This is a genomic window from Pseudomonas sp. RtIB026, assembly GCF_016861355.2.
GTDB classification, from domain to species: domain Bacteria; phylum Pseudomonadota; class Gammaproteobacteria; order Pseudomonadales; family Pseudomonadaceae; genus Aquipseudomonas; species Aquipseudomonas peradeniyensis.
Genome location: NZ_AP023348.2, coordinates 4,351,042 through 4,406,278, shown reverse-complemented (window position 1 = coordinate 4,406,278; position 55,237 = coordinate 4,351,042). Strand labels below are relative to the sequence as shown.

The window sequence follows — 55,237 nt, the reverse complement described above, 5'->3', positions numbered from 1 at the left end:
CTGGCATTGTTCGCGCTGCTGGAACCGACCTTTGCAGCCCCTGTGCGGGACTGCACGGGGATTGTTTCCAATGTCGAGCGCCTGGCGTGTTTCGATGAGGCGGCGGGGACGCCGGCGCGCGTACCGACGATCGGCAGGGGATGGTCGGCCCCGGAGCTCGATGCCCCGAGCGTGGCTCGGGTCATGGCCAACGAGGCCCGACGGGCGCCCGACAATCTGGCATTCATCCTGGGGGCCGAGGACGACAAGCGGACAGGGCGGCGGCAGGTGGTGATCTCCGCACCGGCTATCGCGACCTCCGAGCCGCGCCCCTATCTTGCCGTCAGCTGTGTACAGAACATCTCCAGGCTGCAGTTGCTCACCGCCGAACCCGTCCAGGGCAACCGGGTGACCCTGCAACTGCGCACGGAGCACCGGTCGACCCGCTCGCTTGCCTGGCAGGTGCTGGAAAACGGCCAGGTGCTGGATGCCGGTCGCGGTTTGCCCGCCATCGAGCAGATCAAGGTACTGCAGGGGGCCCAGCGCATCCTTGTGGTCAGTGATCATCCGGCCCTCGATGGCTTGCGTTTCGATGCGCAGGGGTTGGACCCGTTGATTGACCAGGCGCGCACAGCATGTCGCTGGTAGCGCCGGTGTCGACCGAGGAGGTCGCCAGGTTGCTGGCGCCCGTCGACCCGCTCGCGCCAGCGGGTTATTTCGATATCGAGGACGAAACCTACCAGGCGATCGATCAGGAGATGGTCAAGCTGGGAGGGCTGCATGAAGCCGCCATCGATTGGCCCTACATCGAGGAAGCCTCCCGTCACTACCTGAGCGGCCAGTGCAAGCACTTGCGTATCGTCGGGCACCTCAGTGTCGCCTGGCTGCGCACGGGATGCTGGGAGCGCTGGTGTTGCACGCTGACGTTGCTGGCAGGCATGGTCGAGCACTATTGGGAAAGCGCCCATCCCAAGCCAGGCCCCAAGGGCTTCCTGGGCAAGCGCAAGCTGGTCGAGCTGCTGCTCGGGCGCCTGTCGGCGGCGCTGCCCGGGCTGGATCGCTTCAGTTACACCCCGGCCTGCAAGCAGGCTGCCCAGCAGGCATTGGCCTGCCTGCAACAGCAGGCGCCCCTGGCGCAGCTCGATCCTGCCGCGCTGGGCGAACTGGAGCGTGCACTGCTCAAGCAGGCCGAGCAGGCGATGGGGACGGCGCAAACCAATCGCAAGGAATCTTCACCACCGCAGACGCCTGTCGCACCGCTGACCGATGTGTTTCGACCTGCCAGCACCAGTATTTCCCTGGGGAATGAACGTGAGACTCGCCGTGCGGTACTGGGTATGGCCGAGTTCATCAACCAGCAGGATATCTACGATCCGACGGGCTACCAGCTGAGGCGCTTCGGCCTGTGGGCGCATATCCAGACACTGCCCTCCACGCGTCAGGGGCTTCGCACCGAGTTGATGGCGGTGCCTGCCGACATTGTCGGCGGGTACGAGGACGCGCTGTCTGCTTCGGCGCTCGACCCGACCCTGTTGATGAAAGTCGAGCGAAGTGTCGCGGCCGCCCCTTACTGGATTCGCGGCAGCTATCTGGCGGCGGGCATCGCCACGCGCCTGGCAATGAACGAAGTCGCCGAGGCCATTCGCTGTGCCACTGCCAGGTTCGTACGGCGCCTGCCGGCGCTTGAGCAATTGTGCTTCAGCGATGGCACCGCGTTTGTCGATGACCAGTGTCTGGCCTGGCTCAGGGGCAGTCAGGCAACGCTGGCAGGGGATGGCGCCACCCAGGCGTTCATCGGCCTGCGCGAGGAGCTGGCCAGCCAGCTCGAGGTCGAGGGCGTGGAACCAGTGCTGTTGAAGCTGCAAGGGCTGCAAGCGGACTACCGATCACCACGCGAGCGTTGCCACAGCACGGTGATCGCCGCCGATCTGCTGGCCTCACGGGGCGTGTCCTGGCTCGCCCAGGAGCTGTGCGCGAATGTCGCCCGCACCATGCGTGGCATGACTGCCGAGGCGTGGGAGCCCGAGGTCTACCAGCAGCTGCAGCAGTTCGCCGCGACATCAGGATTGAACGATCAGAACAGGGAGTCTTGAACCGCCATGAGCAAACTCTGGGCGCTTTTCAAACGTTGGGGCCTGCCGCTGGCGTCCCGAATCAATCTGGCCATGCCGCTGTTGCTGGGCCTCGGAGCGGTGTTGCTGCTGGTGCTGATCTGGTGGCTCGGGCCGCAATGGCAGTGGCACGGACAGCAGCCGTTGGCCAGCCTGACGCATCGCAGCGTCGCCACACTGCTGCTGGTGTTGTTGCCGTTGCTGATCTGGCTGTTCGTGCTGCGTGCGCGCTTTCAACGGCTGCAGGCCGAACGCCAGCGGGATATCGAGGCGAGCGCCGACCCGATATTGCCTGTGCTCCGGTCTCAGCAGCGCGCCCTCGATGCGGGGCTGGCAAGCTACCTGGAGCATGCCGGCGGGTATGGTGCGTTGTATCGGTTGCCCTGGTATCTGCTGCTGGGCGACGAGGGCGCGGGCAAGACCAGCCTGATGGAGCGCTCGGACCAGCGCTTTTCCCTGACGCGGATCGGCAAGGTCCAGGCGCACGGGCGCCAGGACGAGGCGTTGGCCTATCCCGTGGACTGGTGGATCAGCGACGATGCGGTGGTCATCGATCCGCCGGGGGCGCTCATGACCCGGCAGGCCCCGGATGGCAACCTGCCCGACACGCTCGACAAGGCCAGGCCGGTACTGCCGGCTGGAACCCAGGCCCGGTTATGGATACACCTGCTGGGTTGGCTGGCCCGCACGCGCAGCCGTAACGCCCTCAATGGCGTCGTGCTGGTCGTCGATCTTGCCGCCTTGCAGCTGGCCACGCCGCAGCAGCGCATGGCCTTGGCGCAGGTGTTGCGGGCTCGCCTGCATGAAGTGAGCAACCAGTTGGGCGCGCGTTTGCCTGTGTATGTCGTGCTGAGCAAGTTCGATTTGCTGGATGGGTTCGAGCAGTTGTTTGCGCGCCTGACGCAAGCTGAGCGAGAGCGGTTGCTCGGGTTCACCTTCAGGCTGGATGCCGTCAGCGCGTTCGATGCCTGGCTGGATGAACTGACCGAGCAATACGACTGGTTGGTGAGGCGGACCGAGGAGCAGGTGCTCAACGACCTGGGCGTGCTGGGCAAGACCGACCTGCGTGAACGGCTGGTGTCATTGCAGGGCCAACTGCTTGGCCTGCGTCCGATACTGCTGGCGTTCCTGCGCGAGATGCTGGTGAGTGATCGCTTCACCACGCCTGCACTGGTGCGGGGCCTGTATCTGTCCTCGATGCTTCAGCAGGGCCAGGTGCTCAACGCCTTCCAGCGCAATGTGGCTCATCCCTTCAAGGCCGATGCGCCGGTCAGCGAGGGCAAGCCCCAGGGTCGGCAACAGGCGTATTTTGCCCAACGCCTGTTCCAGCAGGTGGTGTATCCGGAGGCCGGGCTGGCCGGCGACAACATCAGGGTGGCGCTAGGCAAGCGCCGCCTGCTGTGGGTCGGCTCGGGGGTCGGGGTATTGGCGCTGGTCGTCATGGGCAGCGCCTGGCAGCGTTACTTCGAGGTCAACAGCGACAAGGTGGCCAGGGTCCTGGACATGAGTCGAGCATTCGGCAGCCATGAACTGGATCAGCGGCTGGACCCCACTGGACGCAACCTGCTGGCGCCACTGGAGCAGATTCGCGAGGCAGTGTCCGTGTTCGGCGACTATCGATCAGCCTGGCCGGTGGTGGCGGACCTGGGGCTCTACCAGGGGCGCCTGCTGGGGCCGCGGGTCGATGAGGCCTACCTTAACCTGTTGTCCAGGCGCTTCCTGCCGGCCGTCGCCAGCGGGGTGATCGACGCCATGGATGCCGCGCCTGCGGGCAGCGAGCAGCAGATGGCCGCGCTCAGGGTGTACCGGATGATCGAGGACCGCCACAACCGGCGGCCGCAATGGGTCGAGCAGTGGATGGCCCGGCAATGGCAGGCGGCCTTCCCTGGCCAGGGGCAACTGCAGCAGGCCCTGATGCGTCACCTGCAATACGCCCTGGCCTATGCCGATACCGAGCTGCCACAGTTCCGCCAGCGGCTTGGCCAGGCCCAGCAAGGCCTGCGTGAGGTGCCACTGGCGCAGCGGGTGTATGTCAGCCTGAAGCAGCAGGCCCAGGAGCAGTTGCACTATGGCCTGGACCTGCGTCATGAGGTCGGGCCTGCCTTCGATTCGGTGTTCCAGCTCCGGTCCGGCGACGCCCAGGTGCCCGTTGACCTGCTCCTGGCGCCCATGCTGACGGCCAAGGGCTTCAGCGAGTACTTCATGCCCCGTAGCGCGCAGGTCACCGACCTGGCAATGGTCGATCAGTGGGCGCTGGGTGAGCGCCGCCAACTGGATTATTCACCGGCTGATCGCGAAGTACTGATCGAGGGGATCCGCAATCTCTACAGCGCGGACTATATCGACAGCTGGCGGCGAGCCCTGAACGCACTGGCGATTGCCCATTTCCGCGACCTGGAGCATGGGGTATCGGTACTGGGGCAATTGACGGGTCCGGCAGAGCCCTTGCGTCGACTGCTGGAGAGCGTGCGCGCCAATACGGCGATGTCCACGCCGGCGGACAACGCAGAGGCCCCGAATCTGGCGGGGCCGGCTGTCGACCAGCATCTGGTCGGTATTCGCCGGGCCTTCTCGGGCTTGAACGACATGCTGCAGGCCAAAGGCGACAGGCCCAGCTATTACGATGAAACCTTGAGCGCGATTGCCGCCGTCCACGATCAGGCGAGAGGGGTACAGGACAGCCCCGACAGGGGCAAGGCCGCTCTGCAGGCGGTGCTACAGCGTTTTTCGATGAGTGGCGCGGACCCGATTGCCACCTTGCAGCGGGTTGCGACAGGGCTGCCCGAGCCGGTCGGACAGCAGGTGAGGGCCGTCGCGGACCAGACGGCGCAAGTGCTGGTCGTCGAGGCGCTGCGTGAGCTCGAGCGGCGCTGGGATGCCGACGTCTACAGCTTCTTCCAGCAGCGCTTGGCAGGACGATATCCCTTTGTGGTCGGGGGGGCTGATGCTGCCCTCGATGATTTCGAGGCGTTCTTCGGGCCCAAGGGGCGCCTGCAGCAGTTCCAGGAGCGGTACCTGAACGCATTCATCAAGGACAACCTCGACGCGCTGTACGCCGAGAACCAGGATGGCTACCTGATTCGCAACGAAGTCATCGAGCAACTCGCCCTGGCAGACCGTATTCGCGAAACGTTCTTTGACCCGCGCGGCAACCTCGGCGTGCAGTTCAGCATCGAGCCCCTGGGGCTCAGCGCCAATCAGCGCACCAGCTTGCTGGACCTCGATGGTCAACTGGTCTCCTACACCCACGGCCCCAGCCAGATCACCGGTGTGATCTGGCCCAACACGCTTGGCCAGCAGGTACGCAGCAACCTCACCCTGCTTAGGCTCAATGGCAACAGCAGCAGCCTGGAATACCGGGGCCCCTGGTCGATGTTCCGCCTGCTCAGCCGTGGCGCCCTGAATGGCCGCAGCGCCACCGCGGTGGACCTGAGCTTCAAGACCGGTGACGGTGTGATGCGCTATCGGCTCAGTTCGGAGAAAGCCTTCAACCCGATCACCCAGCAGCCGTTCAAGGGCTTCAAGTTGCCGCGTACCTTGCTGCAGCAACCTATCGCAGATGCACCGCAGGCCATATGAGCCAAGGTTGATAGTGCACAAGAAACGGAGAGCTTCCCGGCACCACGCCACCCGATAGTACCCCGCGCACCCTGCACCCAACTTCAGGACGAGGTACTTATCATGCAACTGGCAGGCAAAGTGGCAATCATCACCGGCGCCAGCTCCGGTATCGGCCGAGCTGCGGCGACATTGTTCGCCCGGCACGGCGCCAACCTTGTGCTCACGGCTCGGCGCGAGGTCGAGCTTGAGCAGTTGACGGCGGACATCGCGGCGGCAGGGCAAGGCCAGGCCGTTGCCGTGGCCGGCGACATCACCGATACGGCATTGGTCAGGGAACTGGTGGACGTGGCGGTGGCGCGCTTCGGTGGCCTGGACATTGCCTTCAACAATGCCGGTACCCTCGGTGAACTGGCTGCCGTTCCCGAATTGTCCCTGGAGGGCTGGCAACACACCCTGCACACCAATCTCACCAGCGCCTTCCTCTGCGCCCAGGCACAGATTCCGGCGTTGCTGGCCCGTGGCGGCGGCTCGCTGATTTTCACCTCGACCTTTGTCGGCCACAGCGTGGGCATGCCGGGCATGGCCGCCTATGCGGCGAGCAAGGCCGGGCTGGTCGGCCTGGTCCAGGTCATTGCGGCGGAGCAGGGCAGCCGTGGCATACGCGCCAACGCGCTGCTGCCCGGCGGTACCGATACGCCTATGGGCCGTAGTGCGATGAACAGCCCCGAGGCCCGGGCCCATGTCGAAGGGCTGCATGCCCTCAAGCGCCTGGCCCGGCCGCAGGAGATCGCCGAGGCGGCGTTGTTTTTGGCGTCGCAGGCATCGAGTTTCATGACCGGGACGGCCATGGTGGTGGATGGCGGGGTGTCGGTGGTGCGGGGGTGAGGTGGGCTGCAGGTTCCGCGTGGCGCTGTGGAAACGATCGCGGGGCAAGCCCGCTCCCACGCGGGTCCAGTTACTACACGCAAGTTCAGTTACCAGTAGATTGAACGGGGCTGCCAGGCAGCCCCGAGCGCTTGTATCAATCAGCCGGTTTGGGCGCGAAGCGCAGGATCAGGCAGGCGATCACCGCCGACAGCAGCGAGCCCAGCAGGATGCCGATCTTGGCCGCGTCGATCTTCTCGGTCTGGCCGGGGAAGGCCAGCTCGCCGATGAACAGGCTCATGGTGAAGCCGATGCCGCACAGCATTGCCACGCCGTAGATCTGCAGCCAGCTGGCGCCATGGGGCTTGCTGGCCAGGCCGGTCTTGACCGCCAGCAGCACGCCGCCGAACACGCCGAGCTGCTTGCCCAGCAGCAGGCCCAGGGCAATGGCCAGTGGCAGCGGGGCGAAGATGTCGCTCAGGCCCAGGTCGCCGAACGAGACGCCGGCGTTGGCGAAGCCGAAGGCCGGCACGATGAGGAAGCCTACCCAGGGCGCCAGGCCATGTTCCAGCTTGAGCAGCGGGCTGGCTTCGCGGGCCTCGCTGTCGCCGGTGCTGTAGGGGATCAGCAGGGCACCGACCACGCCGGCGATGGTGGCGTGCACGCCCGACAGCAGGGTCACGTACCACAGCGCGGCCACGCCGATCAGGTAGGGCCACAGGCTGACCACACGCAGGCGATTGCACGCCAGCAGGACGGCGACGATGCCGGCGGCGCCGGCCAGGGCCAGCAGGTTCAGCGACGAGGTGTAGAACACGGCGATGATCGCCACCGCGCCCATGTCGTCGATGATCGCCACCGACACCAGCATCACCTTGAGCGACAGCGGCGCGTGCCGGCCGAGCAGGGCCAGGGCGCCGACGGCGAAGGCGATGTCGGTGGCGGCCGGGATCGCCCAGCCGTCGGCCAGGCCCGGCTCGCCACGGGACACCGCCAGGTAGATGAGCGCCGGCACGGCCATGCCCATCAGTGCCGGCAGGGCCGGCAGGCGACGCTGCTCCCAACTGGCCAGGCGACCGTCGACCAGCTCGCGCTTGATCTCCAGGCCCACCAGCAGGAAGAAGATCGCCATCAGGCCATCGTTGATCCACATGTGCACGGTCATCGGGCCGAGCTTGTCGGTCAGCACCGGGCCGACGGGCAGGTGCAGCAGGTGCTGGTAGGCACTGGCCCAGGGGCTGTTGGCGATGACGATGGCCAGCGCGGCGGTGAACATCAGCAAGACGCCGCCGGCCGCCTCGGTGGCCAGCAGGTGCCGCAGCATCGAGCGCGGCTTGACGGGTGGAAGGGGTGCGGTCATGTAACGCTCCTCGTTCATGGCATCACCCTCGCGGTGGCAGTGGCGCGGCGGGCAACGGGCACGGCGGGACGCTGGCTCCGGACAAGACGGGCCACTGCGGCGAAGGGCGAGAAGAAGGATGGGGAATGCGGCGCAACAACCCACGCCGTGAAGACACGGGGCAGGAAGGGCCATGGGGAATGGAGGCATGCGTGCAACATGGACAAATCTCACGGAAAACAAATGAATGTTCTCCGTATTCGGGAAGGCTCCCGGGCGCACGCAGCACACGCCAGGCGGCCATTCTAACGGTACGGGCGCAGGTGTGTGTTGCATTTTTGCATCGAAATGTTGCCAAGCGAAGGTATCGCTTCGTGGCAGCGTGTTCGACGACAGAGTTGCAGCGTTCTTGAGATCGAGCGCCGCGCGGGCGGCGCTCGATCTCATAGGCGCTGCAAGGGTTGCGGCGAACACCTGGAGACCCCCACCCGGTCTAACGTCGGCGGTTTCGCCATCGGTGGCGCGATGGCCACGGTGCTGGCCCACATGCTCGGTTAGCTGCTGATGACCGAGCCGGCCATGCCCACGCCGGACAGGTCAATGCCCGACCAGTTGCGCCAACAGGCGCTGCTTGTGCTGGAACAACAGCGCCGTATCGCGTTGTCGCGGATGTGCCAGCTCCAGTTGCACCTGCTCGCCGATGCGCCCCGGATTGGCCTCCATCACGATCACCCGGTCGCCCAGGTACAAGGCCTCCTCGATATCGTGGGTGACCATGATCACCGTGCAGCGCTCCTGCACCCAGATGCGCTGCAGCTCCTGCTGCAGGCGCACGCGGGTCAGGGCATCGAGGGCGCCGAAGGGCTCGTCGAGCAGCAGCACCTTGGGCTTGTTCACCAGCGCCCGGGCGATCGCGCCGCGCTGGGCCATGCCGCCGGAGAGCTGGTGCGGATAGGCCTGCTCGTAGCCTCGCAGGCCGACCAGGGCGATGTGCTCATCGACCAGGCGCTGCTTCTGCGCCGTGCCCAGGTCATGGTTCTTCAAGGCCAGGGCGATGTTCTGCTGCAACGTCATCCAGGGGAACAGGCGGTGGTCCTGGAACACGATGCCGCGCTCCAGGCCCGGGCCGTTGAGCGGCTGGCCGTCGAGCAGGATCTGCCCCTGGTAGTCCGGGTCCAGGCCGACGATCAGGCGCAGCAGGGTGGACTTGCCGCAGCCGCTGGCGCCGAGGATGCTGACGAACTCGCCGGGGCGAATGTCCAGGTCGATGCCTTGCAGCACCGGCACGGGCCGGCCCTTGAGCGGGTAAGTCTTGCTCAGGTTGCGGATGCTCAGCGCGCCGGTCTGCACGTGGGCGGGAAGGGATTGGGCGATGGCGGTCATGGTCGGGCCTTTCAACGGGTGGGGCGCCAGCGCAGCAAGCGGCGGGCGAGCAGGGTGGACAGCCAGGTCATCAGGTAGCCGCACAGGCCGATGCACAGCACGCAGATCACGATGATCTCCATGCGTGCGCCGGCCTCGGCGTTCATCATCAGGTTGCCCAGGCCGGCGCCGGAGGCGAGGAACAGCTCGCTGCCGACCGCCGTGACCCAGGCGAAGGCCAGGGCCTGCAGCACACCGGTGACGATGCTCGGCAGGGCGGCGGGCAGCAGCACCAGGCGCAATTGCTGCCAGTGCCCGAGCGCCAGCACCTGGCCGACTTCGCGATGGCGCACATCGACCTGGCGCAGGCCCTCGAAGGTGTTGAGCACCATCGGGTACAGTGCCGCCAGGCTGACGATCAGCAGCTTCGACGCTTCGCCGTTGCCCAGCCACAGGGCGATCAGCGGGATCCAGCCGAGCATCGGCACCTGGCGCAGGGCGTGGAACAACGGTGCCACCAGGCGGTTGGCCAGGGGCGACAGGGCCATGAGCGCGCCCAGAGCGACGCCACCGACGATGCCCAGGGCGAGGCCGGCGCTGGTGCGGGCCAGGCTGGCCAGCAGGTTGACCAGCAGCTCGCCGTTGCCCAGCAGTTCCACCAGGGCCTGGCCGATGGTCGCCAATGGCACGAAGGCGTAGGCGCCGGCGGCGTCCTGGCGCGAGGCCAGTTCCCAGGCGCCGATCAGCAGCAGTGGCAGCAGCAGGCCACGCAGGTTGCGCAGATTCATCATTACCTCCCGGCTTGCCAGCCGGACAGGCGCCGTTCGACACGGCGCAGCGAGAAGTCCAGGGCGAAGCCGATCACCCCGGTGATCGCCACGCCCACCATCACCACATCGATGCGCAGCATCTGCCGGCCCATCTCGATCATCTGCCCCAGGCCGCTGTCGGCCGCCAGCAACTCGCAGGCCACCAGCACTACCCAGGCGCGGGTCAGGGCCACGCGCACGCCGGTGACGATGGCCGGCACCGCGGCGGGCAGGGCGATGCGTGCGACCAGGGTCGGCCAGCGCAGGCGGTACACGGCGGCCACTTCGAAGTGGCTGCGGGGGATGGCGCGGATGCCCTCGACCGTGGCCAGGGCCACCGGGAAGAACGCAGTCTTGGCGACGATCACCACCTTGAAGGTCTCGTCGATGCCCAGCAGCAACACCAGCATCGGGATCAGGGCGATGCTGGGGATCTGTCGCAGGGTATGGAACAGCGGTGCGCAATAGGCCTCGACCGTGCTCGACAGGGCCATGGCCGTGCCGAACGCAAGGCCGGCCAGCGCGCCGGCAGCGAAGCCCAGCGACAGGCGCGACAGGCTGCCGGCCAGGTGTTCCTGCAATTCGCCGGTGGCCAGCAGGTCGGCGAAGCTGCGCCAGACCTCCAGGGGCGGCACCAGCAGGTTGGCCGGGAACAGTCCGGCGTCGGCGATCACGGCCCACAGGGCGAGCAGGGCCAGGGGCGAGACCAGCCAGGTGAGGGCTTTGAATGGGGACATGGCGAACCTTGTGCACGGCGGGTGATACCGAGGTATCGCAATCGCCGTGCCAGGGACCAGGCTACGGTTTTACAGGGGCTGCGAGCGGGGCTGCTGGTGGCGCAGCAGTGGGGTGTTGCTGTGGCAGCAATCGGTCAGCAATGGCCCGGAACATTCGTGGGGGACTGTCTTGCAGCGTCCTGGCGGGAAAGCCAGGCCACGGCACACAGCGCCATCCCCGCCACATTCAGCGAAACCGGGTTGAAGGCATCCACCAGCATCGAGGGTTGCATCACCGCCACATCCACCAGCAGGCCCAGCAGTACCGCTGCGCCGACCAGTAACGGCCAGGCCAGCCGTTGCACCAGCAGCAGGGCGGCGAGCGCCAGTTCGGCCACGCCGGCGGCCTGTGACAACCAGGTGGCGTGTGCCAGCCCGTGAGCTTGCAGCAGCACCTGTTCACCGGGGCTGAGAATGATCAGCTTGGGCACCAGCCCATGGTAGGCGAACACGAAGGCCAGGCTGGCCCGGGCCAGCCAATGGACCTGGTTTAGACGGTTCATGGCTGCTCCTCGAGGAAACGACGCTGGTGGTCCGGGCTGGGTAGCAGGCATTGGTCGTATCGGCCGAACAGCCGATAGCGGTTGAGCGCCACGCGGTCGTACAGCCAGTCCCGCAATCTGCGGGGACACAGGCGCAGCACGCGCAGCAGCGGCCAGGCACCGGGCAGCTGGCGGACCACCTCGAAGAAGGCCTCGGAGCGTACCCAGTAGTGTCGATCGCGGATCACCGCCATGGTGTCGAACGCTGTCACCGGCAGGCCTGCCCAGGCCAGCAGGGCCTGGCCTTGCGCTGATTGGACCGTGGCCAGGCGGATACGCAGGTGGCGATCATGGCGGATAACGAACCTCGCCCAGCCGTTGCACAGCCTGCACACACCGTCGAACAGCAACACGGTTTCCCCTGGCGCAAGCAGTGGGGCAGCGGAAGGGCGTATCAGTGAGGCGGGCATGGCTTGCTTCCGTTCAGGCTGGAAGTGGCATTTTAGAGGGCTTAAGTGGGAAATGGCGAGCCACCGGCGCTGGGCGCAAACTGCTTCCTCAGGGATGGGTCGGTTCAAGGGCGATAGCCGAACCGTTATCATGCGCGCCCGACATTGGAGCGCCCCATGGCCAAAGACATCGACAACCCCTGCGTCTCGCTGTGCCAGCTCAACAGCGAGTTGTGCGTGAGCTGCGGCCGTACCCGGGACGAGATCCGCAAATGGCGGGGCATGAAACGCCCGGAGAAGATGGCGACCGTGCAGCGGGCCGCGACGCGGATGAAGGCCATCGTCAAGAAAAACGCCAGGCGATCGATCTGAGAGACGCTGAACACCTTCAGAGGGCTGGCCTAGACTTGCGCTGACGACCGTATCCGTGGGAGAGCGCCCATGCGCAGACTCTGGAAAAAGTACCTCGCACTGCTCGACGCCGACCTCAGTACCAAGGTCTTCGACAATTTCAAGAACCTGCTGGTGTGCGCGCTGCTGTTCGCCGCAGGCACCGAGGCGATCCACGGCAACCAGCAGGTCCTGCTGGGGCTGTGGGTGTTCAGTTTCACCGGCTGGGGGTTGATCCTGGTGTCGGCGCTGCTGTTTCTGCTGAATGTCAGCGATACCTTGCACCGCCTGGCGAAGTTGCCCTATCACACGGTACTGCAGGTGACCCTGTGCCTGGTCTACCTGATCCTGGCGTCGCGGGTGGTCGAGATCGTCTGGAGTTTCAGGGCGGAGTAGGCATCGCGGCGGATTCGGGCCTGGGGCCATTCCTTTTATGGCCTTTGGGTATTGGGGGTATTGACCGAGTGAGGGCTGCCAGGTGTTCGCCGCAACCCTTGCAGCGCCTATCAGATCGAGCGCCGCCCGCGCGGCGCATCGCGACGCAAGGCCGCTCCTACATCTGTTTCAGGCCAGTCAATCCTGTGCCATTACCGGGTCCGCCTTGTTGGTACAACGCGGTTTCAGCGTGGGCACCACTGTCGCTCCACCTGTCTCAAGACATGCGCCAAGGCGGGCAACCATGGCCTGACAGGTTCGGCACGTTGCAACAAATGTGGGAGCGGCCTTGCGTCGCGATGCGCCGCGCGGGCGGCGCTCGATCTCATAGGCGCTGCAACGCTAACGTCGGACACCTTGAAAGGCCTGGGCACCGCATGCAGGTGAGCGGCCGACCTCCAACTCGTCGCCAGCCAACACTTCCCGGCAAAAATCCCGGATAATGCCCGCCATTTATCCGTTCCCGCCCGCTTTTGGTACCCCTGCGCATGGAAATCAAGGTCAATTTTCTCGACAACCTTCGTCTCGAAGCCAAGTTCGACGACTTCACGGTGATCGCCGACCAGCCGATCCGCTACAAGGGCGACGGCTCGGCCCCGGGGCCGTTCGACTACTTCCTGGCGTCGTCGGCCCTGTGCGCGGCGTACTTCGTCAAGCTGTACTGCCAGACCCGCGATATTCCGACCGAGAACATCCGCCTGTCGCAGAACAACATCGTCGACCCCGAGAACCGCTACAACCAGATCTTCAAGATCCAGGTCGAGCTGCCCGAGGACATCTCCGAGAAGGACCGCCAGGGCATCCTGCGCTCCATCGACCGCTGCACCGTGAAGAAGGTGGTGCAGACCGGCCCCGAGTTCATCATCGAGGAGGTCGACAACCTCGACGCCGATGCCCAGGCACTGTTGATGCCGGTGTCCGACAGCACCACCTACATCCCGGGCAAGGACCTGCCGCTGGAGCAGACCATCGCCAACATGTCGGCGATCCTCGCAGGCCTGGGGATGAAGATCGAGATCGCCTCGTGGCGCAACATCGTGCCCAACGTCTGGTCGCTGCACGTGCGCGACGCGCAGTCGCCGATGTGCTTTACCAACGGCAAGGGTGCCACCAAGGAAGCGGCGCTGGCCTCGGCGCTGGGCGAGTTCATCGAGCGGCTGAACTGCAACTTCTTCTACAACGACCAGTTCTGGGGCGAGGACATCGCCAACGCGGCGTTCGTGCACTACCCGAACGAGCAGTGGTTCAAACCAGGGCCCAAGGACGCGCTGCCGGCCGAGATCCTCGACGAGCACTGCCTGGAGATCTTCAACCCGGACGGCGAGCTGCGCGGTTCGCACCTGTACGACACCAACTCGGGCAACAAGGAGCGTGGCATCTGCTCGCTGCCGTTCGTGCGCCAGTCGGACGGCGAGACGGTGTACTTCCCGTCCAACCTGATCGAGAACCTGTACCTGAGCAACGGTATGAGCGCCGGCAACACCCTGGCCGAGGCGCAGGTGCAGTGCCTGTCGGAGATCTTCGAGCGGGCGGTCAAGCGCGAGATCCTCGAAGGCGAGCTGTGCCTGCCGGACGTGCCGCAGGCGGTGCTGGCCAAGTACCCGGGCATCCTCGCCGGCATCCAGGGGCTGGAAGAGCAGGGCTTCCCGGTGCTGGTCAAGGACGCGTCGCTGGGCGGTGAGTTCCCGGTGATGTGCGTGACCCTGATGAACCCGCGCACCGGCGGCGTGTTCGCCTCGTTCGGCGCTCACCCGAGCTTCGAGGTGGCGCTGGAACGCAGCCTCACCGAGCTGCTCCAGGGCCGCAGCTTCGAGGGCCTGAACGACCTGCCGCAACCGACCTTCGACAGCCTGGCGCTGACCGAGCCGAACAACTTCGTCGAGCACTTCATCGATTCCAGCGGCGTGGTGTCGTGGCGCTTCTTCGGCGCCAAGGCCGACTTCGAGTTCGTCGAGTGGGACTTCTCGGGCCATGGTGAGGACTCCAACCAGCAGGAGGCGCAGACCCTGTTCGGCATCCTCGAGGACCTGGGCAAGGAAGTGTACATGGCCGTGTACGACGACCTCGGCGCCACCGCCTGCCGCATTCTGGTGCCGGGCTATTCGGAGATCTACCCGGTCGAGGACCTGATCTGGGACAACACCAACCGCGCCCTGGGTTTCCGGGCCGACATCCTCAACCTGCACAAGCTGGACAACCGTTCGCTGAAGCTGCTGCTCAAGCGCCTGGACAATGCCGAGGTGGACGACTACACCACCATCACCACGCTGATCGGCGTCGAGTTCGACGACAACACGGTGTGGGGCCAGCTGACCATCCTCGAGTTGAAGCTGCTGATCCACCTGGTGCTGCAGCGCTTCGAGGAGGCCAAGGAGCTGGTCGAGATGTTCCTGCAGTTCAACGACAACACCGTCGAGCGCGGGCTGTTCTACCAGGCGCTGAACGTGGTGCTGGAGGTGGTGCTGGACGATGAGCTGGAGATGGCCGACTACGAGCACAACTTCCGGCGCATGTTCGGCAATGAGCGGATGGACGCGGTGCTGGGCTCGGTGGATGGCAGCGTGCGCTTCCATGGGCTGACGCCGACCAACCTGCAGCTCGAAGGGCTGGACCGCCACCTGCGCCTGGTGGAAAGCTACAAGAAACTGCACGCGGCGCGGGCGCGGGCGGCAGGGCTCTGAACCGAGCCGCTCGAATGAGTGAAATGGGTCGCCTGGCGACTAATGCCAGTCAGTTAAGACCGTTGGGTCGCTGCGCGACCCTTCGCGGGTAAACCCGCTCCCACAAGTACAGCGCTCGCTTCAGCGTTTGCGCGATCCTGTGGGAGCGGGTTTACCCGCGAAGGGCTGCAAAGCAGCCCCAATAAGTGCGATGAAGCGCAATCCCACAGGCATTAGCCTGGCAACCCTTTTTCTTTAGCGCAACCGCAGCACCCGGTCCAGGGACAGTGCCCCGCCGCCCCGGGCGATCAGCAGCAGGAGCAGGCCGGCCCAGGAAAGGTGGGTGGGCCAGGCATCCGGGTAGACGAAGATCTCGATCACCAGGGTCATGCCCAGCAGGGCCAGGGCCGACAGTCGGGTGAACAGGCCGAGCACCAGCAACAGCGGGAACAGGTGCTCGGCGTAAGTCGCCAGGTGCGCCGCCAGCCAGGGTGACACCAGTGGCAAGGCGTACTCGCTCTGGAACAGCTCGTAGGTGCCGGGGGTGATGCTCAGCAGGCCTTCGACCTTGGTCCGACCGGACAGAAAGAAGATCGAGGCGATGCCCAGGCGGGCGACCAGGCACAGGACACTGTCGCCGAGCAAGCGTTGCAGCTGTGCGGCGGCGCGGTTCCAGTAAAGGCGCAGGCCGTGGGGCGATGGGCTGGCGTGGCTGATGTCCATGGCGTTTTCCTCAGGTGAAGGCGAGCGGGCGCAAGGCCCGGGCATTCAGCAGCCCGCCAAGCAGGTCACTGAAGTCCAGGTCGGGTTGGGCGTGCAGGGCAAGCTGTGAGGCCTTGTCCAATGTGTAGCCGGCGGCACAGGCATCGAGGAAGGTGCATCCCCCCAGGCTCAACGGCTGGTGGACGACGCCTTCACGGGCGCCGCTGAGCAGGGCGCCCTCGGCCACCCAGGGCCGATCCTCGGGCCAGGCCCTGCCGTCGCGGCTGTGGTGCCAGAGGCTGTAGGCAGGATGCTGGTCGAACCAGTGCCAGCGTACGCCGGAGCGCGGGCTCAAGTGGCTGCGTTCGAGGTCCGAGGCGGTCATGCCGGCCAGGTCGGCCAATGTCAGCCAGGGCTCGTCGTCGGCGCCGAACGCTTCGCACCAGGCGAAGTCCAGCCGTGCGACGTCCGCCAGGTAGCAAAGCCCATGGACGGGCTGCAACGCCTCGAGAAATGCCGGAAACGCCGCGCCATAGCGGATCAGTCGCACATCACAGGGCGGCGATTGCCGGGCATATTCCGCGGTGGCGTCGTGCATCCATTGGCGCCCGACCAGGGTTTCGACGCTGGGAAAGTTGGCGCGCAGGGCCTCGACGCAACCGGCCAGCACCGTGTTGCGGTACACCGTGAACGCGGGCTGTGCTGTCAGTGCCACCAGCTCAGGCGCGGGGCGCTGATAGACGGCGTCGATGAAGGCATTCTGGAACTGTCCGAGGCGCAGGTTCATGGCAAGGCTCCTGCCAGGTCGAGGGTGGCCTGGGCGAGGGCGCGTTCGGCGAGCAGTTCGTCAAACGCGGGGATGTTGCCGTCGCGTTCAATCAGGGTCGGACGCGGACCGATGCGGGCGATCAACTGCTGGTACAGCGACCACACCGGCGCGGCGATGGCGGCGTCGTGGGAATCGACCAGCAGTGCGCCCTGGGCGTCGTGACGGTGTCCGGCCAGGTGGATCTCGGTGATGGCCTGGGCAGGGAAGCGGGCGAGGTAGTTGGCGGCATCGAAGCCGAGATTGTAGGCACTGACGTACACATTGTTGACGTCCAGCAACAGGCCGCAGCCGGTGCGTCGCACCAGCTCGGCGAGGAAGTCGATCTCATCCAGGTCATGGCCCTGCAGGTGCAGGTAGTGGCTGGGGTTCTCGATGGAGATGCGGCACCCCAAAGCGTCCTGGGTGCGCTGGATGTTGTCGGCAATGCGGGCCAGGGCCTCGTCGCTGCGGGGGAAGGGCAGCAGGTCCGGATGATACTGGCCGCGCCAGGTCGACCAGGCCAGGTGTTCCGACACCAGGGCCGGGTGTACCTGGTCGATCAGGGTACGCAGGCGCCGCAGGTGCGTGGCGTCAGGTTCGGCATCCGCCGCCAGTGACAGTGCCACGCCGTGCAGCGACAGCGGATGGCGCTCGGCCATCCGCGCCAGCCAGGCCAGGCGAGGGCCGCCGACCATGTAGTTTTCCGGATGGACTTCGAACCACAACCCTTCGGCGTGGCAGGCCCAGGCCTGGTCATAGTGCTCGGCCTTGAGGCCGAGCCCTGCGCCCATCGGCGTATTTCCGTTCATGGTCGATGGCCTGTGCTCAGGATTTGATCGGGGTCAGCGAACCCATGCCGTTGGGGGTCTTGATCGAGGTGCAGGTACCCGTCGGCACGTTTTTCCACTGCATGCCGTCGTAGTCTTTTTTCGCGCTGCCGGCGCAGGTGGTGCCGGCGCCGGCCTTGCAGTCGTTCTTGCCGGCCATGGCCACGCCGTAGCATTTCTCCATGGTGGCCGCCTTGGTGGTGTCGTCGGCCAGGGCTGCGCCTGCCAGCGAGGCAAGGGCGAGGGCGGCGGTGGCGAGGGCGAGGGTTTTCATGGTGTCGTCTCCAGAAGATGGGGCCGTGGCGATGTACCGGCGGCTCATGGAGTAGTTCGCGGCGATAGGCGAGGCGGTTACAGCGCTTGCAAAATATTTTTCGCCACCTGCGCCGCCCACCTAAGGTAAGGAAGCGGCGTCGGTGCTTGCGCAGGGCGTTGCGGCGATGGTTGGATAAAAAAGAAACCCACAGACGGTGTAACCCCGGCGGCCGATGCAACGAACTAACCCACAGGATGTGCTCAGTGCACGCGAATCACAGCTGCAGGCCCTGCTGTTGCTTGGTCTGGCCGGTGACGCCGGGGCCTATCGCGAATTCCTCGCGGCGCTGGCGGTGCACTTGCGTGGTTTTTTGCGTCGGCGCCTGGCGCAACGACCGGCCGAGGTCGAAGACTTGCTGCAGGAGGTGCTGCTGGCGGTGCACAATGCCCGCCACACCTACCAGGCGCAGCAACCGTTGACCGCCTGGGTGCAGGCGATCGCCCGCTACAAGCTGGCCGACCACTGGCGCGGCCAGGCCCGGCGCGAGGCGCGCCACGAGCCGCTGGAGGATGACAGCGAGTTGTTCGCCTGTGGCGAAGAAGAGCCGGCCCAGGCCAGCCGGGACCTGAACAAGCTGCTCGGGCAGTTGCCCGACCGCCAGCGCCTGCCCATCGTCCACGTCAAGCTGGAAGGGCTGTCGGTGGAGGAAACCGCGCGTATCACCGGGCTGTCCAGTTCGGCGGTGAAGGTGGGCATACACCGGGGGCTCAAGGCCCTGGGAAGGTTGATTCGAGGTAAAGACGACCATGAAGACCGATGAGTTGATCAGCCTTTTGGCGACCGCCGCAGAGCCGGTGGATCGTCACGTGCTGGCGCGCCGCCTGCTGCTGGCGCTGCTGGCCGGCATGCTGGGCGCATTGTTGATGACCGTGGCCATCTACGGCGTGCGCAGCGATCTGGCCGAGGTGGCGCGCACGCCGTTGTTCTGGGCCAAGCTGGCCTTGCCCACCAGCCTGGGCCTGCTGGCCCTGTGGCTGACCCAGCGCCTGGCCAGGCCAGGTGTGCGCGGCGGCGCGCTGTGGGGATTGCTCGGCCTGCCGCTGCTGCTGGTGTGGCTGGGGGCAGCCGTCAGCCTGGCCGGCGCGCCGGTGGAGGCCCGCGCCGACCTGATCTTCGGCCGCACCTGGCGCACCTGCGCGTTGAACATCGCCCTGCTCTCGGCACCCGTATTCGCCGCCGTGTTCTGGGCCCTGCGCGGCCTGGCGCCGACCCGGCTGCGCCAGGCAGGCGCCGCCGGCGGGTTGCTCGCCGGATCCACCGCGACCCTCGTGTACTGCCTGCACTGCCCGGAAATGACGGTGCCGTTCTGGGGGCTGTGGTACCTGCTGGGGATGTTGCTGCCGACCGTCGTCGGGGCGTTGGCAGGGCCTCGGCTGCTGCGTTGGTGATTGGGTGCGGTTTTGCCGCACTAGACATTGGTCTATTGGCGCATTTGCGGGGATGGTCTTTTCTGTTGCATGCCCGACGTTCGAGCGTATCGGCGCAATCGATGTTTCGACCAGGGAGGTCATCATGAATGGAAAATGGCTGGCAGCCGCGATGCTGCTGTGGATGTTCTCGCTGACGGCACAGGCCGACTGCGCGGTACTGGGGCCAGGGGAGGATCCGTGCGCAGGTCCGGTGCTGGGCCCCACGACCTGCGTGTGCGAGCCCTGATCGCCTGAGGGCGCAAGGAAGAATCAATCATTGACCAGGAGGTTATCCGTGAAGAAAGCCATGTTGGCTGTGCTGCTATCGTGGGGGCTCGTCGCCACGGCCCAGGCGTCGTGCCCGGTGTTTGGTCCAGGTAAGGATCCATGTGCCGGGCCGGTGTTCGGCCCAACCACCTGCCAGTGTCCCTGAAGCTCGATCAGGGCAGGAGCCGCGCTTGTGTTCCCCTGTAGGAGCGGCCTTGTGCCGCGAAAGGGCTGCGCGTAGCAGCCCCGGCGATTTTGCATGATGTAGAGATCCTGGGGCCGCTACGCGCCCCTTTCGCGGCACAAGGCCGCTCCTACAGGGCAACGTGTGAAGCCTTCAAGCTGTGGTGACCAGGGGCAATGTCACCTGCAGCGCCAGCCCGCCCTCGGCCCGGCGCTGCGCCGAAATGCGGCCGCCATGGGCCTCGCAGATCGCCTGGGCGATCGACAGGCCCAGGCCACCACCACCGCTGACCCGTGCCCGTGACTGTTCGGCGCGCCAGAAGCGCACGAACATGTTGCCCAGGTCCTTTTGCTCGACCGCTTGCCCACGATCAAGAAACTCCAGCAGCACGCAGCCTTTGGCCTGGCACACGGCGACGCTGAGCTCGCGGCCGTCGGAGGCATATTTCAGGGCATTCTCGATCAGGATGTTGATCAGCTGGCCAACCCGCGCCGGGTCGGCCTCGATCACCACGTCATCGGCCAGCGCCGTGTGCAATTGCATTCCGGCTGCCTCGAACTGCGGCGCGAACCAGGCCAGGCGCTCCTCGACCAGCCTGGCCGGGGAGAACAGGCTGATGTGCAGGGGCAGCTGCCCGGCATGGGCCAGGGACAGCAGGTGCAGGTCGCCCACCAGGGTATTGAGGTTGTACAGCTGGTTCTGCACCAGGCGCAGTTGCTCGGGGCACAGCGGGAACACCTCGTCGAGCATCCCCTGTACCCGGCCCAGCGCGGCATTGAGTGGGGTGCGCAGTTCATGGGCCAGGTTGGAGCTCGACTCGGCCACTTCGCTTTCGTACAGCGCCAGGCGCTCGACCAGCTTGTTGAAGTCGGTGCACAGGCGCTGCATTTCCTTGGGCTGGCGCGGGTGCTGGCTGACCCGCACGCTGAGGTCGCCCTCGGCCACCCGCCGTGCCCCTACGGCGATCTGGCGGAACTGCCGGGACAGCGGCCTGGACAGGTACAGGCCGACCATCAGGGTGAACGGGATGACTACGATGACAAAGCCGTACAGCACCAGCCAGTCGATGCTGTTGCCGGGGCCGGGGAGAAAGTCGTGGATGTCGTAGTAGGTCTGCAGCAACTGCCACAGCCGGGACTCGTTGCGCGGCACATCGGCCAGGCCGGCCAGCAGCGCGGCGCGGTCCTCGGGCCGCATCGACTGCAGCACCAGGTAGTCGCTGATCCAGAAGTACAGGTACATGCACACGGTGATGGTGATCACCGCGCCAACGGCGAGCAGGGTCATTCTCAGGCCGACCCACAGCCACAGCGGACGTTTGCTCATGGCGGTCAGCGGAACCGATAGCCCACGGAGCGCACGGTCACCAGCGCGCCGCTGACGCCCAGGGCTGCGAGCTTGCGCCGCAGGTTGAGCACGTGGGTGTCGATGATACGTACCAGCGCATCGCTCTCGGGCATGCACAATTCGAGCAGTTCCTCGCGGCTGAAGGCCTTGCTCGGAGTGCGCAGCAGCGCGGCGAGCAGGAGCAGTTCCGAGCGGGTCAGGTCGAGCACCTGCTCCTCGCCATCGCTGGCCCGCACCCCGGCCACGAAACGCTCGGCATCGACCCAGACGCCCAGGCATTCCAGGCGCTGGCGACTGTCGGCCGATGCGCCGTAGCGGCGCAGCACCGCGTGTACCCGGGCCACCACTTCCTTGGGGTTGCAGGGCTTGACCACGTAGTCGTCGGCGCCGTAGCGCAGGGCGCCGATCTTGTCCGGCTCGTCGCCGATGGCGGTGACCATGATCACCGGGGTGTCGGCGCCGCGGCGGATCTCGGTCAGCAGCTCCGGCCCTGACATTTTTGGCAGCATCATGTCCAGCAGCACGATCGCTGGCGTGCGCTGGCGGAACAGGGCCAGCCCGCGGGCGCCGTCCTCGGCGATGTCCACCTCGAAGCCATCGCGCTTCAGGTAGGCTTCCAGAATGCTTGCACTATCGGCGTCGTCCTCGACGATCAATACGCGCTTGGCGCTCATGGGTTGCCTCGTGGGTCGCGCAGCCCGGACAGCACCTCGGCGGCGGTAGTGACGTGGCCGAAGTGGTGTTTCCACAGGTCGATGCCCAGCTGCCCGGAGCGGTCCAGCGAAGAGCCCATGGTCAGGTCGGTAACCAGCGTTGGCGTCAGGCCCGCATCGAACAGGGCGAAGCCGGCGGCCAGCACGCAGGTTTCGGTTTGCAACCCGCAGACCAGCACCCGCTCGACGCCGAGGCGCTTGATGTAGTCGAGGGTCTCGGTGGTCTGGCCGTAGCCATGCTTGACGAACACCTTGTCCGCCTCGACCAGGGCCACATCTTCAGCAGCCGGGTGCCAGCCGAGCTGGCGCTGGAACGGGGTCACCTGCTCGTCGTGCAGCTCGATCGAGGCGATGGTGGGGATGTGCGCCGACAGCACGCGGATGCCATCCACCAGTTTCTCGGAGGGGCTGAAGGTGGATTGCACATCGACGATGAGCAGGACTTGCTGCATGACAGAGTTCCAGGCCGGTTTGGAAGGGCGCGAGTATAGCGTGCATGCACGGCAGAGCGCGCAAGGGCGTTTCACCAACACCTGGCACAGATGCATCAAAAGCGAGTATCGCAAGTATGATGGCACCTTACGCCAGGCATGAAAGGATCCTATTTATGCAGTAATATTCTGCCACCCTCACGCTAGCAGCCTTGCCCTGCATTCGATGTCCATCCAGTTCCGAGTCCTATGTCCCCGATCCTTGGTAGCCAGCATCAAAACTTAATCCATTGGCTTCAGACCTCATGGTTGAGTGGCGGCCCGACGGTGTGTCTGCTGGAGGGCTTCCCAGGGGTCGGCAAGAGCAGAATCGCCGAAGCGTTGATGAGCAGTGCGCAAGACCATGGGTTGCCAGTGGTTTTCATCGATGAGTGCCCATCGGCCGGACTCGGAGCGATGGACGACTTGCGTTTGATGCTGGCGGAAAAGTTCAGCGAACGAGGTGACGAGCGTCTGGCCCAGAAGGCCGATACCGCTACCCTCAAGAGTCTGCTCAAGGAACCAGTGCTGCTGATTCTCGATGAGTTTCAGAACACGCTCGCGGACGATGGTCGCCCCTGCGGCGAGCTCATGCAGTTTTTCACGCAAGTTACCAGCATGCCCTGTGCCGGTCGCATCTTGCTGCTCAGTAGCAGGTCGGTGGAGCTCCAGCGTTGGAACGAGCGTTTTGAAAGGCGCACGGTTCAGGGGTTGCCGCCTGAAGAAGCGGTCCAGTTGTTTGATGGGTTTCTGCATGAGGAAAATGTCAATGAGGTCATCTGCGCTGAGCGCAAGTATGAGCTGATGCTCTGGTTGGGGGGATACCCACGCGCGATAAAGTTATTGGCAAACCGTCTGCGCTATGAGCCGCTCGATGGTCTGGTAGGTCTGGCCAAGCAGGACTGGGAAGCGTGCGAACGCGTGGTATCCCCGACTTTCATCCGGGCTTTTGAAGAGTTGATGCTGAGCCGGGCGCGGCAAGGGTTGGCCCTGAACGTCGAGCACTTTCTCAAACGCCTTTCGGTGTTTCGCCAACCCGCCACGCTGCACGCGATGCGTGGGTTGCTCGATCATGGCGATGACCTGATGACGCTGGCTGAGAGCCTCGTGGCGCATTTCATGATCGAACTGCGCCGTGATCGCTACATCATGCACCCCGTCCTGCGTGACACCACCTTGGCGGGTCTGGAGGATACCTTTCGACGACAAGCCCATCGCATGGCCGGTGAGTACTTTGGCCGTCATTTCACGGGCAAGCAGATTGTCGGGCAGGTGGAGAAGCTTGGCGGCGCATTTGTCGAGGCACGCTATCACTATCTGCAAGGTGGGCATGGCGAACCGCTCAAGGAAATCACGCTAAAGTTCGAAGGGCACATCCGGACGACCATGGGTTGGATGACGCCCGTCCCTGCAAACCCCAGGGAAATGGATGAGCGTATCAGTGTGCTGTTGGCCCTGTTGTCAGACCAGGAGGGCGGCAAGGGATTACATTTCTACCTTGCAAAGTTGCTGAGCAGGCGCAGGCAGGGAAGTGATCTGGAGCTGGCACTGCGACATGCGAGACTGGGGGCTGGACCTCATGCTTCCAGCGAGGCTTGGAGTCTACGGGTACAGCTGGAGGGCGAGCTGCACGGATCGAAGAACATTGGTCTCATCGTGGACGAGCTTTTTGCTGATCAGGCTGAGTTCGCTGGTCTGGCGCAGGTCTGCCTGGTGATCGCGAATGTGTTGGACAGGTTTGAAGGTCCAGAGCGGGCAGTGGCATTCATGCGTAAAGGCATCGGCAGGAGCAAGCCTAACCAGAATCTGTTCTCGTTGTACCAGTCAGCTGGTGAAATGCTCGACCGTATAGGTCAATGGCCAGAAGCAGTGGCCTTGCTGCGCGAAGGGATCGGAAGGATCGAGCCTAAATTTAGTTTGTCCTCGTTGTACCAGTTAGCTGGTGAAATACTCGCGCGTGCTGGGAAAAGGCCTGAGGCCAATGCAATCCTTGAGGAGGGGCTTGCCCGTATTCAAGACGGTAAGTACAACCGCTACAAGATTTTGACGCAGCTCCTGTATCAGGCCTACGCTGCTGGCGACGGAGAACAACTAAAGATTTACCTGGCGCTGTACTGCCAGAGCCAAGCAGAACAGACAAACCTCGTCTTGGGTACTGCCTTGGCGCATGAGCTCGACAGGAACTGGGCTGAGGTTGTTAAGGTGGTAGCCGCTGCGATTGAACAGGGCGTCTTTACGGTGAGTCTAGTCGCACGGTTGGTATTCGCGCATCTGAGCGCCGGAGCTCCTGCTCTGGCGCTTCAGGTTCTGCAGCGCTTTGCAGGTCGCATTGAGGCGAAAGAAAACAATGTGATCAGTTGGCTGCAGTCACTCGTTGCGTTGCAGAACGGTGATCTGCCAAGCGCCCGATCCTCGCTCGCTATTCATCTTGGCGAGGAGGTAAAGGCGACTGATGTCGTAGCTCTTCGCGAGCAACTCCTTCTCACCTGGCAAATGCAATCGTCGCGTAATCAGGTTCGCTACTATTTTCCCCATCTGCCTTCTTGCTTGCTCGGACAAACGTCGCCTTCCGGGCTCGATCAGGCTCTGGACTGTGTACAGCCCGGTGGCACCGCCCCTGCCGCCGGACACTTGAAAAGCATCCTGGCAATCGCGTCCGAGTGGTTCTCCCGCCATGGCGGGTTATCGACCTTTAACCGCGAGCTCTGTGTGGCAATGGCACAGGCCGGGCATCGGGTGGCATGTCTGGTCCCCGGCAGCGACGAGGAGGAGCGCCGTCATGCCGCGGACCATGGGGTATCCCTGGTGCATGCCCGGCACGAGCCGCATATGAAGGACATCGAGCGGTTGGGCTTGCGTACCGAAATGCCCGACGGTTTCGCTCCAAATATCGTGATCGGGCACGACCACATCACAGGTGGTGCCGCGAGAATCCAATGCGCCGATTTTTTTCCGGCTGCCCGACGTGTGCACTTCATCCACACAGCGCCTGGGGATATCGAATGGTACAAGGCACAGCAGGATGGTGTTTCGGCCTCTGCGAGGGCAGAGCAAAAGGAGCGTCTGCAAATCGAGATGGCCCGAACCGCTCAGTTGGTGGTGGCCGTAGGTCCGCTGCTGACCGAGGAAATCAACATGTCCTTGTACCCGTATGATGACGCCCCGCCAGTGCATCAGATGATTCCCGGGATGATCAATAACCTGCCAACCAAGGCCGGTCACCCACCACAGCCACGCTGCCTGGTGCTGGGTCGCACCGAGGACGCCGAGCTCAAAGGCCTGGATATCGCCGCACGAGCACTGGCGCTGGTCAAGGATCCACCGATGCTCATCGTGCGTGGGGCCGGTGAGGGCCAGGGCGATGCATTGTGCGATCGGCTCAAGGATTGGGCCGTGCGCTCTGACTTGCGTGTTCGTACCCGAGAATATACCGCCACGATCGGACGTCTGACCGAGGACCTGCGGCAGGCGTCGCTGCTGCTCATGCCTTCCAGGAGCGAAGGTTTCGGCCTGGTCGGTCTTGAAGCGATTGCCGCTGGTATTCCCGTGCTGGTCAGCAAGCGCAGCGGTCTGGCAAGGGTTCTGCTGGAGCGATTGCCAAATGATCTGGCAAACCTGTGCGTCGTCGAGGTACTTGACCAGCCGGACCAGGATGCGCAAGCCTGGCGAGAATCGATCAACAACGTGATGTGCCATCGTGCATCGGCCTTTGTCCGTGCAAGGGAGATCGCGGAGCTTCTCGCACAGGAGCTGACCTGGGGAAAATCGGTTGCAGCGTTCATGCAGGTGCTGGACGAACAAGGTTGATTCGGCCCGAGGGCCGAATCACCATCGTCAGGCTAGGCCGCCAACCGCCCGCTGGCAATCGCCTCCGATGCCGCCAGCATCGCCCGCAGCAGCACCGCGCAACCGGCCGCGAGGTCCTCGGGGGCGGCGTTCTCGATTTCGTTGTGGCTGATGCCGCCCTCGCAGGGCACGAAGATCATCCCGGCCGGGCCCAGCTCGGCGAGGAAGATCGCGTCGTGCCCGGCGCCGCTGACGATGTCCATGTGCGCCAGGCCCAGGTTGCGCGCAGAGTTGCGCACCGCCTCGACACAGCCCTTGTCGAAGTACAAGGCGGGGAAGTCGGCGGTGGGCACCAGCTCGTAGCTCAGCCCGTGTTTCGCGGTGGTGGCCTCGATCACTTGGCGCACCTCGGCGATCATCGCGTCCAGTTGCTGGCCTTCGAGGTGACGGAAATCCAGAGTCATGCGCACTTCGCCGGGGATCACGTTGCGTGAGCCGGGATAGGCCTGCAGGCAGCCGACCGTACCGCAGGCATGGGGTTGGTGGGCGAGGGCGGTGCGGTTGACTGCCTCGACCACGGCGGCGGCGCCGACCAAGGCGTCCTTGCGCAGGTGCATGGGGGTGGGGCCGGCGTGGGCCTCGACACCGCGCAGGGTCAGGTCGAACCACTTCTGGCCGAGGGCGCCGAGCACCACGCCGATGGTCTTGCGCTGGTCCTCGAGGATCGGGCCCTGTTCGATGTGCGCCTCGAAGTAGGCGCCCACCGGGTGGCCGGTCACGACGCGGCTGCCGGCGTAGCCGATGGCGTTCAGTGCCTCGCCGACGCTCACGCCCTGGGCGTCGCGCTTGGCCAGGGTCTGTTCGAGGGTGAACTTGCTGGCGAACACCCCCGAGCCCATCATGCACGGGGCGAAGCGCGAGCCTTCCTCGTTGGTCCACACCACCACCTCCAGCGGTGCCTCGGTCTCCACGCCCAGGTCATTGAGGGTGCGGATCACCTCCAGCCCGGCCATCACGCCGAAGCAACCGTCGAACTTGCCACCGGTGGGCTGGGTGTCGATATGGCTGCCGGTCATCACCGGTGGCAGCTTGGGATTGCGGCCTGGGCGGCGGGCGAATATGTTGCCGACCGCGTCGATGCTCACCGTGCAGCCGGCCGCCTCGCACCACTGCACGAACAGGTCGCGGGCCTGGCGGTCGAGGTCGGTCAGCGCCAGGCGGCAGACGCCGCCCTTGGCCGTGGCGCCGAGGCGGGCGAGGTCCATCAGTGACTGCCACAGGCGGGCGCTGCTGACATGCTGTTCGGTGGACTGCAGGACTTCCTTGGCGGGAGTGGTCATGGGTGCCTCCTCAGGTTGTTTTATTCTTCGGCCCTGTTCGCCGGCAAGTCGGCTCTCATGGCGCTGCACATCACTTATCGATTTTGCAGGGGCCTGTGGGAGCGGCTTTAGCCGCGAACACCGGCCAAGCCGGTGCCATCCACCGCGTCGCTTGCTTCGCGGCTGAAGCCGCTCCCACAGGGAACATCACGGCAACGGCTTGGCCAGCCGCGCCGGCCCGCGCACCGCGAGGCCGCCGAGTGCGTAGTAGAGCCCGCCGCCGAGCAGCGAGCCGGTGAACCAGCCATAGTCGTAGAACCAGCTGAAACTGCTGTTGCCGATGGCCATCACGGTCAGCGCCACCGGCACGCCGAAGGCGACGAACCCGGCCCAGTTCCAGGCCGGGTACACGTCGTCGCGGTACAGCCCGGCCAGGTCCAGCTGTTGGCGCCGCACCAGGAAGTAGTCCACCACCATGATCCCGGCGATCGGCCCGAGCAGGCTGGAGTAGCCCAGCAGCCAGTTGGAATACACGCTTTCAAGGCTCAGGTCGGAGACGATCCAGCCGAGCTTCTTGAGCAGCTCGTGGCCCATCAGCGCCAGGCCGATGAAACCAGTCAGCCACACCGCGCGGCTGCGCCCGATCAGGCGCGGGGCGATATTCTGGAAGTCGTTGGTGGGCGAGACGATGTTGGCCGCGGTGTTGGTCGACAGCGTAGCGATGATGATCAGCGCCATGGCCAGGGCCACCCAGCCGGGGCTCTGGATATGGCCGATCAGGCTCACCGGGTCGGACACTGTCTTGCCTACCAGCGAGGCGGATGCGGCAGTCATGATCACGCCCAGCGAAGCGAACAGGAACATGGTCAGGGGCAGGCCGAAGATCTGCCCGAGGATCTGGTCCTTCTGGCTTTTCGCGTAACGGCTGAAATCGGGGATGTTCAGTGACAGCGTGGCCCAGAAGCCGACCATGGCGGTAAGCCCGGCGCAGAAGTAGCCGACCACGCTGGCGCCCTCGGGGCGCTTGGGTGGCTGCGCCAGCAGCTCGCTCATCGACATGTGCGGCAGCGCCCAGAACAGCAGGCCGACACCCACCGCCACCAGCAGCGGCGCCGACAGCGTCTCCAGCCACTTGATCGATTCGGCGCCGCGCAGCACCACCCACAGGTTCAGTGACCAGAACAGCATGAAGCCGATCACCTCACCGGTGCCGCCCAGGGCCTTCCACTCGGGGAACAGCGAACCGAGGAACAGGTGGATGGCCAGCCCGCCGAACATCGTCTGGATACCGAACCAGCCGCAGGCCACCACGGCGCGGATCAGGCACGGTACGTTGGAGCCGAAGACGCCGAACGAGGCGCGCAGCAGCACCGGGAACGGGATGCCGTACTTGGTGCCGGGGAAGGCGTTGAGGGTCAGCGGAATCAGCACGATGAGGTTGGCCAGCAGGATCGCCAGCAGCGCCTCGCCCACGCTCAGGCCGAAGTAGGCGGTGAGCACGCCGCCGAGGGTGTAGGTGGGCACGCAGATGGACATGCCCACCCACAGCGCGGTGATGTGCCACTTGTTCCAGGTGCGCTGGTGCACCTTGGTCGGGGCGATGTCGTGGTTGTAGCGGGGGCTGTCGAGGACGTCGCTGCCGGCGTCGAGCTCGAACAGGCCATGCTGCTCGACCACTTGCGATCTGCTCTGTTGCATGGGGTTCTCCAGGTCTTTTTTCTTGTAGTTGTCGCTCATCGGGCTGACGCGATGGCCGGAGTACACACACCACCAGTACTGCACCTGCGGCCCGGCCAGGCGGTTGTGGCCTGCGTTTTCAACAAACGTGCCGGGAAAGCCCGCGCCTTCCCGACGGCCGCCGCCAACCGGAGGTAACTCACTGTCTTGCAAAGGCATTCTTCAGCGCGACGACGAGGGCGGGGTGGGCACCCTGGTACGCCGTCTGTCTGGCCGGTCCATCACCCGCGTGGTTCAAACGGGTGCAACCTGGGAAACCACCGGCGCGGCCTGCGCCATCCAGCCAGGAAACAAACAGCTGATTTTGCATAGGAAATCTTGACCAATTTGGCTTCCTGTCAAGTGCGTCAAAATGGTGAAGGGGTGTCACATTTTGGTGATTTTGATAAATTATTGTTAATAATCAATAAGATACAAAATAAGATATTTGCATATATTTTTTCTTGATCAATATCCGATCAGATACTAGCCTCGATTCTTGTCAGGCCTGACAGGATTGAACGAATCGCCTCCAGCGCCCGGCCCGAAACAATTCCAAGAACCGGCCAGAAGACCGGTCAGCCTGCGAGGAAAACGGCATGTCCCTGTTGATCCGTGGCGCCACCGTGGTTACCCATGAAGAGAGCTACCGTGCAGATGTCCTGTGTGTCGATGGCCTGATCCGCGCCATCGGCAGCCACCTCGAAACCCCCACCGATTGCGAAGTCCTCGACGGTTCTGGCCAGTACCTGATGCCCGGTGGCATCGATCCGCATACCCACATGCAACTGCCGTTCATGGGCACGGTGGCCAGCGAGGACTTCTTCAGCGGCACCGCCGCAGGCTTGGCCGGGGGCACCACCTCGATCATCGACTTCGTCATCCCCAACCCGCAGCAATCGCTGCTCGAGGCGTTTCACACCTGGCGCGGCTGGGCGCAGAAGAGCGCCAGCGACTACGGCTTCCACGTCGCCATCACCTGGTGGAGCGAGCAGGTGGCCGAGGAGATGGGCGAGCTGGTGGCCAAGCATGGGGTGAACAGCTTCAAGCACTTCATGGCCTACAAGAACGCGATCATGGCCGCCGACGACACCCTGGTGGCCAGCTTCGAACGCTGCCTGCAACTGGGCGCGGTGCCGACGGTGCACGCCGAGAACGGCGAGCTGGTCTATCACCTGCAGAAGAAACTGCTGGCCCAGGGCCTGACCGGGCCCGAGGCGCATCCGCTGTCGCGCCCGTCGCAGGTGGAGGGCGAGGCCGCCAGCCGCGCCATTCGCATCGCCGAGACCCTCGGCACGCCGCTGTACCTGGTGCATGTCTCCAGCCGCGAGGCGCTGGACGAGATCACCTATGCCCGGGCCAAGGGCCAGCCGGTGTACGGCGAGGTGCTGCCGGGCCACCTGCTGCTGGACGACAGCGTCTACCGCGACCCGGACTGGGCCACCGCCGCCGGCTACGTGATGAGCCCGCCGTTCCGCCCGCGCGAGCACCAGGACGCACTGTGGGGGGGCCTGCAGTCGGGCAACCTGCACACCACGGCCACCGACCACTGCTGCTTCTGCGCCGAGCAGAAGGCCATGGGCCGCGACGATTTCAGCCGCATTCCCAACGGCACTGCAGGTATCGAGGACCGCATGGCGGTGCTGTGGGATGCCGGGGTGAACAGCGGGCGCCTGTCGATCCACGAGTTCGTCGCGCTGACCTCCACCAATACCGCGAAGATCTTCAACCTGTTCCCGCGCAAGGGCGCCATCCGCGTCGGTGCCGACGCCGACCTGGTGCTGTGGGATCCGCAGGGCACGCGCACGATCAGCGCCCAGACCCATCACCAGCGGGTCGACTTCAACATCTTCGAAGGCCGCACCGTGCGCGGCATCCCCAGCCACACCATCAGCCAGGGCAGGGTGCTCTGGGCCGATGGCGACCTGCGTGCCGAGCCGGGCGCGGGGCGCTACGTGGAGCGGCCGGCGTATCCGTCGGTGTACGAGGTGCTGGAACGCCGGGCTGAGCACCAGCGGCCGACACCGGTTCAGCGCTGAGGCCTTTCGCGGCACAAGGCCGCTCCTACAGCAGAACGCGATCCCCTGTAGGAGCGGCCTTGTGCCGCGAAAGGGGCGCAAAGCGCCCCCTGATAACAACACAGACACATGCTCCTGTTGACTGCCATCCCTCAGAACGGACAGGCGAGTGACCGCCGCCTGAGCCCATAAAAAAGCGAGAGGCTACAACCGTGATCGACGCCCTGAACCACTTGCCGCGCCCCCGGGCCGGCGCCGACCAGCTGGCCGAGGCCTTCAGCGACCTCGCGCCCCCGCTCACCGCCCGTCAGGCCGCCGTCGAAAGCGCGCGCTGCCTGTACTGCTACGACGCGCCCTGCGTCAATGCGTGCCCCAGCGAGATCGACATCCCCTCGTTCATCCACCGCATCAGCGACGAGAACCTGCAGGGCGCCGCCGAGCGCATCCTCTCGGCCAACATCCTCGGCGGCAGCTGCGCCCGGGTGTGCCCGACCGAGATCCTCTGCCAGCAGGCCTGCGTGCGCAACAACGCCCAGGAATGCGCGCCGGTGCTGATCGGCCAGCTGCAGCGCTACGCCCTGGACCACGCCGGCTTCACCGAGCATCCGTTCCAGCGCTCGCCGGCCAGCGGCAAGCGCATCGCCGTGGTCGGTGCCGGCCCCGCCGGGCTGTCTTGCGCGCACCGCCTGGCCATGCACGGCCATGACGTGGTGATCTTCGAGGCGCGGGAGAAAGCCGGTGGCCTCAATGAGTACGGCATCGCCCGCTACAAGCTGGTGGACGACTACGCCCAGCGCGAGGTGGAGTTCCTGCTGGGCATCGGCGGTATCGAGATCCGCCATGGCCAGCGCCTGGGCGGCAACCTGTCGCTGGGCGAGCTGCATGCCCAGTACGACGCGGTGTTCCTCGGCCTGGGCCTGGCTGCCGTGCGCCAGCTGGGCCTGGCGGACGAGGACGCGCCGGGCCTGCTCGCCGCCACCGAGTACATTCGCGAGCTGCGCCAGGCCGACGACCTCACCCAACTGCCGCTGGCCGACCGCTGCCTGGTGCTCGGTGCCGGCAACACCGCCATCGACATGGCCGTGCAGATGAGTTGCCTGGGCGCCCGCGACGTCAACCTGGTGTACCGCCGTGGCGTGTCCGACATGGGCGCCACCGACCATGAGCAGGAGATTGCCAAGCACAATCAGGTGCGTCTGCACACCTGGGCCCGGCCCGATGCCGTGCTGCTGAATGAGGCAGGGCGTGTACGCGGCATGCGTTTCGCGCGCACCCAGCTGGTCGACGGACGCCTGGGCGATACCGGCGAGACTTTCGAGCTGGCGGCCGACGCCATCTTCAAGGCCATCGGCCAACGCTTCGACGACACAAGCCTGGCTGATCCGCTGGCGGCACAATTGGCCCGTGACGGCGAGCGCATCCAGGTGGACGCGCACCTGCAGACCTCGGTACCCGGCATCTACGCCGGCGGCGACTGCACTGCGCTGGGCCAGGACCTCACCGTCCAGGCCGTGCAACATGGCAAGCTGGCCGCCGAGGCCATCCATGCCCAACTCATGCTCAACGTGGAGGCTGCGTAAATGGCCGACCTGTCCATCGAATTCGCCGGCATCAAGGCACCCAATCCGTTCTGGCTGGCCTCCGCGCCACCCACCGACAAAGCCTACAACGTGGTCCGCGCCTTCGAGGCCGGGTGGGGCGGGGTGGTGTGGAAGACCCTGGGCGAGGACCCGGCGGCGGTCAACGTGTCGTCGCGCTACTCGGCGCACTTCGGCGCCAACCGCCAGGTGCAGGGCATCAACAACATCGAGCTGATCACCGACCGCTCGCTGGAGATCAACCTGCGCGAGATCACCCAGGTGAAGAAGGACTGGCCCGACCGCGCGCTGATCGTGTCGCTGATGGTGCCGTGTATCGAGGAGTCCTGGAAGTTCATCCTGCCGTTGGTGGAGGCCACCGGCGCCGACGGCATCGAACTCAACTTCGGTTGCCCCCACGGCATGCCCGAGCGCGGCATGGGCGCCGCCGTCGGCCAGGTGCCGGAGTACGTGGAGATGGTCACCCGCTGGTGCAAGACCCACTGCGCGCTGCCGGTGATCGTCAAGCTCACCCCCAACATCACCGACATCCGCCAGTCGGCGCGCGCCGCGCACCGGGGCGGGGCGGATGCGGTGTCATTGATCAACACCATCAACTCGATCACCAGCGTCGACCTCGACCGCATGGTCGCCCACCCCATCGTCGGCGACCAGAGCACCCATGGCGGCTACTGCGGTTCGGCGGTCAAGCCGATCGCCCTGAACATGGTCGCGGAAATCGCCCGTGACCCGGAGACCCATGGGCTGCCGATCTGCGGCATCGGCGGCATCGGCACCTGGCGCGACGCCGCCGAGTTCATCGCCCTGGGCAGTGGCGCGGTGCAGGTATGCACGGCGGCGATGCTGCACGGCTTTCGCATCGTCGACGACATGAAGGACGGCCTGGCGCGCTGGATGGACCAGCACGGCCACCGCAACCTCGAGGCGTTTCGCGGCCAGGCCGTGGGGCACACCACCGACTGGAAGTACCTGGACATCAACTACCAGTCGGTGGCGCACATCGACCAGGACGCCTGCATCGGCTGCGGGCGCTGCCACATCGCCTGCGAGGACACCTCGCACCAGGCCATCGCCAGCACCCTCAAGGCCGACGGCACCCACGCCTACAGCGTGATCGAGGCCGAGTGCGTCGGCTGCAACCTGTGCCAGATCACCTGCCCGGTGGAGGGCTGCATCGACATGCAGGCGCAGGACACCGGCAAGCCGTACATGAACTGGACGCAGGATCCCCGTAATCCCTATCGCGAGGCGGGTTGAGGTCGGCGCAAGGCAGACCTCACGCAGGTCTCTCGTGGGAGCGGGCTTGCCCCGCGATAGCGTTGGACGCAGGTCGAACGCTATCGCGGGGCAAGCCCGCTCCCACGAAGTTTTCGTCTACCCGGCCAGACCGCCGCGCAAGGTCTGCTCGATCACCTCGACGAACGCCCGCACCAGCGGGCTGCGCTCGTGCCTGCGGGTCAGCACCAGCAGCGGCGCGCAGGCGCCGGGCTCGGCCAGCGGCAGGTAGGACACGCCACGCCTGACCAAGGTCCGGGTGCACTGCGGCACCACCGCGACACCACGACCCGCGGCAACCAGGGCGATGATCGAGGTGATCTGCCGACCGCTTGGCGCCGGGCGCGGCGTCAGCCCGTGGCGGCGGTACAGGCCGAGGATGATTTCGTTCAAGCCCGAGCCGTAGTCCGGGGGGAAGGTGATCAGCGGCAGTTCGCCGAGCTCGGCCAGGCTGACCTGCAACTGCTGGGCGAGGGGGCTGTCGCTGGGAACGGCCGCGACCAGTGGCTCGTTGTCCACACAGATGGCCTGGACCTGAGGATCGTCACCTGATGGGCGCATGCGGCTCATGCCGATATCCAGGCGGCCTTCGATCAGTTGCGTCCACTGGGTGCTGGAAGCACCTTCCTCCACATTCAGTTGCACATCCGGGTACTTCGAACAGAACGCCTGGATGGTATGGCTGAAGGTGTCCGACAGGGCGATCGAACTGGCGTAGCCGACCGTCAGTTGGCCGGCCGAGCCCGCCGCCAGCTTGTTGGTGATCGCCGTGGTCAGGTCGACCTGTTCGAGCACGCCGCGGGCGTAGGGCAGCAGGTGACGGCCCGCGGTGGTAAGGCTGACGTTGCGCGTGCTGCGGTCGAACAGGCGAAACCCGAGTTCCGTCTCCAGGGCCGATATCTGTCGGGTCAGCGGCGGCTGGGCCATGTGCAGGCGCGCTGCCGCTCGGCCGAAGTGCAATTCCTCGCTGACAACCAGGAAACAGCGCAGACGGCGCAAATCCATCATGTTCTTCCTTGAGTATCAATCGGTCGGGAATAGGTATTGGATCCAAAGTTCGTCCTACCTTATAAACCTGTAACAATTTTTTACGAGTGTTTGTATGCGTTTTCCCGCCGATTTCCCCCGAATTGCCCTATTTCTTGGCGGATGTGCCGCATTTCTCAACCTCTATTCCACCCAGGGCCTGCTCACGGAACTGACCCGGGCTTTTCCGGTAACGCTGCGCCAGGCCGGTTGGAGCATTACCGTGACCATCCTCGCCGTGGCCTTGACCGCGCCTTTTGTCGGCTGGCTGACGGCACGCGGCGAACAGCACCGGGTCATCGCCGGGGCGGCGCTGTTGCTGGCGCTGCCTGCATTGTTGGCGGCGTGGGCGGGCAGCTATGGCGAATTCCTGCTGTGGCGTTCGGTGCAGGGGATGTTCATCCCGATGGTGTTCGCCACCAGCGTGGCCTACATCGGCGTGCGCTGGCAGGGCGGTGCTGTGACCGAAATGACCAGCGTCTATGTTGCCGGCACGATCTTCGGCGGTTTCTGTGGGCGTTTCCTCACCGGTCTGGTCACCGAGCTTGCCGACTGGCGCGTGGCATTGACGGTCCAGGCGGGGCTCAGCCTGGCGGTCGCGCTGGGTATCGCGCTGCTGTTGCCGCGCAATCCACCCGCAGCCAGGCGCGAGCCGCTGGCGCTTGGCGAACTCGCCAGCAGGCCATTGCTGGGGGCCTATGCCGTGGGGTTCTGCGTCTTGTTTGCCCAGGTCGCGACCTTCACCTATGTCGGCCTGCACCTGAGCGAGGCCCCGTTTGCCCTGGGTACCGCCGCGCTGGGTGCCATCTACGCCGTGTTCCTGCTGGCGCTGGTGGTGGTGCCGCTGGCCGGGCGCCTGAGCAAGGCGCGGCCCCATGCCGACCTGGTGCGGGTAGCCGGTTGCCTGGGCATCGCCGGCTCGGCCCTGACCCTGTCCGCGTCGCTGTGGTTGATCGTGCTGGGCCTGGCGCTCAGCTCCACTGGCGTGTTTCTCGCCCAGGCCGCTGCCAATGCCTTCATCACCGCCCAGGCGCCACGGCAGAAATCCGCCGCGGTCGGCCTGTACCTGAGCTGCTACTACCTGGGTGGCAGCTTCGGCGCCTTCGTGCCCGGCGGGCTGTGGGAACGCTGGGGGTGGGGCGGCTGCGTCGCCCTGATCGTGGTGTTCCAGCTGCTGCCGCTGCTGATCGCGCGGGGCAGCTGGCGGGTGGCGCCGGTCCGTGGGCCGGCGGTCCAGCCATTGCAATGAATCGCTTCCTCAACGCGCTACATCATCATCCAACAAGGAAAAGAGTGAGATGACCGTGAGTAACTTGCCGACCGTGCACAGCCAGTTGCTGTATGTGATTGAACCGGTGTTGCAGGAGATGCCTGCCGGTGTGCTGAAACAGGCGCTATGGGATGAGTTCCACAACCAGGAGGCCGCGCTGGTCGACATCGAGGAGGCGTTCCAGGTGCTGACTTCGCGGCGCCATGGCGCCGCGGCGTTGCGCAAGTTCTTCGCCAGTTGGTCGAAGACCAACAACTCGGCCGCCAGCGTCTCCGGCCTGGCCAATCGCCTGACCCTGCTGGCGCGTTCCGAGCAGGGCAGCGCCGCGGCGCAGCAGATCTACCAGGTGTGTGGCAGCCTGCAGCGGATCACCGACGAGGACCTGGGGGCGCTGGGCAACACCTTGCATGCCGACCTGTTCTACAACATGGCCACGCCCCTGTGCGGCGACGACCAGTGGTTGCTCAAGGAAAACTGCCTGCCGTCGGCGCAGGCGTTCAAGGACTGGACCGATGCCCGCCGCCTGCGTGATCGCGACCTGCTCCAGGGCCTGCTGACCACGCTGGTGCATGAGGTCTACACCCACGGTGAAGTGGAGTACATCCATCCGCTGTACACCCGCTGGTTCGAGCGCGACATGGGTGTCCCGCCCGAGCAGGTGCGCAAGACCGTGGCCTGGGTCACCGTGCACACCGGGGGGACCGAGAGCAATCATTTCGCCCACGCGGTCGAGGCGGTCGAGGCCTTCGTCAAGGCCATGGGCATCGCGGTGGACAGGACCACGGCCCGTGAAGTGTTTGCCCAGTACCTGCAGCGCAAGGCCGAGGTGATGCGCGACTGCGCCGCCTGCCTGATCTGACCGGCTGAATCCTGCGTGAAAGTCGCCTGCCATGTTCCCCGACATGGCAGCGCTTTCGCGCGCCTTGCAAACCGCCTGCGCGGGCAAGGCGAGGAGTATCAATAACGACTGAATCGGTATTGGCATCGGCCACCGACTCCTCAGCAGAATCATTGGTGAGCCTGGCCCTGATGCCTGGTCACTTTCTGACTCATGTAAGCACGCAAGGAACGCCCCATGCAGCTGATCGTCTTCTGTCCCCCCAAGATCATTCTCCAGCACAGCGCGCAAAGCTGGGCCGACGCGCTAGGGCCGGGAGGCATGCTGCTGAGCTGCAACTCCCGCGCCCAGGAAATCACCGCGCACCTTGGCGAACAGGTGGCGTACCGGTTGTTCGACTATTTCAACGACAACGCGCTGGTCGAGGTGGATGTCCATGACATGGCCCGCGAGATGCGTGATCCGCTGTGCGTGGCACTGGCCGAGATCGACGTGCTGCGGGTGGCGCGCATCAATGACCGACTGGGTGTCAGCCAGGGCGCCGAGGGGCGCGCGATGTTCTATCGCGACAAGTTCTTCATGAAGCAGCGGGCCCGCGACCGTGGTTTCGCCGTCGCCGACATGGCGCCGCTGACCCACGCCACCGGGGCGATCCAGTTCAGTGAGCAACACGGCTTCCCGGTGGTGGTCAAACCGCGCGATGGTCGTGGCTCGAACGGCGTGGAAGTGCTCAGGGACCTGCCGCAGCTGCGCCAGTGGCTGGCCGCGCGCGGCGCCACCACTTTCCACAACCTGATGATCGAGCGCTATGTGCGGGGCAGCCACTACATCGTCAACGGCCTGTACATCGACGGCAAGCCGATCCTGGTGTCGCCGGTACGGGTGATGACCTCGGCGCTGGACTTCCTCGGCGGCAAGGCCCACGACCTGCACATGCTCGATGCCGGCAATCCGATGCGCGACAAGCTGGTGCGCTACGCCCGCGCGCTGGTCGAGGACGTGTTGCCTTCCGAGCCGACCCTGCTGTTCCACCTCGAACTGTTCGTCACCGACGCGGGCGAGATCGTCCTGTGCGAAATCGCTTCGCGGCTGGGCGGGGTGTTCTTCAACCAGGAGATCAGCCATGCCTGGGGCCTGGACCCGCGCATGAGCTTCCTGCGCGCGCTGCGCGATCCCGAGTATCGTCCGGCGGCCATGATCGAGCCGCGGCAGATGGTCGGGCACATCAGCATTCCACCGCGGGTCGGCCTGTTGCGCGAGGTGCCGAGCGACTGCCCGCTCGACGGCGTGCTGGAGTACCGCATCTCGGCGAGCCGGATGACCGCCTACCGGTCGATGGAGTTCACCAACTCGGAAATCCTCAACGCCATCGTCGCCGGGCGCAACGAGCGTGAACTGCAATTGCGGCTTGGTGAAGTCGAGCGCTGGTTCCACGAAAGCTGCGACTGGGCGGGCAACGAAGCGGCCGCCGTCTAGCCGCTGATCCGTCCCGTTCCTCCATCACTTTTGCTGACCGTGCCGCCAGTCGGGACGGTCATGCCTGCAGACAGGTGACGATGCCATGAAACCTTTGATCGAGAGCCTCATCCCCATTCCGGTCGCGGCCCTGGGCGCCTGGCTGGGATTTCTCACCGGGCTGCCGCTCGGTGAACTGATCGGCGCCATCTGCGCGGTCACGGCGCTGAGCAAGTGGGGCGTGCGCATGCGCATGCCGTTTCCGTTCGTGGCCACCGTGCAGTTGCTGCTCGGCATCAGCGTCGGCTCCACGGTCACCGCCTCGATGATGCACGAGCTCACCGACGTCAGCATCCTGCTCGGGCTGCTGGTGTGCATGACCACGCAGATCCTGGTGGGCTACAACTGGCTGCGACGCATGGAGAAGTGGGGCCATATCGAAAGCCTGCTCAGTGCCATCCCGGGCGCCATGGCGGCGGTGATGACGGTGTCGGGGGAAGAGGGGCCGGCCTCCGGACGCATCGCCTTCGTGCACATCGTCCGCCTGCTCGCGCTGTTGCTGGTGGTCACCCTGATCGCCGGCGGCCATGGCGACAGCGCGGCGCATGCGGCCGGAACCCTGGGCGACTACCTGCGCATCGTGCCGGTCGCGGTCGTCGCGGTCGTTGCCGGCTACTTGCTGGAACGTCTGGACGTGCCTGCGCCCTACATGCTGACCGGGCTGGTGTGCGCCGCCGCGGTGAACATCGGCATGCCCCAGTTCAACCTGCATGTGCCCGACCCGGTGGCGATGGTGGCGTTGATCCTGCTGGGCGGCTTGATCGGCATCCGCCTGCGCGACATCACCCTGGGGGACGTGCTGCGCTACGTGCGTGCTGGCCTGGTGGTGACCACGCTGACGTTCTGCACCACCTTGCTGGTGGCCGCGCTCGCCGCCCAGATCACCGGCAAGCCCTTCCTGGCGCTGTTCATGTCCTGGGTGCCGGGCGGTGTCGAGGTGATGACCGCGGCAGCCCTGTTGCTCAAGCTCGACCCTGCCTTCGTCATGCTCAACCACGTGGTGCGCATGTCGATCATCCATATCTCGCCGGCGTTCCTGCCCAAGCGGCTGCTCCAGCCCGAGCCGGCTGCCGACGCTCCACGCAACTGAACCTTCGATCACAAGGACTCGATCTCGATGACCGCTGCAATCGCCATTCATGATCCGACCCTGCGCGACGGCAACCATGCCGTTTCCCATTCGTTGAGCCTGGAGGATATCGCCGCCTATTGCCGTGCCGTCGACGGCTGCGGCCTGAGCGTGGTCGAGGTGGGCCACGGCAACGGCCTGGGGGCATCGTCCCTGCAACTGGGCCTGGCCCGCCATGCCGACACCGAGATGCTCGAGACGGCGCGTGCCAACCTCAGTCGCACGCGCCTGGGCATCCATATGATTCCCGGCTTCGCCAGGCTCGACGATATCGATACCGCCTTGCGGATCGGTGTCGAGGTGTTGCGCATTGCCTCCCATTGCACCGAGGCGAGCGTGACCGAAAGCTATATCGAGCATGCCCGCGGCAACGGCGCCTATGTGCATGGCGTACTGATGATGTGCCACATGGCCAGCCCCGAGCGCTTGCTCGAGGAGGCGATGAAGCAACAGGGCTATGGTGCCAACGCCATTGTGCTGATGGACTCGGCGGGCCACCTTGATCCGGACAGCACCCGTGAGCGTATTGCCTTGCTCAGCAGCGAACTGTCGATTCCGCTGGGCTTCCATGGCCACAACAACCTGGGCCTGGCCATCGCCAACTCGCTGGCCGCGGTCCAGGCCGGGGCGACCATCGTCGACGGCTGCATGCGCGGCTTCGGCGCCGGCGCCGGCAACACCCAGCTGGAGACATTGTGCGCGGTGCTGGAGCGCTACCGCTTCGCCACCGGCGTGGACATCTTCGCCCTGTGCCGCGCCATCGAGCAGCTGGAGAGCATCGCCCCGGTCAGCACGCCCACGGTCGTCAAGACCGCCAACCTGATCAGTGGCCTGTATGGCGTATGCAGCGGTTTCGAGAAGCATGTCGCGCGCGCCGCCAGCGAGTTCGGCGTCGAACCACGGCGAATCTATGAAGCCCTGGCCGAGTGCAATGCGGTGGCCGGCCAGGAAGACCTGATCATCTCGGTGGCCAGCCGCCTTTCCCAACCTTCCGTTGCCTGACCCTGGAGTGCATTCATGTCCCTGAAAACCGCCATCATCGGCAGCGGCAACATTGGCTGCGACATCCTGTGCAAGGTCCTGGCCCACCCGGACCTGGACTGCACGCTGGTTGCCGGACGTTCCCCGCACTCCGCGGGCCTGGCCTTCGCCCGGGAGCGCGGGGTCGCCACCACCGCCGATGGCATCGACGGTCTGTTCGCCCGGATCGGCGAGTTCGACCTGGTGTTCGACGCCACCTCGGCCGCCGACCATGAGCGCCACGCGCCACGCCTGATCGAGGCCGGCAAGGTGATCATCAACCTCACCCCGGCGGCCCTGGGTCAACTGTGCGTGCCTTCGCTCAACGGCCTGGAGCTGACCGGGGCGAGCAACGTCAACATGATCACCTGTGGGGGGCAGGCCTCGATTCCGCTGGCCGCCGCCATCGCCCGGGCCAACCCGGGGGTGCGCTACATCGAGGTGGTGTCGTCGATCAGCGCCGAAAGCGCAGGCCCCGCCACCCGCCGCAACCTGAGCAACTACATCACCACCACCGAACAGGCGTTGCGGCGCTTCACCGGCTGCGCTCAGGTCAAGGCGATCCTCAACATCAACCCGGCCAAGCCCAATGTCTACATGCAGACGGCGGTCTCGGCACTGATCGCCCAGGCCGACCTGGCCGCCACCCGTCGCGAGGTGGAGCGGGCCGTGGCGCTGGTGCGCGAGGCCGTGCCGGGCTACGAGGTGATCGTCGACCTGCATTACAGCGAAGGTCGCCTGTTCACCATGGTGCGGGTCGAGGGGGCGGGGGACTACCTCGATCCGAGTGCCGGCAATCTCGACATCATCACTGCGACGGCCATCCACATGGCCGCGCTCATGGCGCGTGGCCGCATGGCCGTGCGCGCCGCCTGAAACGGACTTCTGGAGAATCCTGCATGCCTACGCTTTCAGCAGACCTGGAATTCGCGCGATTCTGTCCGATCCTCGGGGTGGCGCAGAAGGTCAGGGAGGCGCCGCAGCCGGTCATTGACCTGGGTGTCGGCGTGCCCGGCTTCCTGCCGGCGCCCCATATCGTCGAGGCGGCAGTGCGGGCGGCCCACGAGGACACCGGCGGCTATGGCGCCAGCCGCGGCGATCCGGCATTGCTCAAGGCCTACCTGGGTTACCTGCGGCGCCTTGGCCACGTGCATTTTGACGAACGCAACCTGGTCGCCGGCCTCGGCGCCAAGCACCTGCTGTTCAGCGTGCTGCGGGCGATCATCCGCCCGGGCGACAAGCTGCTGGTGTCGACCCCGTGCTGGCCGACCTACTTCGATATCGCCGATCTGGTCGGGGCGGGCGTCGTCGATGTGCGCTGCACCGCGCAGAGCGGCTACAAGATGTCCCCCCAGGCCCTGGAACAGGCGCTCGACGAACAGGTGCGGGTGGTGCTGCTCAATTCCCCCGGCAACCCTACGGGCGCCGTGTACTCGGTCGAGGAGCTCCAGGGGCTGGCGCAAGTGTTGCGCAAGCATGACGTCTGGATCATTTGCGATGACGTCTACCAGCGCTTCGTCTACGACATGGACCGCTGTCCCGACCTGCTGACGGTAGCGCCGGATCTCGTCGGGCGCATCATCAAGATCGACAGCGTCTCCAAACTCTATGGCATGCCGGGGTGGCGGGTCGGCTTGCTGGCGGCGGACCGGCGGATCGCCGACGCGGTCACCACGCTCAACTCCAACTCGATCTCCAACCTGCCGGCCCCCGCGGCGGCGGCGGCAACGGCGGCACTCGACGGTGACCAGGCGTTCTCCATCGCCGCCCGGCAGCGTCTGGCCGGGCAGCGCCAGGCCTTGCTCGAGGTGCTGCGCGGTACACCGTTGCTGCGCTTTTGCGAGCCGGCCGGGGCGTTCTACCTGTTCCTCGATATCGGCCAGGCGCTGGGCCGGTCGTTCCGCGGGCAGGTGATCAGTGATGACGAGTCGTTCTGCGATGTGCTGCTCAGGGACTTCGGCGTTGCCCTGATTCCCGGCAGTTTCTTCGGCGCGGCGGGGCATGCCCGGCTGTCGTATTCCGGCGAAGCCGGCAAGGTCCTGGCCGGTGCCGAGCGCATCAAGGCCTTCCTGGGCGAGCTCGCCTGAGGCTGGAACGCAATCCGTGGACAGGGAAGCATTACTGGAGAGGGACGCACGTTGATGAAAAACACCTTTGCAATCGTCGGCTGCGGCGCGACGGCCATCGCCTTCCTGCAACGCCATCTGGACCGCGTGGCCGCCGGCAGCGCGCCGGCCGGCGTCATCCACCTGTTCGAGAAGCGGGATGATTTCGGGCGCGGCGCGGCCTACGAGGCCGACCTGGAGAGCAACCTGCTCAACACCAGGACCGGCCTCATTACGCCATACCCGCATCTGCCCGGGCATTTCCTGCAGTGGTTGCAGCAGAGCCCGCAGGCCTGGCGCCGCGCGTACCCCGATTTTCGTCCCGAGGCGGACGGTTTCGCGCCTCGGGCCCTGTTCGGCATCTACCTGCAGCATCAGCTCAAGCAGATCGTGCTGCGCGGCGCGACCCTGGGTTGCCAGTTGGTGCAATTGCACGCGGAGGTCTGCGCCATCGACCTGATCGATGGCGTGGAAACCCTGCGCACCCGCTGCGGCCTCAGCCTGCCGACCGGCAAGGTCGTGCTGTGTTGCGGACCGTTGGGCAAGAAGCCGGAGCCGTCCGGCGACCCGCGGGTGCTGGATACGCCGTATCCGGTTTCCCGCCTGCTGCGCGTGGTGGCGCCCCACGAGCGGGTGGCGGTGGTCGGCGCACGGCTGAGCGCCATCGACACCGTCATAGCCCTGATCGAGCGGGGGCATAGAGGCCCCATCCGCATGCATTCGCGCAGTGGCTACTTTCCCGTGGTGCGGGGTACCCAGGAGCCGGTCACGCTGCGCTACCTCACCCGCGAAGGCCTCCATGCGCTGGTGGCGCAGAACGGCCGCCTGCAGATCAGCGACCTGGTCGGCCTGTTCCGCAAGGAGCTGGCCTTCCAGGACCCGGGCAAGGCCAGCGCGGTGATCCCCATGCCCGCGCCACCGGCCGACATCGCCGGTTTCATCGAGGCTGAACTCGAGCATGCCCGCTCACCGCGGACCTGGCAGGCGATCCTCTATGCCACCAATGGGTTCGTCGAGGACATCTGGCAGGCACTGGACGATGCCGCGCAGGCGCGTTTCCTGCGCGAGTACTTCAGCTTTTTCATGGCCTATCGGGTCTCCATCCCGGCGCAGAATGCGCGCAAGATCCTCAGCTACCTGCGCAGTGGCCAACTGGAGTTCGTCGCCGGGCCATTCACCGCGCCGCAGCAGGGCGGCGACGGGGTGGTCCTGCAGGGCAGCGGCTGGCGCCATGTCTACGACCGGCTGATCCATGCCATCGGCTCTCCGCGCGACGCCGACCTGCTCGACTCGCCGTTGCTCGCCACGCTGCTGGAAAACGGCACGGTCACCCGCCACCCGCAGGGGGGGATCTGCATCGATCCGACGAGCTATCGCGTGCAGGGGCGGGCCGGCAGCAACCGGCAGATTCATGCGGTGGGCGAGCTGACGGTTGGCCAGTTCTTCTTCACCTCCGCGTTGGACATCAATGGTCGCCACGCCGCCAGCTGCGCCGATGGGCTCGACTGGAAGCAGGGCGTGCACACGATCGGGCGTGTGGAGGAGCATGTCTGAGCTATCGTTGCCGGGGCACCTTTGACCGGCAACTTCACAGGATGAACCATGACCTATCGATTCGAACGCATTCTGTTGACCAACGACGATGGCATCGACGCGCCCGGCCTGGCCGTGCTGGAACAGGTGGCGGCCAGGCTGGCCAGGGAGGTGTGGGTGGTGGCGCCGCACCGGGACCAGAGCGGCACTTCCCATTCGCTGAGCCTGCACGCCCCGCTGCGGGTGAGCAGCCATGGCGAGCGGCGCTTCGCCGTCACCGGCACGCCGGGTGACTGCGTGGCGCTGGCGCTGGGGCATCTGCTCAAGGATGCCAGGCCCGACCTTGTGTTATCCGGTATCAACCGTGGGGCGAACCTGGGCACTGAAACCGTATTCTCCGGAACGGTCGGCGCGGCGATGACCGGGCTGCTGCTGGGGGTACGTTCGATCGCCTTGAGCCAGGCCTATGGCGACCGCGACGCAGTGCCCTGGGACATCGGCCTGAACCTGGCGCCCGAGGTGATTCTCGGTGTGCTGGACATGCCATGGCCGGCCGATGCCTGCCTCAACGTCAACTTCCCTGATTGTGCCCTGGAGGCCGTCCGGCCGTTGAAGGTGACGCGCCAGGGTGTCGGGCCGTTGAACAGTGTCTCGGTGCGTACCGAGGTCGACCCGCGACACTTCGAGTACCACTGGTTGCAGCTGAACAATCACCGCACCGAGGATGAGCCCGGCAGCGAAATGGCGGAACTGGCACGAGGTCACGTGACGGTGACGCCGTTGCAGTTCGAGCGTACCCATGGCGCTGTAGAACAAGCCATGTCTGATTGATTGGCCGGGGCTGCAGACGCGCAGTCGCCTAGGCAATCGCGGTTTCATGCAGGCAGCGCCACACCACCCCGCGGTCGCCGCATTCGAGCAAAGCCAGCGACCAGCGCGCCTGCGCCATGCCCTGCAAACGGTGGGTTTCCTTGTAGCGCACCGCCACATTCAACCCGGCCTGCCACACCACTTGCACATCGCTGACGGTGATCTGCAGGCCTGGCCTGGTCCCGGCGGCCCCCTTGAACAGCTGCTCGACCTGCTGGCGAGTGACCTGCGTGCCTGTCGTGGCAACCATGCTGAAATCATCGGCGAACACCGCCATCAGCCCACCGAGCACCGACTGGGATTCGGCCACCGGGCGAGTGAAGACCATCTGGATCAGTTCGTGGACGTGATGAATGCTGCGTTCGGCGCGGGCAATCGCGTGTTCAGGCATGGGCGTGGTTCTCCTTGGGTAGTGTGTTCAGTGATAGCAGTGGCGCCAACCCCAGCAGCGCGGCCAGGGTAAAGGTCAGGTGATAGGCTGCGGACGCGTCCAGGCCCACCCGCAACAGGTTGAAGATCATCAGCAGCAAGGCGGCCCCAACGCTGAAAGCCATTTGCCGATTGAGGTTCCACAGCACGCTGGCCTGCTGCATCCGCTCGCCGCTGAAGTCGAGCAGCGCGGTGGTCTGGGCGGTGTTGGCACCGATGCCGCCGCCGATGCCCATGAGGCCGTAGGCCGCAACCAGTGCTGCGCTATCGGTCGGCGTGTCGACCATTACCAGCAGGCCGATGCCCAGGCTGTGCAGGAGCATGCCGAGCAGCAGCAGGCGGGCGGCACCGACGCGGTTGTACAGGCGGCCGGCCAGCAGCATGGCGGCGAAGGCTCCGGCGGCGTAGACCAGCATGAACAGGCCGGTGGCCTGGGCGTTCAGGCCCAGCACATCCTGCAGGTAGAAGATGTTCAGCAGGTTGACCCCGGTGAACACCCCGGGGATTGCATGGTAGACCTGCATCGAGACCCGCAGGCGAGGGCTGCCGAGCAGTTTCAACTCGACAATCCCTCCGGCCGAGCGTTGGTAGTGGGCGCGGTACAGCAGGGCGCAGGACAAGCCGGCCAGCAGGCAGGCGATGGCCAGTGCGACGCCATGGCCGGCACCGTACAGCGACAGGCCCAGCAGCAGGCAGGCGAGGGCGGCGCTGACCAGCAGCAATCCCTTGAAGTCCGGGCGCGGCGCTGCCGGGCCTGGCGTCTGGTCAATCCAGGCCCAGGCCAGCGCCGCCGTGAGCAGGGCCAGCGGAATGTTGCAGTGGAAGACCCACGGCCAGCGGCCATGGTCGACGATTATCCCGCCCAACGTGGGCGACAGCGCCGGCGCCAGCAGCGCCACGGCCATCACCAGGGTGGACACGCGGGCGCGCTCCGGGCCCTGGAACCGCTCGAAGGTCAGCGCCTGGCCCACCGGGATCAGCAAACCACCGGCCATGCCCTGGAGCAGGCGCCAGGTGATCAGCGCGGCGAAACTTGTGGCTTCGCCGCAGCCCCACACGGCCACGCTGAACCCCAGCATGGCGGCGCACAGCAGCCGCCGCGCACCCCAGCGGCTTGCCAGCCAGGTGCTCACCGGCACGGCCAGGGTCAGCCCGAGCATGTAGGCATTGCCGACCCAGGCGCTGCTGGCATTGCCAATGGCGAACTCGGCCGCGATCCGCGGCAACGCCACGGTCGGCATGAACAGGTTGATGCAGTCGATGAAGAAGCCCATCAGGAAGATCGTTGCCACGCGATACCGGTACGTCATTGCCACTCCTTTTCGGCGCGCAGCGTAGGTGCCGTGGACTGTCCCTGTCGATGTCGCTACCCTTGAAACTCTGTTTGATGGAAGTGAACAATGCCGCGCACGGCCCTCCACACCCAGCTCAACCGGGTGCAGACGTTTCTGGCGGTGGTCGATTTCGGCTCCTTCACCAAGGCGGCGGATTTTCTCGGCATCAGCAAAGCCATGGCCAGCCAGCACGTCAAGGCACTGGAGCAGGCCCTGGGGGTGACGCTGCTGGCGCGCAGCACCCGGGCCATCGCCCCGACCGAAACCGGCCAGGGTTTCTACGACGATTTCAAGGTGATCGTCAGCGATGTCGAGGGCGCCTTCGACAGTGTGCTGCGTCGACACAACGGCGTATCGGGCAGGCTGCGCATCAGCACCACCGGGGAGTACGGCGAGCGCTTCATCCTGCCGCTGATCCCGTTGTTTGCCGAGCGTTACCCGGCACTGTCGATCAGTTACGAGACCGATTCGTCGCTGAGCGACCTGATTGCCGAAAGGCTCGACCTGGTGGTGCGCCTCGGTGTCCTGACAGACTCGAACCTGCGCAGTCGCAAGCTGGCCGACTACGACATTCTGCTGGTGGCCTCACCGGCGTTTCTTGCCCGCCATGTAATCGCCCAACCCGCGGACCTTGCGGATGTGCCCTGGATCGCCAACAGCAACCTGCGCAGCCCGACCAGCTGGACCTTGCACGGCGCGCGGACGGGCAGCGCGAGCGTGGCGGGCAGGGCGACCTACCAGTCCAATGCGTCCCACGCCATCCGCGCGATGGCCTGCGCCGCGCTGGGAGTGGCGGTGCTGCCTGCCTGGCTGGTCGAGGAGGATCTGGTCGCCGGCAGGTTGCGGCGGGTGTTGCTGGACTACAGCCTGCCGGCGCAGCCGATCAGCGTGGTCTACCCCAACGGCAACCATGTGCCGCACAAGACCCGGGTGTTCATCGACTTCCTGTGCGAGCACCTGGGGCGCTAAGGCTCCAGGCCGATACCGCGCAGGATGACGCCGGTGACGGTCTGCACCGCTTGCTCGAACGCCAGGTCGGACAGCGGCTCGCCGCCATTGAGCAGGTTGACCTGGTAACCGAAGTCGGCGTAGTGCTGGGTCGCGGCCCAGATCATGTACAGCAGCGCCGACGGCTCCACCGGCAGGATGCGCCGGTCCGCGACCCAACTGCGGATCTTCGCCTCCTTGAGCTGCGCCCAGGGCACCAGGATGTCGTCCAGGCTGGCGCCGAGCAGCGGGGCGCCATGGAGCATCTCCTCGGCCCAGATCTTCGAGCCCAACGGCCTTGAGCGCGAGTGTCCCATCTTGGCGCGGATGTAGCTGGTCAACACCACCCGCGGGTCGTCGAAGTGCTCGAAGCACAGGGCGTCCTGCTTCCATACATCCAGCAGGTCCTGCAGCACGGCGCGGTACAGCTCGTCCTTGGTGCTGAAGTAGTAGTGCAGATTGGAGCGCGGCAGTTGCGCCAGCTCGGCGATATCGCCCATGGAAGTGGCGCCGTAGCCCTTGTCGGCGAACACCTGCTCGGCGGCTTGCAGGATCTTCTCGACATTGCGCCGGCGGATCTCGATCTTGTGGTTGGCCATGGGCTGTCCGTGGTGACCTGAACAGGGCAAGGCTAACAGCTTTGCCGTGCCCGAGGTAAACGGCCGTGCGCGATCCCTGTAGGAGCGGCCTTGTGTCGCGAAAGGGCCGCAACGCGGCCCCGGCAATTTCGGTTGCGAAGCTGAAATCCTGGGGCCGCTACGCAGCCCTTTCGCGGCACGAGGCCGCTCCTACAGGTGAGCGCGTCAGCCCTGGGTGTTCGGCAGCAGGGTCAATGCCTGGCGGCTTGCGTTGCGCAGGTCGTGCGCGGGTACGCCGTCGCGGGCCTGCACGGAAATGCCGTGGAGGAAGGTGGCATAGAGGTGGCCGAGTGCCTCGACCTGCGTGTCGGCCAGCAGTTGCCCTTGTTCACGGGCCAGACGCAGGCGCTCGACGATCGACTCGGTGCGTTGCCGGCGGTGCCCGGACAACCACTGCTGGACGGCCAGGTTGTCCGGCGCCACGCCGCTGGCGGCGCTGACCACCAGGCAGCCCCTGGGCTCGTCGGCGCGGGTGTAGGTGCTGATGGCGTCCTCGAACATCCGCGCCAGGGCCTGGTGGATGTCCGGCAGGGCCAGGGCGCGGTCGGCGAAGCCGCCCTCGGCTGACTCGTACAAAGCCACGGCCTCCTCGAACAGTTGCTGCTTGCTGCCGAAGGCCGCGTAGATCCGTGCGGAGGCAATGCCCAGCGCGGATACCAGGGCCGACATCGAGGTGCCCTCGTAGCCATGCTCCCAGAACAACCGCATCGCCTTGCGCAGCGCCTGTTGCTTGTCGAATTCCCGAGGTCGCCCTGCCATCGCTCGTCTGCCTGATTACGCAAAACGCGCATTCTAGCCAATTTGCGATTGACGGGAAGCGTCGTTCGATTCTATTGTTTGTCGATCGACAAATAATGAGATCGCATCATGAGAACACTCAAGGGACCCAGCCTGCACCTCGCGCAGTTCAGCAGCGACAAACCGCCGTTCGACAGCCTGGACAGTATTGCCGATTGGGCGGCGGGGCTTGGCTTCAAGGGGCTGCAGGTACCGGCCTGGGATGCCCGGCTGTTCGACCTGGAACTGGCCGCGCAGAGCACGGGCTACTGCGATGAGATCAAGGGGCGACTGGCCGAGCGCGGCTTGCAGGTCAGCGAGCTGACCACCCACATGATCGGCCAGCTGGTCGCCGTGCATCCGGCCTACGATCCGATGTGCGATGCCTTTGCCCCGGCCGCGCTGGCCGGACACCCGGCGCAGCGCACCGCCTGGGCGATCGAACAGATGAAGCTGGCGGCGCGGGCCAGCCGCAACCTGGGGCTGGACGATATGGGCACGTTCTCCGGCGCGCTGGCCTGGCCCTACCTGTTCCCGTTCCCGCAGCGTCCCCAGGGCCTGGTCGAGGCCGCCTTCGAGGAACTGGCGCGGCGCTGGCGGCCGATCCTCGACTGCTGTGACGAGCAGGGCGTCAACCTGTGCTTCGAGATCCACCCGGCCGAGGACCTGCACGACGGCACCAGCTTCGAGCGCTTCCATGCCCTGGTGGGGGAGCACACGCGTTGCCGCATCCTCTTCGACCCCAGCCATTTCGTCCTGCAGCAGCTCGACTACCTGGCCTACCTGGACCTTTACCACCCGTTGATCCGCATGTTTCACGTCAAGGATGCCGAGTTCAATCCGAGCGGCCGGCAGGGTGTGTACGGTGGCTACAGCGACTGGACCGAACGTGCCGGGCGCTTCCGCTCGCTGGGCGATGGCCAGGTGGATTTCAAGGCGATTTTCTCCAAGCTGGCGCAATACGACTTCGCCGGCTGGGCAACCCTGGAGTGGGAATGCTGCCTGAAGAACCAGGAGGACGGCGCCCGTGAAGGCGTCGAGTTCATCAACCGCCATATCATCCAGGTCACCGACCAGGTGTTCGATGACTTCGCCGGCGCGCCGATCGACGCCCGGCAGATCCAGCGCATGCTCGGCATCGACAAGGAGGTACGGGTATGAGCCTGTCCGTCGAGTCCTTGGGCGATGCCTTCGAGCATGTCTATGTGCAGGTACAGGGCCAGCGTCTGCACTGCGTCGTGGCCGGTGCGGGCGAGCCGGTGCTATTGGTACCGGGCTGGCCGCAGACCTGGTACGCCTGGCGCCATGTGCTGCCGATCCTGGCCGCGCGCGGCTTTCGCGCCATCGCCATCGATCCGCCGGGCCTGGGGGATTCGGACCGTCCCGAGCAGGGCTACGACACCGGCAACGTCGCCCGCGTGCTGCACGCCGCCATGACCCGACTGGGGCATGAGCGCTACCACCTGGTCGGCCACGACGTGGGGATGTGGGTCGCCTATGCCATGGCCAGCGACCTGCCGCAGGCGGTCCGTTCATTGACGGTGGCCGAGGCGGTGATTCCCGGGCTGGCCGAGGCGCCGCCGATCTTCGTGGCGCCGCAGGAGAACATCTTCCTCTGGCATTTCCTGTTCAACCAGGTGCGCGACCTGCCGGAGTTCCTGATCGCCGGGCGTGAGGAGGGTTACCTCAACTTCATGTTCGATCGCTGGGCGGTACGCCGCCACGCGGTGGCGGCGGATGTCTATATCCGCGCCTACGCCTCGCCGGGCGGAATGCGGGCGGGCTTCGCCTATTACCGGGCGATCCCCGAGACCATCCGGCAGAACCGCGAGCGGGCCAAGCGTCCGCTGCCCATGCCGGTGCTGGCGATCGGTGCCGAGCACGCCACGGCCGATGCGCCACTGCTGACGATGCAGGGGCACGCCGACTCGGTGCGCGGCGTGATCCTGCCGGGTTGCGGGCATTTCGTGATGGAGGAAGCGCCGGTGTCGTTCAACGAGCACCTGCTGGCGTTCCTGGCGGAGGTCGAGCTCAGCCGCTGATCGCGGTCCTGGCCGTGGCGGCGTCGGTCACCACCTGTGGGTGGCCGGCGCGCGACACAGCCAGTTTGCGCTGCTCGTATTCCTCCAGACTCAGGCCCTGACGCTGCAATGCTTCGAGTTGCAGCTGGCGGGTTTCCTCGGCGGTATAGGGGCGCAGCTCGGGATGACTGGCACAGCCGCTCAGCACGGCGATGGCCAGTGCAGCGAGGAGGAGGCGGGCGGTGGTGTTCATCGGGGCGGTTCCGTGAGCCTGGGATTCGAGGGTGTCGAATCGATGAGCTCAGGTTATGGGCCACGTTGACGCTTTGGAAATTGCTGCGCTCGATAGTGATTATCGAAGCATACGCATATCCTGCAGGTATGGGCCTGCGCTGTTTGGTTCTTCCTCATCGCCAGCCCTTTCAAGGTGTGAGAATTGGCGTCCGGCTTGGCCTTGCCGGGGCTGCTTTGCAGCCCTTTCGCGGCACAAGGCCGCTCCTACAGACGACCGCGTGCCCCTGTAGGAGCGGCCTTGCCGAGGCGTCGGACCGGCCGGAAAGGGTCGCAAAGCGACCCCGGCAATCTTGAATTCGAGCGGTCATATCCCCCGAAACGCGAAAACTTTGAAAGGGGTGGTCCTCAACGCGGCATGTAGCCCAGTTGCCAGGCCCGCGGAATGAACACCGTCACCAGCGCCAGCAGACAGGCCAGGCCGCAACTGGCCGCCAGCGCCTGCAAGCCGAGCCGCTGCTGCAGCCAGGCGCCGAGCGCGGCGCCCAGCAGCATGCCGCTCCAGGGCACCAGTTGCACCCGCCAGCCATCGCGCCGCTCACCCAGCAGCCAACGTCCCAGGCCACGGCCGAAGCGCGACAGCGCGCCGGTGACGTAGGTCAGGCCGATCGGCAGGCCGTTCACCTGCTCGACCACGGCATTGAGCATGCCCATGGCCAGGGTGGCCGCGATCAGTGCGGGGAAGGTGATCGACGCCGGCCAGGCCGCGGCGAAGGCCAGCAGGGTGGCGACGATCAGCAGCAAGGGTGCGGCGCGCCGGTTCAGGCGCCGGGCCAGCAGGACACCCAGGGTGTTGCCCAGCACGAAACCGAGGATCGCCAGGGCCAGGCGCAGGATCAGCGCCAGGTCAGCTTGGCTGATGGCAACCGCCAGGCGCGTGGTGTTGCCGCTCATGAACGAGACGAAGTCGCCCAGCGCCAGCAGGCCGATGGCATCGGTCATGCCGGCCAGCACCGACAGCCCGGCCACCAGCCCCAGGCCGACCCGCCCGCGCAAGGCCTGCAAGCGAACGCGGCGGGCACTGTGCTGGGAGGAAGCGGTGGGCAGCATGGGACGGGTCTCCGGGGCAGGGGGCTCTGATCTTATACCCGGGCCATGGCCTTGCGCATGGGGATGCAGGACAGTTCGAGGCCAAAGGGCGACTGGTAGGTCGATAGCGCGTCGCCGACGTAGCCGCAGCGGCGATAGAACGCGGCGGCGTTGAGGGTGGCATCCAGATGGACCGTTTCCAGGCCTTCGGCCCGGGCGATGCCTTCGAGGTGTTCGACCATCCTGCGGGCGATGCCCCGGCCCTGCTCGGCTACGGCATCATGGCTTCGCCCGCCTGCTCGACTGACCGGGTTCAGAACGATCCCGTCTGCACCTCGCCGCTACGCACGTAATGCGCCAGCAGTACCCCATTGGGCGTGCTGTTCGATTCCACCAGCTTGAAGGCCGCGGCCTGTGCATCGTCACCGAACAGGCGCTTGCCGCGTCCCAGCAGCAAGGGATGGATCAACAGGCGCAGCTCGTCCACCAGCCCGGCCGCCAGCAGCTGGCGTACCAGTTCACCGCTGCCCTGGGTCAGCAGCGCCGGGCCGGTCTGTTGCTTGAGCGTGCGTACTGCCCCCGTCACATCGGCGCCCAACGGGTGGCTGTTTTGCCAGTCGATGGATTCGGGGCGGTGGGTGGCGACATGCTTGGCCACGCCATTGAACAGGTCGGCCAATGGACGATCCGGCGCATCGGGCCCGACTTCTGGCCAGAACCCGGCGAAGATGTCATAGGTGCGCCGCCCCAGCAGCAGTTCGAACGGTTGGCTGAACAAGGTCTGCATGGCCTGGCCGAAGGCCTCGTCCGCCAATGGCGGGATCCAGCCGCCATGGGTGAAGCCGCCGCTGGTGTCCTCCTGCGGACCGCCAGGGGCCTGCATGACGCCATCGAGGGTGATGAAGGCGGCGACGATGAGCTTGCGCATGGGATGAGTCTCCTCGGGTGGGTGTGCTGGATAGTCGAACGGGGTTGGCGAGGATCGACAGCAGTGCTGAACGATAGTCAGGGTTCGACGGGTAGGTGCACGGGAGGAGAAAAAGCAGGGGCGGGATACGCGTTCGTTTGTAGGAGATCGCCCAGCCCTTTGGGGGGCGCTGTCGCGCAGGGAACTGAGTTCGCGGGTAGCCCGCGCGCCCTGTGGGAGCGGGTTCACCCGCGAACACCGGCGCAGCCGGTGCCAGGCACGGTGTTGGATTCTTCGCGGCTAAAGCCGCTCCCACAGGGTCCTGCTAAATCAATAAGTTATGTTCAGTTCCATAGGAGCGGCTACTACAGCCAGTAGGTCACCGCCCACCAGCCCAGGCCACCCATGACCACGGTGTAGGGCAAGGCCATCCACACCATGCGTCCATAGGACAGCCGCACCAGCGGCGCGATCGCCGAGGTCAGCAGGAACAGGAACGCCGCCTGGCCATTGGGCGTGGCCACGCTGGGCAGGTTGGTGCCGGTGTTGATCGCCACCGCCAGTGTCTCGAAGTGCTCGCGGCTCATCGCGCCATTGACGAACGCCTGCTTGACCTCGGTGATGTAGATGGTGGCGACGAACACGTTGTCGCTGATCGCCGACAGCAGGCCGTTGGCCAGGTACAGCATGCCCGGCTGCTGCTCGCTGGGCAGGGCCAGCACCCAGGCGATCAGCGGGCTGAACAGCTGCTGCTGGTGGATCACCGCGACCACGGCGAAGAACACCACCAGCAGCGCGGTGAACGGCATGGCGTCCTGGAACGCGCGGCCCAGGCGGTGCTCGTCGGTGATGCCGGTGAAGGCGGTGATCAGCACGATGACCATCAGGCCGATCAGGCCGACCTCGGCAATGTGCAGGCCCAGGCAGACGATCAGGATCAATGCGGCCAGGCCTTGCACCACCAGGGCGACGCGCTGGGCCGGGGTACGCGCGGCGTCGTCCTCGGCGGCGTAGGCGGCCAGCACCTGGCGCACGCGTTCGGGCATCAGCGTGCCGTAGCCGAACAAGCGCAGCTTCTCCAGCAGCACGCAAGTCACCAGACCCGCCGCCAGTACCGGCATCGACACTGGCGCGACCTTGAGGAAGAAGTCGGCGAAGTGCCAACCCATCTCATGACCGATCAGCAGGTTCTGCGGCTCGCCCACCAGGGTGCACACGCCGCCCAGCGCCGTACCCACCGCGCCATGCATCAGCAGGCTGCGCAGGAAGGCGCGGAACTGGTCGAGGTCGTCGCGGTGCAACTGCTCGACCTGATGGTCGCTGTCCAGCGCCGACTCCTCCCGTGGGTTGGTGCCCGAGGCGACACGGTGGTACACCGCATAGAAGCCCACTGCGGCACTGATGATCACCGCAGTCACGGTCAGGGCGTCGAGGAACGCCGAGAGAAACGCCGAGAGCACGCAGAACAGCAGGCTAAGTATCGCCTTGGAGCGCACCCCCAGCAGGATCCGCGAGAATAGATACAGCAGCAGCTCCTTCATGAAGT

At 65.7% G+C, this 55,237-nt stretch carries 52 protein-coding genes (1 of these 52 cut by a window edge); 27 read left to right on the top strand and 25 right to left on the bottom strand.

Annotated elements, in window-relative coordinates; translation table 11 throughout:
• Positions 1-6 precede the first annotated feature (6 nt).
• The 4 genes from vasI to PRtIB026_RS19655 all read left to right on the top strand — a co-directional run bounded on the left by vasI (position 7) and on the right by PRtIB026_RS19655 (position 6,536).
• Positions 7-627, top strand: a complete 621-nt coding sequence (gene vasI, locus PRtIB026_RS19670) for a type VI secretion system-associated protein VasI (RefSeq protein ID WP_234562951.1) — start codon at positions 7-9, stop codon at positions 625-627.
• Positions 615-2,072: a type VI secretion system protein TssA gene (gene tssA, locus PRtIB026_RS19665; protein WP_203652120.1), complete on the top strand. Its 1,458-nt coding sequence runs from the start codon at positions 615-617 to the stop codon at positions 2,070-2,072. Before vasI ends, tssA begins: the two co-directional genes overlap by 13 nt.
• A 6-nt stretch (positions 2,073-2,078) precedes the next feature.
• Positions 2,079-5,669 (top strand): type VI secretion system membrane subunit TssM, encoded by a 3,591-nt coding sequence (tssM, locus tag PRtIB026_RS19660; RefSeq protein ID WP_203652124.1) that lies wholly within the window; start codon positions 2,079-2,081, stop codon positions 5,667-5,669.
• A 102-nt stretch (positions 5,670-5,771) separates the two neighbouring features.
• Positions 5,772-6,536, top strand: coding sequence for an SDR family oxidoreductase (locus tag PRtIB026_RS19655; protein ID WP_203652125.1), 765 nt, complete (start codon positions 5,772-5,774; stop codon positions 6,534-6,536).
• 136 nt (positions 6,537-6,672) lie between these two features.
• On the opposite strand, the gene nhaA is transcribed toward PRtIB026_RS19655, so the two are convergent.
• From nhaA to PRtIB026_RS19625, 6 genes are all read right to left on the bottom strand, one after another.
• A complete protein-coding gene (nhaA, locus tag PRtIB026_RS19650) occupies positions 6,673-7,875 on the bottom strand; it encodes a Na+/H+ antiporter NhaA (protein ID WP_203652126.1) in 1,203 nt (400 codons plus the stop codon).
• A 576-nt stretch (positions 7,876-8,451) separates the two neighbouring features.
• Positions 8,452-9,237 (bottom strand): ABC transporter ATP-binding protein, encoded by a 786-nt coding sequence (locus PRtIB026_RS19645; protein WP_203652127.1) that lies wholly within the window; start codon positions 9,235-9,237, stop codon positions 8,452-8,454.
• 11 nt (positions 9,238-9,248) lie between these two features.
• Positions 9,249-10,004: an ABC transporter permease gene (locus tag PRtIB026_RS19640; protein ID WP_203652128.1), complete on the bottom strand. Its 756-nt coding sequence runs from the start codon at positions 10,002-10,004 to the stop codon at positions 9,249-9,251.
• Positions 10,005-10,006: 2 nt separating this feature from the next.
• Positions 10,007-10,762 (bottom strand): ABC transporter permease, encoded by a 756-nt coding sequence (locus PRtIB026_RS19635; RefSeq protein ID WP_203652129.1) that lies wholly within the window; start codon positions 10,760-10,762, stop codon positions 10,007-10,009.
• 134 nt (positions 10,763-10,896) lie between these two features.
• Entirely contained in the window at positions 10,897-11,304 is a 408-nt protein-coding gene (locus tag PRtIB026_RS19630; protein WP_203652130.1) for a DoxX-like family protein, read from the bottom strand.
• On the bottom strand, positions 11,301-11,753 hold the full coding sequence (locus tag PRtIB026_RS19625) for a thiol-disulfide oxidoreductase DCC family protein (RefSeq protein ID WP_203652132.1): 453 nt from the start codon (positions 11,751-11,753) through the stop codon (positions 11,301-11,303). Before PRtIB026_RS19625 ends, PRtIB026_RS19630 begins: the two co-directional genes overlap by 4 nt.
• A gap of 156 nt (positions 11,754-11,909) precedes the next feature.
• Between PRtIB026_RS19625 and PRtIB026_RS19620 the strand changes: the two genes are divergently transcribed.
• From PRtIB026_RS19620 to PRtIB026_RS19610, 3 genes are all read left to right on the top strand, one after another.
• Positions 11,910-12,104 carry a DUF1289 domain-containing protein gene (locus PRtIB026_RS19620; protein ID WP_186734552.1) on the top strand — a complete coding sequence of 65 codons (195 nt, stop codon included), beginning with the start codon at positions 11,910-11,912 and terminating at the stop codon, positions 12,102-12,104.
• A 69-nt stretch (positions 12,105-12,173) separates the two neighbouring features.
• Positions 12,174-12,518, top strand: a complete 345-nt coding sequence (locus PRtIB026_RS19615; protein WP_203652133.1) for a hypothetical protein — start codon at positions 12,174-12,176, stop codon at positions 12,516-12,518.
• A gap of 527 nt (positions 12,519-13,045) precedes the next feature.
• Positions 13,046-15,238, top strand: a complete 2,193-nt coding sequence (locus PRtIB026_RS19610) for an OsmC domain/YcaO domain-containing protein (protein ID WP_203652134.1) — start codon at positions 13,046-13,048, stop codon at positions 15,236-15,238.
• A 234-nt stretch (positions 15,239-15,472) separates the two neighbouring features.
• On the opposite strand, the gene PRtIB026_RS19605 is transcribed toward PRtIB026_RS19610, so the two are convergent.
• The 4 genes from PRtIB026_RS19605 to PRtIB026_RS19590 are packed head-to-tail and all read right to left on the bottom strand — an operon-like array spanning position 15,473 to position 17,828.
• Positions 15,473-15,940, bottom strand: a complete 468-nt coding sequence (locus PRtIB026_RS19605) for a DoxX family protein (protein ID WP_203652135.1) — start codon at positions 15,938-15,940, stop codon at positions 15,473-15,475.
• Positions 15,941-15,950: 10 nt separating this feature from the next.
• The gene (locus tag PRtIB026_RS19600; RefSeq protein ID WP_267812738.1) at positions 15,951-16,706 is read right to left on the bottom strand and encodes a DNA-binding domain-containing protein; all 756 of its coding nucleotides are present in this window, start codon (positions 16,704-16,706) and stop codon (positions 15,951-15,953) included.
• The gene (locus tag PRtIB026_RS19595) at positions 16,703-17,536 is read right to left on the bottom strand and encodes a DUF692 domain-containing protein (RefSeq protein WP_203652136.1); all 834 of its coding nucleotides are present in this window, start codon (positions 17,534-17,536) and stop codon (positions 16,703-16,705) included. Before PRtIB026_RS19595 ends, PRtIB026_RS19600 begins: the two co-directional genes overlap by 4 nt.
• A gap of 16 nt (positions 17,537-17,552) precedes the next feature.
• The gene (locus PRtIB026_RS19590; RefSeq protein ID WP_203652138.1) at positions 17,553-17,828 is read right to left on the bottom strand and encodes a DUF2282 domain-containing protein; all 276 of its coding nucleotides are present in this window, start codon (positions 17,826-17,828) and stop codon (positions 17,553-17,555) included.
• 214 nt (positions 17,829-18,042) lie between these two features.
• Between PRtIB026_RS19590 and PRtIB026_RS19585 the strand changes: the two genes are divergently transcribed.
• From PRtIB026_RS19585 to PRtIB026_RS19570, 4 genes are all read left to right on the top strand, one after another.
• On the top strand, positions 18,043-18,630 hold the full coding sequence (locus PRtIB026_RS19585; protein WP_110738064.1) for a sigma-70 family RNA polymerase sigma factor: 588 nt from the start codon (positions 18,043-18,045) through the stop codon (positions 18,628-18,630).
• Entirely contained in the window at positions 18,617-19,258 is a 642-nt protein-coding gene (locus tag PRtIB026_RS19580; RefSeq protein WP_203652140.1) for a DUF1109 domain-containing protein, read from the top strand. The genes PRtIB026_RS19585 and PRtIB026_RS19580 overlap by 14 nt, the downstream gene beginning before the upstream one ends.
• A 124-nt stretch (positions 19,259-19,382) precedes the next feature.
• Positions 19,383-19,526, top strand: coding sequence for a PA0050 family protein (locus PRtIB026_RS19575; protein WP_110738062.1), 144 nt, complete (start codon positions 19,383-19,385; stop codon positions 19,524-19,526).
• Between the two features lie 48 nt (positions 19,527-19,574).
• Entirely contained in the window at positions 19,575-19,712 is a 138-nt protein-coding gene (locus PRtIB026_RS19570) for a PA0050 family protein (protein WP_232857492.1), read from the top strand.
• A 171-nt stretch (positions 19,713-19,883) separates the two neighbouring features.
• On the opposite strand, the gene PRtIB026_RS19565 is transcribed toward PRtIB026_RS19570, so the two are convergent.
• The 3 genes from PRtIB026_RS19565 to PRtIB026_RS19555 are packed head-to-tail and all read right to left on the bottom strand — an operon-like array spanning position 19,884 to position 22,242.
• Positions 19,884-21,056 carry an ATP-binding protein gene (locus PRtIB026_RS19565; RefSeq protein ID WP_244670982.1) on the bottom strand — a complete coding sequence of 391 codons (1,173 nt, stop codon included), beginning with the start codon at positions 21,054-21,056 and terminating at the stop codon, positions 19,884-19,886.
• A gap of 5 nt (positions 21,057-21,061) precedes the next feature.
• Positions 21,062-21,751 (bottom strand): response regulator transcription factor, encoded by a 690-nt coding sequence (locus PRtIB026_RS19560; protein ID WP_203652142.1) that lies wholly within the window; start codon positions 21,749-21,751, stop codon positions 21,062-21,064.
• Complete coding sequence (locus tag PRtIB026_RS19555) at positions 21,748-22,242, bottom strand: cysteine hydrolase family protein (RefSeq protein WP_203652144.1); 495 nt, start codon at positions 22,240-22,242, stop codon at positions 21,748-21,750. The genes PRtIB026_RS19560 and PRtIB026_RS19555 overlap by 4 nt, the downstream gene beginning before the upstream one ends.
• A 228-nt stretch (positions 22,243-22,470) precedes the next feature.
• On the opposite strand from PRtIB026_RS19555, the gene PRtIB026_RS19550 reads away from it, so the two are divergent.
• Positions 22,471-26,067: a glycosyltransferase gene (locus PRtIB026_RS19550; RefSeq protein WP_203652146.1), complete on the top strand. Its 3,597-nt coding sequence runs from the start codon at positions 22,471-22,473 to the stop codon at positions 26,065-26,067.
• Between the two features lie 32 nt (positions 26,068-26,099).
• Here PRtIB026_RS19550 and PRtIB026_RS19545 read toward each other — a convergent pair whose 3' ends face one another.
• Both PRtIB026_RS19545 and PRtIB026_RS19540 read right to left on the bottom strand, forming a co-directional pair.
• Complete coding sequence (locus PRtIB026_RS19545) at positions 26,100-27,386, bottom strand: Zn-dependent hydrolase (protein WP_203652149.1); 1,287 nt, start codon at positions 27,384-27,386, stop codon at positions 26,100-26,102.
• 186 nt (positions 27,387-27,572) lie between these two features.
• A complete protein-coding gene (locus PRtIB026_RS19540) occupies positions 27,573-29,063 on the bottom strand; it encodes an NCS1 family nucleobase:cation symporter-1 (protein ID WP_203652151.1) in 1,491 nt (496 codons plus the stop codon).
• A 617-nt stretch (positions 29,064-29,680) separates the two neighbouring features.
• Between PRtIB026_RS19540 and hydA the strand changes: the two genes are divergently transcribed.
• The 3 genes from hydA to preA all read left to right on the top strand — a co-directional run bounded on the left by hydA (position 29,681) and on the right by preA (position 33,954).
• Positions 29,681-31,120: a dihydropyrimidinase gene (hydA, locus tag PRtIB026_RS19535; RefSeq protein WP_267812733.1), complete on the top strand. Its 1,440-nt coding sequence runs from the start codon at positions 29,681-29,683 to the stop codon at positions 31,118-31,120.
• Between the two features lie 191 nt (positions 31,121-31,311).
• Complete coding sequence (locus PRtIB026_RS19530) at positions 31,312-32,679, top strand: NAD(P)-dependent oxidoreductase (RefSeq protein WP_203652154.1); 1,368 nt, start codon at positions 31,312-31,314, stop codon at positions 32,677-32,679.
• Positions 32,680-33,954 carry an NAD-dependent dihydropyrimidine dehydrogenase subunit PreA gene (gene preA / locus PRtIB026_RS19525; protein ID WP_203652156.1) on the top strand — a complete coding sequence of 425 codons (1,275 nt, stop codon included), beginning with the start codon at positions 32,680-32,682 and terminating at the stop codon, positions 33,952-33,954.
• A gap of 117 nt (positions 33,955-34,071) precedes the next feature.
• On the opposite strand, the gene PRtIB026_RS19520 is transcribed toward preA, so the two are convergent.
• Positions 34,072-34,980 carry a LysR family transcriptional regulator gene (locus PRtIB026_RS19520; protein ID WP_203652158.1) on the bottom strand — a complete coding sequence of 303 codons (909 nt, stop codon included), beginning with the start codon at positions 34,978-34,980 and terminating at the stop codon, positions 34,072-34,074.
• Positions 34,981-35,074: 94 nt separating this feature from the next.
• Here PRtIB026_RS19520 and PRtIB026_RS19515 point away from each other — a divergent pair, with 94 nt between their 5' ends.
• From PRtIB026_RS19515 to surE, 9 genes are all read left to right on the top strand, one after another.
• Positions 35,075-36,247, top strand: a complete 1,173-nt coding sequence (locus PRtIB026_RS19515) for an MFS transporter (RefSeq protein WP_203652161.1) — start codon at positions 35,075-35,077, stop codon at positions 36,245-36,247.
• Between the two features lie 49 nt (positions 36,248-36,296).
• Entirely contained in the window at positions 36,297-37,127 is an 831-nt protein-coding gene (locus PRtIB026_RS19510; RefSeq protein ID WP_203652164.1) for a hypothetical protein, read from the top strand.
• 216 nt (positions 37,128-37,343) lie between these two features.
• Entirely contained in the window at positions 37,344-38,582 is a 1,239-nt protein-coding gene (locus PRtIB026_RS19505) for an ATP-grasp domain-containing protein (protein WP_232857478.1), read from the top strand.
• An 85-nt stretch (positions 38,583-38,667) separates the two neighbouring features.
• Positions 38,668-39,711: an AbrB family transcriptional regulator gene (locus PRtIB026_RS19500; RefSeq protein ID WP_203652167.1), complete on the top strand. Its 1,044-nt coding sequence runs from the start codon at positions 38,668-38,670 to the stop codon at positions 39,709-39,711.
• A gap of 27 nt (positions 39,712-39,738) precedes the next feature.
• Positions 39,739-40,752 carry a 4-hydroxy-2-oxovalerate aldolase gene (dmpG, locus tag PRtIB026_RS19495; protein WP_203652169.1) on the top strand — a complete coding sequence of 338 codons (1,014 nt, stop codon included), beginning with the start codon at positions 39,739-39,741 and terminating at the stop codon, positions 40,750-40,752.
• Positions 40,753-40,767: 15 nt separating this feature from the next.
• A complete protein-coding gene (locus PRtIB026_RS19490; protein WP_203652171.1) occupies positions 40,768-41,646 on the top strand; it encodes an acetaldehyde dehydrogenase (acetylating) in 879 nt (292 codons plus the stop codon).
• A 23-nt stretch (positions 41,647-41,669) separates the two neighbouring features.
• Entirely contained in the window at positions 41,670-42,857 is a 1,188-nt protein-coding gene (locus PRtIB026_RS19485; RefSeq protein WP_267812729.1) for a pyridoxal phosphate-dependent aminotransferase, read from the top strand.
• 54 nt (positions 42,858-42,911) lie between these two features.
• Positions 42,912-44,429: an FAD/NAD(P)-binding protein gene (locus PRtIB026_RS19480; protein WP_203652175.1), complete on the top strand. Its 1,518-nt coding sequence runs from the start codon at positions 42,912-42,914 to the stop codon at positions 44,427-44,429.
• 48 nt (positions 44,430-44,477) lie between these two features.
• Complete coding sequence (gene surE, locus PRtIB026_RS19475; RefSeq protein ID WP_203652177.1) at positions 44,478-45,239, top strand: 5'/3'-nucleotidase SurE; 762 nt, start codon at positions 44,478-44,480, stop codon at positions 45,237-45,239.
• A gap of 28 nt (positions 45,240-45,267) precedes the next feature.
• On the opposite strand, the gene PRtIB026_RS19470 is transcribed toward surE, so the two are convergent.
• Both PRtIB026_RS19470 and PRtIB026_RS19465 read right to left on the bottom strand, forming a co-directional pair.
• The gene (locus PRtIB026_RS19470) at positions 45,268-45,669 is read right to left on the bottom strand and encodes a DUF4440 domain-containing protein (RefSeq protein ID WP_203652179.1); all 402 of its coding nucleotides are present in this window, start codon (positions 45,667-45,669) and stop codon (positions 45,268-45,270) included.
• Entirely contained in the window at positions 45,662-47,017 is a 1,356-nt protein-coding gene (locus PRtIB026_RS19465; protein WP_203652181.1) for an MFS transporter, read from the bottom strand. Before PRtIB026_RS19465 ends, PRtIB026_RS19470 begins: the two co-directional genes overlap by 8 nt.
• A 90-nt stretch (positions 47,018-47,107) precedes the next feature.
• On the opposite strand from PRtIB026_RS19465, the gene PRtIB026_RS19460 reads away from it, so the two are divergent.
• Positions 47,108-48,010 carry a LysR family transcriptional regulator gene (locus tag PRtIB026_RS19460; RefSeq protein WP_203652182.1) on the top strand — a complete coding sequence of 301 codons (903 nt, stop codon included), beginning with the start codon at positions 47,108-47,110 and terminating at the stop codon, positions 48,008-48,010.
• Here PRtIB026_RS19460 and PRtIB026_RS19455 read toward each other — a convergent pair.
• Complete coding sequence (locus PRtIB026_RS19455; RefSeq protein WP_203652183.1) at positions 48,007-48,627, bottom strand: TetR/AcrR family transcriptional regulator; 621 nt, start codon at positions 48,625-48,627, stop codon at positions 48,007-48,009. The two genes, PRtIB026_RS19460 and PRtIB026_RS19455, sit on opposite strands and share 4 nt — an antisense overlap.
• Before the next feature lie 204 nt (positions 48,628-48,831).
• A complete protein-coding gene (locus tag PRtIB026_RS19450) occupies positions 48,832-49,425 on the bottom strand; it encodes a TetR/AcrR family transcriptional regulator (RefSeq protein ID WP_203652184.1) in 594 nt (197 codons plus the stop codon).
• A gap of 108 nt (positions 49,426-49,533) precedes the next feature.
• Between PRtIB026_RS19450 and PRtIB026_RS19445 the strand changes: the two genes are divergently transcribed.
• Both PRtIB026_RS19445 and PRtIB026_RS19440 read left to right on the top strand, forming a co-directional pair.
• Complete coding sequence (locus PRtIB026_RS19445; RefSeq protein WP_203652185.1) at positions 49,534-50,604, top strand: sugar phosphate isomerase/epimerase family protein; 1,071 nt, start codon at positions 49,534-49,536, stop codon at positions 50,602-50,604.
• Positions 50,601-51,485 carry an alpha/beta fold hydrolase gene (locus PRtIB026_RS19440; RefSeq protein WP_203652186.1) on the top strand — a complete coding sequence of 295 codons (885 nt, stop codon included), beginning with the start codon at positions 50,601-50,603 and terminating at the stop codon, positions 51,483-51,485. The genes PRtIB026_RS19445 and PRtIB026_RS19440 overlap by 4 nt, the downstream gene beginning before the upstream one ends.
• On the opposite strand, the gene PRtIB026_RS19435 is transcribed toward PRtIB026_RS19440, so the two are convergent.
• The 5 genes from PRtIB026_RS19435 to nhaB all read right to left on the bottom strand — a co-directional run.
• The gene (locus PRtIB026_RS19435; RefSeq protein WP_203652189.1) at positions 51,475-51,717 is read right to left on the bottom strand and encodes a hypothetical protein; all 243 of its coding nucleotides are present in this window, start codon (positions 51,715-51,717) and stop codon (positions 51,475-51,477) included. The two genes, PRtIB026_RS19440 and PRtIB026_RS19435, sit on opposite strands and share 11 nt — an antisense overlap.
• A 386-nt stretch (positions 51,718-52,103) precedes the next feature.
• Positions 52,104-52,805, bottom strand: a complete 702-nt coding sequence (locus tag PRtIB026_RS19430; protein ID WP_203652190.1) for a YoaK family protein — start codon at positions 52,803-52,805, stop codon at positions 52,104-52,106.
• Between the two features lie 32 nt (positions 52,806-52,837).
• Positions 52,838-53,026 carry a GNAT family N-acetyltransferase gene (locus tag PRtIB026_RS19425; RefSeq protein ID WP_203652192.1) on the bottom strand — a complete coding sequence of 63 codons (189 nt, stop codon included), beginning with the start codon at positions 53,024-53,026 and terminating at the stop codon, positions 52,838-52,840.
• Between the two features lie 71 nt (positions 53,027-53,097).
• Complete coding sequence (locus PRtIB026_RS19420) at positions 53,098-53,712, bottom strand: dihydrofolate reductase family protein (protein ID WP_203652194.1); 615 nt, start codon at positions 53,710-53,712, stop codon at positions 53,098-53,100.
• 344 nt (positions 53,713-54,056) lie between these two features.
• Positions 54,057-55,237, bottom strand: the 3' portion of a protein-coding gene (nhaB, locus tag PRtIB026_RS19415; protein WP_198743543.1) for a sodium/proton antiporter NhaB. The gene runs 322 nt beyond the window's last position; the window shows 1,181 of its 1,503 coding nt (coding positions 323-1,503); the start codon falls outside the window, past its right edge — the gene reads right to left on this strand; the stop codon is at positions 54,057-54,059.

What these genes read in the sequence shown, in the direction of transcription:
- tssA (WP_203652120.1), top strand. Translation starts at nt 615, where the DNA reads ATGTCGCTGGTAGCGCCGGTGTCGACCGAGGAGGTCGCCAGGTTGCTG.
- tssM (WP_203652124.1), top strand. Translation starts at nt 2,079, where the DNA reads ATGAGCAAACTCTGGGCGCTTTTCAAACGTTGGGGCCTGCCGCTGGCG.
- PRtIB026_RS19655 (WP_203652125.1), top strand. Translation starts at nt 5,772, where the DNA reads ATGCAACTGGCAGGCAAAGTGGCAATCATCACCGGCGCCAGCTCCGGT.
- nhaA (WP_203652126.1), bottom strand. Translation starts at nt 7,875, where the DNA reads ATGACCGCACCCCTTCCACCCGTCAAGCCGCGCTCGATGCTGCGGCAC.
- PRtIB026_RS19645 (WP_203652127.1), bottom strand. Translation starts at nt 9,237, where the DNA reads ATGACCGCCATCGCCCAATCCCTTCCCGCCCACGTGCAGACCGGCGCG.
- PRtIB026_RS19640 (WP_203652128.1), bottom strand. Translation starts at nt 10,004, where the DNA reads ATGAATCTGCGCAACCTGCGTGGCCTGCTGCTGCCACTGCTGCTGATC.
- PRtIB026_RS19635 (WP_203652129.1), bottom strand. Translation starts at nt 10,762, where the DNA reads ATGTCCCCATTCAAAGCCCTCACCTGGCTGGTCTCGCCCCTGGCCCTG.
- PRtIB026_RS19630 (WP_203652130.1), bottom strand. Translation starts at nt 11,304, where the DNA reads ATGAACCGTCTAAACCAGGTCCATTGGCTGGCCCGGGCCAGCCTGGCC.
- PRtIB026_RS19625 (WP_203652132.1), bottom strand. Translation starts at nt 11,753, where the DNA reads ATGCCCGCCTCACTGATACGCCCTTCCGCTGCCCCACTGCTTGCGCCA.
- PRtIB026_RS19620 (WP_186734552.1), top strand. Translation starts at nt 11,910, where the DNA reads ATGGCCAAAGACATCGACAACCCCTGCGTCTCGCTGTGCCAGCTCAAC.
- PRtIB026_RS19615 (WP_203652133.1), top strand. Translation starts at nt 12,174, where the DNA reads ATGCGCAGACTCTGGAAAAAGTACCTCGCACTGCTCGACGCCGACCTC.
- PRtIB026_RS19610 (WP_203652134.1), top strand. Translation starts at nt 13,046, where the DNA reads ATGGAAATCAAGGTCAATTTTCTCGACAACCTTCGTCTCGAAGCCAAG.
- PRtIB026_RS19605 (WP_203652135.1), bottom strand. Translation starts at nt 15,940, where the DNA reads ATGGACATCAGCCACGCCAGCCCATCGCCCCACGGCCTGCGCCTTTAC.
- PRtIB026_RS19600 (WP_267812738.1), bottom strand. Translation starts at nt 16,706, where the DNA reads ATGAACCTGCGCCTCGGACAGTTCCAGAATGCCTTCATCGACGCCGTC.
- PRtIB026_RS19595 (WP_203652136.1), bottom strand. Translation starts at nt 17,536, where the DNA reads ATGAACGGAAATACGCCGATGGGCGCAGGGCTCGGCCTCAAGGCCGAG.
- PRtIB026_RS19590 (WP_203652138.1), bottom strand. Translation starts at nt 17,828, where the DNA reads ATGAAAACCCTCGCCCTCGCCACCGCCGCCCTCGCCCTTGCCTCGCTG.
- PRtIB026_RS19585 (WP_110738064.1), top strand. Translation starts at nt 18,043, where the DNA reads ATGCAACGAACTAACCCACAGGATGTGCTCAGTGCACGCGAATCACAG.
- PRtIB026_RS19580 (WP_203652140.1), top strand. Translation starts at nt 18,617, where the DNA reads ATGAAGACCGATGAGTTGATCAGCCTTTTGGCGACCGCCGCAGAGCCG.
- PRtIB026_RS19575 (WP_110738062.1), top strand. Translation starts at nt 19,383, where the DNA reads ATGAATGGAAAATGGCTGGCAGCCGCGATGCTGCTGTGGATGTTCTCG.
- PRtIB026_RS19565 (WP_244670982.1), bottom strand. Translation starts at nt 21,056, where the DNA reads ATGAGCAAACGTCCGCTGTGGCTGTGGGTCGGCCTGAGAATGACCCTG.
- PRtIB026_RS19560 (WP_203652142.1), bottom strand. Translation starts at nt 21,751, where the DNA reads ATGAGCGCCAAGCGCGTATTGATCGTCGAGGACGACGCCGATAGTGCA.
- PRtIB026_RS19555 (WP_203652144.1), bottom strand. Translation starts at nt 22,242, where the DNA reads ATGCAGCAAGTCCTGCTCATCGTCGATGTGCAATCCACCTTCAGCCCC.
- PRtIB026_RS19550 (WP_203652146.1), top strand. Translation starts at nt 22,471, where the DNA reads ATGTCCCCGATCCTTGGTAGCCAGCATCAAAACTTAATCCATTGGCTT.
- PRtIB026_RS19545 (WP_203652149.1), bottom strand. Translation starts at nt 27,386, where the DNA reads ATGACCACTCCCGCCAAGGAAGTCCTGCAGTCCACCGAACAGCATGTC.
- PRtIB026_RS19540 (WP_203652151.1), bottom strand. Translation starts at nt 29,063, where the DNA reads ATGCAACAGAGCAGATCGCAAGTGGTCGAGCAGCATGGCCTGTTCGAG.
- hydA (WP_267812733.1), top strand. Translation starts at nt 29,681, where the DNA reads ATGTCCCTGTTGATCCGTGGCGCCACCGTGGTTACCCATGAAGAGAGC.
- preA (WP_203652156.1), top strand. Translation starts at nt 32,680, where the DNA reads ATGGCCGACCTGTCCATCGAATTCGCCGGCATCAAGGCACCCAATCCG.
- PRtIB026_RS19520 (WP_203652158.1), bottom strand. Translation starts at nt 34,980, where the DNA reads ATGATGGATTTGCGCCGTCTGCGCTGTTTCCTGGTTGTCAGCGAGGAA.
- PRtIB026_RS19515 (WP_203652161.1), top strand. Translation starts at nt 35,075, where the DNA reads ATGCGTTTTCCCGCCGATTTCCCCCGAATTGCCCTATTTCTTGGCGGA.
- PRtIB026_RS19510 (WP_203652164.1), top strand. Translation starts at nt 36,297, where the DNA reads ATGACCGTGAGTAACTTGCCGACCGTGCACAGCCAGTTGCTGTATGTG.
- PRtIB026_RS19505 (WP_232857478.1), top strand. Translation starts at nt 37,344, where the DNA reads ATGCAGCTGATCGTCTTCTGTCCCCCCAAGATCATTCTCCAGCACAGC.
- PRtIB026_RS19500 (WP_203652167.1), top strand. Translation starts at nt 38,668, where the DNA reads ATGAAACCTTTGATCGAGAGCCTCATCCCCATTCCGGTCGCGGCCCTG.
- dmpG (WP_203652169.1), top strand. Translation starts at nt 39,739, where the DNA reads ATGACCGCTGCAATCGCCATTCATGATCCGACCCTGCGCGACGGCAAC.
- PRtIB026_RS19490 (WP_203652171.1), top strand. Translation starts at nt 40,768, where the DNA reads ATGTCCCTGAAAACCGCCATCATCGGCAGCGGCAACATTGGCTGCGAC.
- PRtIB026_RS19485 (WP_267812729.1), top strand. Translation starts at nt 41,670, where the DNA reads ATGCCTACGCTTTCAGCAGACCTGGAATTCGCGCGATTCTGTCCGATC.
- PRtIB026_RS19480 (WP_203652175.1), top strand. Translation starts at nt 42,912, where the DNA reads ATGAAAAACACCTTTGCAATCGTCGGCTGCGGCGCGACGGCCATCGCC.
- surE (WP_203652177.1), top strand. Translation starts at nt 44,478, where the DNA reads ATGACCTATCGATTCGAACGCATTCTGTTGACCAACGACGATGGCATC.
- PRtIB026_RS19470 (WP_203652179.1), bottom strand. Translation starts at nt 45,669, where the DNA reads ATGCCTGAACACGCGATTGCCCGCGCCGAACGCAGCATTCATCACGTC.
- PRtIB026_RS19465 (WP_203652181.1), bottom strand. Translation starts at nt 47,017, where the DNA reads ATGACGTACCGGTATCGCGTGGCAACGATCTTCCTGATGGGCTTCTTC.
- PRtIB026_RS19460 (WP_203652182.1), top strand. Translation starts at nt 47,108, where the DNA reads ATGCCGCGCACGGCCCTCCACACCCAGCTCAACCGGGTGCAGACGTTT.
- PRtIB026_RS19455 (WP_203652183.1), bottom strand. Translation starts at nt 48,627, where the DNA reads ATGGCCAACCACAAGATCGAGATCCGCCGGCGCAATGTCGAGAAGATC.
- PRtIB026_RS19450 (WP_203652184.1), bottom strand. Translation starts at nt 49,425, where the DNA reads ATGGCAGGGCGACCTCGGGAATTCGACAAGCAACAGGCGCTGCGCAAG.
- PRtIB026_RS19445 (WP_203652185.1), top strand. Translation starts at nt 49,534, where the DNA reads ATGAGAACACTCAAGGGACCCAGCCTGCACCTCGCGCAGTTCAGCAGC.
- PRtIB026_RS19440 (WP_203652186.1), top strand. Translation starts at nt 50,601, where the DNA reads ATGAGCCTGTCCGTCGAGTCCTTGGGCGATGCCTTCGAGCATGTCTAT.
- PRtIB026_RS19435 (WP_203652189.1), bottom strand. Translation starts at nt 51,717, where the DNA reads ATGAACACCACCGCCCGCCTCCTCCTCGCTGCACTGGCCATCGCCGTG.
- PRtIB026_RS19430 (WP_203652190.1), bottom strand. Translation starts at nt 52,805, where the DNA reads ATGCTGCCCACCGCTTCCTCCCAGCACAGTGCCCGCCGCGTTCGCTTG.
- PRtIB026_RS19425 (WP_203652192.1), bottom strand. Translation starts at nt 53,026, where the DNA reads ATGGTCGAACACCTCGAAGGCATCGCCCGGGCCGAAGGCCTGGAAACG.
- PRtIB026_RS19420 (WP_203652194.1), bottom strand. Translation starts at nt 53,712, where the DNA reads ATGCGCAAGCTCATCGTCGCCGCCTTCATCACCCTCGATGGCGTCATG.